A 55955-nucleotide genomic window follows, 5' to 3' on the forward strand; every position below is an offset into this window, starting at 1 on the left:
GTCGAGCAGCGGCAGGGCCGCGCCGGGGCGCATCCGGGCCAGGTCCCGCCAGGCGAAGGTCGGGCTGAGGGCCATGAAGCCGAGGGCGCTCCAGGGCGGTGTGCGCGGTACGCGGGCGAAGCTGTCGCGGGTGCCCGAGCGGTGCAGCAGCGGATAGTCCGGGAGCCGTCGCAGCGCTCGCAGTCCGGGGTCGATGCGCCGCAACAGCCCCCGCAGGTTGTAGTACTGGGGGAAGAAGGCGTGGAATCCCCGGCTCATGGTCGCCGCCGAGCCGTCGGCGAGCCGCACCGGCCGGCCCGCCAGCCGGCCCCCGAGGACGCGTTCGCGCTCGTACAGCGTCACTCGCACCCCGCGCTCGGCCAGCGCCGTCGCGGCCGCCAGGCCGGCGATGCCGCCGCCGATCACCGCTACCGCGGGCGATCCGTCGGCCGCCGCCCGTGCGGCACCCGGGGGCCCCGGCAGCACCCGTGCGCGGCGGTCGCGGCCGCGCCGGGCGGCCGGGGCGGACGACGGCAGGTACCGAGCGTTCATGAGTCCTCCCGGTGACGAGCAGCCCCGGTCACCACGGGGCGGACTTTCGGGGCAGTAGCGGGAGTTCGGCGACGGTACGGAGCATCGGGAGCACGGGCGTGTGCAACCCGATGGTCAGGTCCTCCCAGAGCCGGGAACGACCGTCGAGGAACCGCAGCAGACGTTCGGTGGGCACCGCGCCGAACAGGTCGCTGAAGAACGCGGCGCCGTCCACCCGCCCGCTGTCCAGTCCGCGCAGCAGCACGGCGTCCAGGGCACGGGCCCAACGGCTGTGCACCGGCGGTGGCAGGGGCGCCCCGGGCCGCCGGAGCGCGGCGGCGAGGCCCGCGGTCTGGCGCTGCACCGCGGCGAAGGTGTATCCGGTCGAGGGGCGGGTGGCGCCGCCGGCGGTCCCGATGCGGAACACCGAGCGCCCCGCCCGGTACGGAAACCGGCCGTCGGTCATCGGGATGACGCCCTGTTCCGCTCCCGTGATCTCGAACGGCCCGAGCTTGCGCACCTCTTCGGTGTAGTGGCGCAACGCCCTTTCGTAGTCGGCGACAGCCAGCGGCCGCCGGGAGAATTGGGTGTACTCCACCAGCGCCGTGTGCGGGTCCAGCGGAAGGACGTAGCCGAAGGCCAGGCCGTGGGCCGGCTGCGGAACGCGGAAGTCCATCCAGTCCGCCACCTCCGGGTCGAACACCGCTCTTTGGGTACGGACGAACCAGCCCCGGAAGTGCTGCCGCAGCGTGGTGCGGGCGGGCGGAAGCAGTTGCCCCGGGCGGGAGTCGAAGGCCCAGCGGGCCCGCAGCGTCACCGGGCGCCCCGCAGCATCACACCCCCGGACCTCGGCGCCGTCGGCGGTGTCGCGCACCGCCGCCACCGTCGCCTCGACGCGCCGCACGGCGGGGTTCCCGGCCAGCCGGGCCTCGACGGCGGCGGCGAAGTCGCCGGACCGCAGCATCTTGTAGCGCAGTGGCGCGGGCCGCCCCACCCGCTCCGTGCCGTCGGGTCCGTACACCCGCAGGGCGTCCCATCCGGCGGTCAGCGCCCGGTCGAACTCGCCGTCCGGCGCCTCCCAGAAACACCAGGTCCGTTCCGGCGGCCTACGCGGTCCCGGCGGCGCGTCCACCAGCACCACGGTCGGCCGACGTGCCCCGGCACCCGGTGCGTCGCACAGCCGGTGGGCCAGCGAAAGCCCCGCCGCTCCCGCCCCGACGATGACCACGTCCGCGTCCCGCACACCCGTCCTTCCACCTGTCGCCCAGCACCCATGACGCCCGCCGGCGCCCACGGTGATCCTTTCGCAGCCGGGGCGGGGACGACGGCCGCCACGCGCGGCGAGGCGGGGGAATGGCGGGGACCCGGCCCACGGCTGCTCCCTCGGTGGGGCAGGGCGCACCGCCTTCTGTGCCTTATGTGCCGGCCGTGTGGCGGGCGTTGTGAGCGATGTCGCGGCGCATCAGGACCACGTAGAGGGTCGAGCCTTACGTCGATTCGGGTGGCAGGTCCGTCTGAGAATGCAGCCGGAGCAACCGCCACGAAAGGACATCCGATGAGTCAGCCGGTCCCCGTCCCGCACGGTCTCCCCATGGAGCGCGATGCGGGTCCCTTCGACCCGCCCCGCGACATCACCCGGCTGCGCGAGGCCCGCCCGGTCAGTCCGCTGGTCTTTCCCGAACATCTACGGCGTCCACGAACTGCCGGTCAGCTGGACGGAAACGCCCCGGTAGAAGGCAGCCTCACCCGCCACGACAGCCGGTGCACACCGGTCATTCCGTTTCGGTCACCGTCCGGTGCGCTTGGTGGCGTACGTCAGGGTGCGGGTGCCGGCGCAGGGAGCGCAGGAGTGACCGCCATTCCTCGGGCCAGCCGAGGCTGCTGCCGGTTCCGGTTGCCAGTACGGCCGCCAGCAGGCCGGTGACGGCGCCGCCGTCCTGTGCCAGCTCGGTGGCTGCGGCCAGCAGGGCACCGGTGCGCTGCGGGGATGCGCCGGCTGCCCGGGAGGTCTGGAGCCGTCCGGCGGTGTGCAGGGCGACGGTCACTCCGGCGTTCTGGAGGGCCGCCGCCAGGTCCCGCAGGCGGGGGAGCAGCGCGGCCGGGTCGGCGGTGCGGTCGACCAGTCTGCGCAGCAGATCGGCGCGTTCGGCCACGAGCAGTGGTTCCGGCGCCAGTTGACCGGCGAGCGCCGCGAGCAGCTCGGGCCGCTCGGTCTGGTTCGAGCTCGGGGTCACCAGGGTGCGCAGCCGCTGCAGGGCCGGCAGGTCGCGGTCCGGCAGGGCGTCGCAGCCGCCGTCCGGCGTGCCCATCGCGGCGAGCAACTCCGCCACCGCGCCGTGGAGCACGCTGCCGGGATCCGCACCGCCCACCGGGTGCGGGAGGTCCGACCCGGCCAGCTCGCGCAGGACCCAGGCCGCGTACTGCCAGTGGGCGCGGTGGTCGAGATCGCAGACCGTACGGGAGAGCCGGCCGGCGACCTCGGGGGCGTAGCGGCACCACGCGCCCAGGGCGTGCAGCGTGTGGTAGCCCGCGAAGCCGTCGACGGACGCCAGGCACGCGTCGTACGCGGCATGGACCACGGCGGCGTACCCGGAGCGGTGGGCGTGGGCCAGCTCCCAAGGGGCCACCCGCAGGAGGGCGTCGAGCACGGGCGGGGCGTCGTCGTGTGCGGCGTCGTGGAGGAGGCGCCAGGCCTCGGGCACGTCGAGCAGGGGCGGCAGGGCGCGGACGACGGCGGCCCGTACGTCCGGGTGGCGGTCGGGGGCGTCGAAGGCCTGCGCCAGCAGGGACACCGCTCGTTGCGGCGGCAGGAAACGGGCCGCGAGCCGTACCGCCTCCTTGCGGGAGGTCACCTTGGCCACCCGTTCCCCGGCCAGCAACTCGCCGAGCGAAAGGGCGAGTTCGGCCGGGGCGGCGAAGCGGGCGGCGCGGGTCGCCGCGTACACCGCGACCCGCGCCCGGTCGCTGCCGGCCTGCTCCAGCAGCACCGGCAGGACCTCATGGGGCCGGTCGGTCCAGGGCAGCGCGCCGAGCGCCGCCTCGGCGACGACCACGTCCGCGTCGTCGGCGTGCTGCACCGCCAGGGCCCGGCCCCGTTCGGGGATACGTGCGGCGGCCCGGACCGCGGCGGCGCGCTCGTCGAGTGGCAGGGAGCGGTCCGCGGCCGCCTGCCCGGCGAGCCGTGCCGCGGCCCGTTGCTGGCGGGGCAGCCAGCGGTCGCTGTCGCCGAGATGCGGCAGCGGACGCCGGGCACCGCGCACCAGGAAGCGGCCGTAGGGCGGGGTGTCGTCGAGCAACGCGTCGAGCAGGTCCGTGCGCCGTCGGGCCAGGACCCGCCGTACGGCTGGGAGCACGACCGCCGAAGGTTCGAGCGCGACGATCCGGGCCACCCGCTCGTCGCGGGTGGCCGGTGCGGCCAGCCATCGTTCCGCGGCCGCCGCGAACGTCTCGTCGTCGCCGTGCTCCAGGGCCGTGGCCAGCAGGTCCTGCAGCTGGGGCAGCTGCCGGGCGCGCGGCCCCAGCGCATCGGCCAGACTCAGCAGCAGCCGGAAGTCGGCGCGTTGGGCGGCCGCCACCAGCCATGGTCGCAGCGCCTCGAACAGCTGGTGCTCCTGGCCGCGGCGCAGGACCCGGTGCAGCGGCCCGAAATCGGGGACGCCGACCCGGCCCACCAGGCGCTCCAGGGTGCGCAGCGCCCAGGCAGGAAGGGCTGATTCACCGTCGGTGGCGTGCTCGACCAGCACGCGTGCGGCGAGGGCCCGTACCGCCGCCCGGCTGCCGGCAGAACTGTCCCGGGCCTCCAGGGCGGCGACGGTGATCTCGTCCAGCAGCGCGGCGTGATCGGAGTGGAACAGCCGCGCGGGTACCGCCTCCAGTGCCTCCAGTGCCGCGGCGCGTACCGGGTCCCGGTCGTTGCGCAGCCGCCTCATCGCGGTCAGCAGTTCGGTGAGCGCCTGGCGGCCGCCGTCCAGGGCGACGCACGCCACCAGGAGCGGCCAGGCGGCAGCCCGGTCGTCCGCATCGGACCGTCGGATCCCGGCGAGCAGCGCGGGCCGGGCCTCGTCGAGCGGCCCGTGGGCGAGGGTGTCCAGGCGCTCCCACCAGCTGGTGCCGTCCGTGAACTCCGCTGCCGCCCGCCGTACCTCCGCCCAGCGCCGTTCGCGGGGCAGCAGGGCGAGGACGGCCAGGGCCGGCTCCCCGGGTGCGCCGCCGGCGGCGACGGCGTCGAGGAAGGCCGGGCGCCGCCCGGGGGCCATGGCCTTGACCAGGGCGGTGAAGTGCACGCTGCGGCCCAGCCAGTGGCGGCCGAGTACGGGCAGCGACTCCGGTGCGGCCCGCACCAGCCTGCGCAGCACTCCCGGCGGCGGCACCGGCTCATGGCGCTGCAGGTACCGGTCGGGGGAGGTCAGCCAGCGCACGACCCGCTCGGCGTCCGCGTCGACCAGGGCGCCGAGCCCGGTGTGCAGCGGGCGCGGCAGGCTTTCCGGCCCGTACCGCTCCAGCAGCGTCAGCACCCGCTCGGGGCGGAGCGGCGCGAGCACGGCGACCGCCGTGGCGTGCAGCCGCCACCAGTCCTCCCGCTGCCGTTCGCCGGCCCGCTCGGCCAGGGCTGCTTCGGCATGGTCCAGCACCGGGTCGGGATGCCGGCGGGCGAGTCCGGTCCAGCTGTCGACGGCGTGCGCGAGCTCGGGGAGGTGCCGCGCCACGAAGGGGGCGGTACACGCCGGCAGCAGTCGCGCGGCCTCCGCGTCGCCCCAGTCCGCGCGCAGCCGCACCACCAGCCGTTCGGCGAGCGCGGTACGTCCACCGGCGGCGAGGAGGCGGGCCAGCCGGTGCCGCAGTACGGCCGGGGCCTCGTCGTACGCGGCCTCCACCGCCTCGTCCGGCACCGGCAGCAGCCGGGCGGCGCGCCGGGCGTAACCGGCGACGACCGGGTCGCGATCGGCGAGCCGCCCGGCGAGGAATCCGGCATCCTCCCCGGCGAGGGCGGCCAGCGCTGCGAGCCGCCGCTCGTACGGCCCTCGCGCGTCCAAGTCTGCGAGCAACGGGGCGAGTTGGCCCTCCTCCGCCAGCCGACGGGCCGTCCTCGCGGTGCGGGAGAGGCGGGCGGGGAACGGCAGCGGTTCGAGTGCGGAGAGCAACTGCTCCGCGGTGGTCGGCATGCGCGCATTGTGCCCGGGATGATCCGTGCCTGCGATCGAATATCCGGGTAAGGGCCCGCATCCCGGCCGATCGCTCTGCGCCTCAGCCCGGTCATGCGTACCGTTCGTGCCGGTGGGAACCGAACGAACCGGGCCAGGTGGCGATCGATGAACGAGCGGGACAGCCAGGCGGACGGCCTGCGCGTACGCACAGGGGCCGAACGCCACGACGAGGTGGCGGCGGGGGAGACCGGTGCGCGGGCGGCCGAACTGCGCGTGGCGCTCGACGGCATCCGGAGCATCCGCGGTCTGACCAACTCCGGTCCCGATCCGCAGAGGCGTCCCGCCGAGTGGGAACGGCGCCGGCTGCTGCGCACGGTGAGCCTGCTGCTGGAGGCCGCAGGAATGGCGCCGTCAGCCGTCGGCGCGGACGGCGAACCGGCGCGGACCGGCTACCGCACGGATGAGGCGGAGCGGGCGGGGCTGGTGGTGGTGCGGTGGGTCGGGCCGCGGGGCAGTGGCGCCCGCTACCAGGAGCGGGAGAGCCTCCTGCGGTGCCGGCAGGTACTGCGCGACTGGGGCTTCGAGGCCCTGGAGGTCCGCGGCCCGGGCGGCCGCCGCCACCTGGAGGTGGAGGCCGGCCCCGGGTGAGGCCGGACGCGGGCCGGGCGTCCCTCACCCACGCGCCCCGCACCCGCGAGCGACCGCCCGGCCCCGGGCGTCAATCGGCGCTGACCGGCCGTTCGAAGAAGGTCTCCAGCACGACCGTCGCCTGAGTCCCGCTCACGCCCTCGATCGCGTAGAGCCGCCGCAGGACGTGCTGCAACTGCTCCGTGGTGGCCGTGCGCACCTTGACGAGCACGGAGGCGGCGCCCGCGATGATGTGCGCTTCCTGAATCTCGGGAATGGCGGCGAAGGACGCGGCCGCGTCCCCCATCCAGGCCGACGAGTCGACCATGACGAAGGCGAGCACGCCCTGCCCGAGGGCGGCCGGGTCGACGTCCACGGTGGTGTGGCGGATGACGCCACGCTCGCGGAGCTTGCGTACGCGCTCGTGAGCCGCGCCGGCCGACAGCCCGACCGCCTTGCCGAGCGCGGCGTAGGCCTGGCCGGCATCGCGCTGAAGCTCCGCGATCAGCGCCCGGTCGATGTCGTCCACGATTCCCTGATGAACCATCCCCATGTCACCACCATATCTGGTTCGGGCGCACTACTATCGCTTCGAATGTGGTTCGACCGCAGCCCTTGAAGGGATAACCATGTCTGGTGAATTGTCCTCCACTCCATATGAGATTCTGGACGAGCGCTTCCGAACCGGGCGGTGCGCCAACGGCGACGTACGGCTTGAGCAGTTGCACGCGGACTGCCGCTGGGCCGAGGGACCGCTCTATCTGCCTGCCTGGCGGCAGCTGATCTGGAGCGACATCCCCAACGACCGGCTGCTGCGCTGGGACGAGTCGACCGGCGCGATCGGGGTCTTCCGCTCCCCGGCCGGACACATCAACGGCAACACCCTCGACCGCGAGGGCCGGCTGGTGAGCTGCGAACAGGGCAACCGCCGGGTCACCCGCACCGAACCCGACGGCCGTGTCACCGTGCTCGCCGACCGCTTCGAGGGCAAGCGCCTCAACAGCCCGAACGACGCCGTCGTGCGCTCCGACGGCTCGGTCTGGTTCACCGACCCGGACTTCGGGATCACCAGTGACTACGAGGGGCACCGCGCCGAGAGCGAGCTCGGCACCTGCGACGTCTACCGGATCGACCCCGTCACGGGCGGGGTCAACCGGGTCGCGGACGGTTTCGGCGGACCGAACGGCCTGGTCTTCTCGCCGGACGAACGGCAGTTGTACGTCGCCGACACGCTGGCCCGGCACATCCGCGTCTTCTACGTCCGCGAGGACGGCACCCTCTCGGACGGCAAGGTCTTCGCGGAGCGCACCGACGGCGGCTTCGACAACATCCGCTTCGACGACCAGGGACGGCTGTGGGCCGCCGCGTTCGACGACGGCGTGCACTGCTACGACCCCGACGGCACCCTCATCGGCAGGCTCCGCGTACCCGAGCCGGTCTCCAACATCGCCTTCGGCGGCCCCAAGAACAACCGGCTGTTCATCACGGCCACCACCTCGCTGTACTCGCTCGTGATGGCGGTGACGGGCCTGCCCCGGGTGCTGTGACGGCCCTACGGCCCGGCGTGCGGGGCGTTGCGCGTCTCCCAGGACCAGGCCCGCGATGCCCACGCGGTTCCGGACCTTCAACTTGGCCTGGATATTGGCGATATGGGTCTTCGCCGTGCCCGCGGAGATGAAGAGGCGCGCGGCGATCTCGGCGTTCGTCAGCCCCTCCGCCACAAGGCGGGCGATCTCCGCCTCGCGCGAGGTGAGGGGCGAGGACTCGCGCGCCGCGGGAGGGGCGGGGGTGGCCAGGGACTGCAGGAGGCGGACGGTGAGTTGCGGGCTGATGAGGAGGTCACCGGCCATGGCGGCTCGTACGCCCTCGATCAGCAGGCCGGGGCCCGAGCGTTTGAGGAGGAAGCCACAGGCGCCGTCGCGCAGAGCCGTACGGACGTAGTCGTCGTGGTCGAAAGTCGTGACGACCAGGACGCGGGGCGGGTCGGACGTGGCCGGGCCGGTCAGGCGGCGGGTCACCTCCAAGCCGTCCAGGACCGGCATGCGGATGTCGGCGATGACCAGGTCGGGCCGGAGCTCGTGGGCCAGGCTGACGGCCGTGGCACCGTCCGCCGCCTCGCCGACGACGGTCATGTCCGGCTGCGAGTCGAGGATCAGCCGGAATCCGCTGCGTACGTCGGCCTGATCGTCGGCGAGGAGAATGCGGGTGACGCCGGGGATGCGGTTGGGGGCGGGGGCGTTGGTGGGCGGGATGGTCACTTCGGCTCCTCTGTCACCTTCGGCTTTTCAGGCACCTTCGGCCGCTTGGACTCCCTCGGCCCCTTGGACTCCTTTGTGGGGGCGGCCGGCAGCGGCAGGACCGCCGTGAGGCACCAGCCGCCCTCGTCGAGCGGTCCGGCGGTGAGGCTGCCGCCCCGTGCCTGGACGTCTTCGGTGAGGGCAGCGATCCCGCGCCCGCCGCGCCGGCGCAGGCCGGTGGGGCGATGACTGGAGGGCGTGCCCGGCGGCTCGTTGGTCACGCACAGTTCCACGCCTGTGGGGGTGCGCGATAAGCGGACCTCCGCGCGGGGCGTCCGGGGGGCGTGCCGGTGGATGTTGGTGAGCGCCTCGGCCACGATGCGGTAGGCCAACGCCCCCGCCTCCGGGGCGGCGAGAGCGAAGGCGTCCGCTGCGCCCGGCGGCAGTTGGAGGCGGACTTCCGTTCCGCTTAGCGCAGCGAAGTCGTCCAGTAGGGTGGCGAGTTGGGCGATTCCCGGTGGATGGTGTGACGTGCTCTCCGGTTCCTGGTCGCCGTCCAGCAGGTGCATCGTGCGGTCCATCGCCTCCAAGGCGTTCAGACCCGCCTTCTCGATCCGCTCCAGGGCCAGTACGGCCTGGCCGGGATCGGCCGGGGCCAGGAAACGGGCTGCCTGGGCCTGTACGACGATGCCGCTGATGTCGTGCGCCACGAAGTCATGAAGGTCACGGGAGAGCTGTAGCCGCTGGGTCCGCCGGGCCGCTGCGACCGCGGTACGCCGGCGCTGCTCCACATGACGGGGATAGGCGCCGAGGGCTGCCGCGGCGAGTGCCGGGAGCAGCCAGAACGACGCCGCGCCGGCACGTTCGAGGAAGCCGGCGTGGACCAGCGGTACGGGCCAGGCGGCTACCGCGAGGGCTGCGAGCGGAATCGCGAGGCGCAGTTCCCGTCGGGGCGACCAGCGGGCGACCGCCGCGATGAGGGGCAGCAGCAAGACCGCGTCCACGAGCTTCAGGGCCGAGCCGGTATGCGTGGTGGCAGCCGCGGTGCTCGCCAGGGACAGCAGCGCGCAGACCACGGTGGGGCGGGCCAGTCGGGTGTGCGCGGCGGTGCGGCGGCGGGCCAGGGTCCAGGTCGCGGTGGCTGCTGCCGCGAGTGCCGGCAGGCAGTCAAGTATCAGCTGCGGCACGGCTGGTGTCGTCTCCCCCATGGTGATCAGCCTACGAGGCGTGATCATCCGGCCCGCGTTCGGCACGTGTTCCGGCAGCGTGCTGTCCGCGTTCGTCCTGTCCGCGCGTTCGTACGGTCCGTGTCCGTGCTGTCCGCGTTCTGCCTGGCATCTCCGCCTGGCATCTCTGCCGAACGGCAGAGGCACGCCACGGGAGGTCTGCATTTATCTGCCGGTCGGCCGATGGGCGGGGGTGGTGGGTGCGGGCGAGGCTGGTTCCCGTTCGGTCCAGGCCGACCGGCACCCCACCAACTTTCTTCTTGTTAACGGGAGTTAGCTATGCGTTTTGTCTCGCTCGGCGCCGTGGGCGCCGCCGCAGTGCTCGCCGGGATCACCGCGGCGGGGCCCGCGACCGGCGACGCGTCCGCCGCCCGGACACCCGCGAAGAAGTCCAGCAAGGTCGCGAGCGTCCACGGATCAGGACGTATCGCGTACGTCTACTCGCCCCACGACGACATCCGCTTCACCATCGACGCCGAGGCAGCGCCCTTCACCCGTCGCATGCCGGGACTGCCGCTGCCCGGACTGCCCACCGACGCCAAGGGCACCGTCACCATCAGGCACTACTCACCGGCCCACCACGTCATCGGCTGGTCGAAGGCGAAGGTCGACTGCCTGGTCACCGGGGGCGGCACGGCGACGCTCACCGCGGTCGTGGAGGAGTCGAACGTCGGGACGAAAGGCAAGCGGATCGGTCTCAGCATCCAGCAGGGGCGCGGCGCCGGACCGGACCGCCTCGGCTTCGGCTGGGACATCGTGAACTTCGAACCCCGCGCCAAGGACAAGAAGGACCTGGAGTCCCCCACCGGCACCTGCATGGCCCCCGCTCCCTTCGCGCCGGTCGTCAAGGGCGCCTTCACCGTGCAGCACCAGGAACTGCCGCCGTTGCCTTCGAAGCGAGGGTGACTGGGGTGCGGACGCCGGGGCGCCCACCGCATGTCGCGGTGGGCGCCCCGGCGGGCGGGCTCGGTGGGCTCAGGCCGCGGCGGGCGTGTAGTGGGTGGCGTCGTCGCCTTCGAGGGTGTGGCTGAGCGTGCCGTCGATGCCGGCCGGGACATCACCGGCGACGGTCACCCGGTGCAGCAGACGCGGCAGGTCGCCGTAGTCGTCGGGGGCGTAGTGCTGGGTGATGCGGTTGTCGAAGAGGACGAGGTCGCCGGGAGTCCAGGCCACCCGCACGATGTTCTCGGGGCGGGTGACGTAGGACTGGAACAGGCGCAGCAGGTCGCGGGAATCGGACGGGCCGAGGCCCACGATGCTCTGCGCGAAGCCGCCGATGAACAGCCCCCGCTCCCCGGACTCGGGATGCACCCGCACCAGGGGATGTGCGGTGCGGTACTTCCGTGAGACGAACTGCCGGCGGTGCTCGGCGGCCTTGTCGTTCTTCGGGGCGGCGTAGTCGTAGTCGTTGGTGTGGACCGCCCACAGCTTGTCGGCCAGCTGACGCAGGGGCTCGGGCAGATCTTGGTACGCGGCGGCCGTGTTGGCGATGAGCGTATTGCCGCCGTAGGGCGGGACCACGATGCTGCGCAGCGTGGACGCCTTCGGGGGCGTACGGACGAAGGTGACATCGGTGTGCCAGCGGTTGGCGCGGATGCCCTCGTCGCCGTTGACGGACAGGATGTTCGGCTGTCCGTCGACGGAGGGGACGGTGGGATGCGCGGTGGTGAGCTCGCCGAAGAGGGCGGCGAACCGGAGCTGGCCGGCGTCGTCGAGCTGCTGATCGCGGAAGACCAGGGCCTTGTGTTCCAGGAGCGCGGAGTTGATTTCGGTGACGAGGGCGGGCTCAAGGTCGGCGGCGAGGTCCACACCGGTGATCTCGGCGCCGATGCGCCCCCCGATCCGGCGGATGTCGAAGCCTGCGCTGTTGCTGTTGCTGTTGCCGTTGCGGTTTGTGTTGGTGGTCATGGTTGGCGGTTCTCCGTTCAGGGGGTGATGGGTTGGGTGGGGAATGTGCTGGAATTCGCCAGCGCCGTAGGGGAGTTGAGCAGTGGGGTCACGGCGCGTGGCGCGTCGGGGTTGCGGCGGTGGCCGGCCGGTTTGCGGTGCGGTTGGCGGTCCGGTTGGCGGGGCGGGGCAGGCCGTAGTGGTCGCGCAGGGTGCGTCCGGTGTATTCGGTACGGAACAGACCGCGCCGCTGGAGGATGGGCACGACGTGGTCGACGAAGTCCTCCAGGCCGCCCGGCAGATGGGGCGGCATGATGTTGAAACCGTCGGCAGCGCCTTGGCTGAACCACTCCTGGAGCTGGTCGGCGATCTGCTCGGGCGTGCCGACGACGACCCGGTGGCCGCGTCCGCCGCCGAGGCGGGCGATGAGTTCGCGCAGGGTGAGGCCGTCGCGGCGGGCGAGTTCGGCGACGAGCGTGAAACGGCTCTTGTTCCCGTTGATGTCCCGTTCCTCGGGCAGTTCGGGCAGTGGCCCGTCCAGCGGCAGCCCGGTCAGATCGGTGCCGAGCATCCCGGACAGCTGGGCGAGCCCGTACTCGGGAACCTGAAGCCCCGTCAGCTCGCGGTCCAGCGCCTGCGCCTCGGCCTCGGTCGATCCGATGACCGGGCAGATGCCGGGCAGGACCTTCAGCTCGTTCTCGGACCGGCCATGGCGCGCCAGCCGGGACTTGAGGTCCTTGTAGAACGACTGGGCGTCGGCGAGGGTCTGCTGGGCCGTGAACACGGCCTCCGCGTACTCGGCCGCGAACTCCTTCCCGTCCTCCGACGAACCTGCCTGCACCAGCAGTGGGTGGCCCTGCGGACTGCGCGGGACGTTCAGCGGGCCCTGCACCCCGAAGTACGCTCCACGGTGGCTGATCTCCCGCACCCGGCCGGTGTCGGCGTAGACGCCGCGCTCACGGTCGAGCAGGATCGCGTCGTCCTCCCAGCTGTCCCACAGCTTGGTTGCGACCTCGACGAACTCCCGCGCCCGCGCGTAGCGCAGCCGGTGTTCCAGGTGCTCGTCCTGTCCGAAGTTGCGGGCTTCGTTGACGGTGCCCGAGGTGACGATGTTCCAGCCGGCCCGGCCGCCGCTGATGTGGTCCAGGGAGGCGAACTTGCGGGCGGTGTGGAACGGCTCGTTGAAGGTGGTCGACACCGTGGCGATCAACCCGATGTGTTCGGTGACCGCGGCCAGTGCGGACAGCAGGGTGAGCGGTTCGAAGCCGCCGAGGGCGTTGTGACGGACCTTTCCCCACAGCGCCAGGCCGTCGGCGAAGAAGATCGAGTCGAGCCGGCCGCGCTCGGCGGTCTGCGCGAGCTGCTGGAAGTAGCGCAGGTCCGTGATGCGTTCCGGCTGCGTACGCGGGTGCCGCCAGGCGGCGTCGTGGTGGCCGGCGTTCATCAGGAAGGCGTTGAGGTGCAGCCGGCGAGGGGTGGTGGGATGGTCGACGGGAGGCATAGGGGCTCCTCGGAAGCGGAATGGGTGCCGGAGTGCGGCCGGGTCAGCCGGCGGTGGGGACGCGCCAGGAGCTGAGCCGCCGCTCCACGGTCACCAGGACCTGGTTGAAGGCCACGCCGATGGCGGAGATGGTGAGGATCCCGGCGTACATCTGCGGGATCGCGAAGTTGAACTGCGAGGAGTTGATCAGGTAGCCCAGACCTGCCTTGGCGCCGATCATCTCGGCGGCGACCAGCACCAGGATCGATGCCGCTCCGGCCAGCCGGATGCCGGTGAACATGACCGGTACCGAGGACGGCAGGATGACCTTCTGGAACAGGCGCGGCGCGGACAGGTCCATCGACCTGGCCAGCCGGAGCAGCGTCGGGTCGACGTTGCGTACGGCGCTGATGGTGTTGAGCAGGATCGGCCAGGTGCACGCGTACACCACGATGGAGATCTTCGAGGTCTCGCCGATCCCCAGCAGTAGGACGAACACCGGCAGCAGGGCCAGCGCGGCGGTGTTGCGGAAGACCTCCAGCAGCGGTCCGAGCAGGTCGGCGACCGGCCGGTACCACCCGATCAGCAGACCGAGCGGCACGGCGACGGCCACCGCCAGCCCGAATCCGCTGAACGACCGTGCCAGGCTGGCGCCCGTGTGGTCGGCCAGCTGACCGTCGGCCGCCAGCTCCCACCAGGCCCCGGCGACCTCGCTGAACGGCGGTAGGAACGTCCGGTCGACCAGACCGAGCCGAGGCGCGGCCTCCCACAGAAGCAGCAGGGCGACGACCGCCGCGGATTTGGTGACGCCCTTCAGCAGGAGGGACGGCAGTCGGCGCACCGCCCGGCGGAAGCCCGCCGTCGAGCGGGAGCGGGATCGGGGTGGCACGCCCGGTGGCGGTTCGGAGGAGCGCACGGGTACGGGGAGGGCGGGGGTTCGCGTGCTGCCGGTTCCAGTGCCGGTGCCGGGGCGTGTGCTGGTTGCGGCGTTCGTGCCGAGTGCGGGGCTCATACGAAAACCGCCTCCTTCTCCAACTGCTGGGACCTGGCGACCTCGTCGTGCAGCAGCGACCAGATGTCGTGCCGGTACCGCGCGAACTCGGGGCTGGACCGCAGGTCGTCCGTCTCCGTGCGCGCGTCCAGGGCGATCGGCACGACCTGCTTGATCCGGCCGGGCCGGGAGGTCATGACGGCGACCCGCTGTCCCAGATAGACGGCCTCCTCGATCCCGTGCGTGATGAACACGACCGTCTTTCCGGTGCGCTGCCAGATCCGCAGCAGTTCGTCCTGCAGCGACTCCCTGGTCTGGGCGTCCAGCGCGGCGAACGGCTCGTCCATCAGCAGCACGTCAGGGTCGTAGGCGAGGCTGCGGGCGATCGCGACCCGCTGCCGCATCCCGCCCGACAGCTCGTGCGGATGTCGGTTCTCGAACCCGGACAGACCGACCAGCTCCAGGAACTCCCTTGCCCGTGCGCCACGTTGGCGCCGTGGTACCCCGGTGGCCTCCAGGCCGAACTCGACATTGCCGAGCGCCGTGCGCCAGGGCAGCAGCGCGTACTGCTGGAAGACGATGCCGCGGTCCAGGCCCGGGCCGGTGACGGGTCGGCCGTCCAGCAGAATCCGCCCGCTGGTCGGGCGGGCGAGACCGCCGAGCAGATCCAGCAAGGTCGACTTCCCGCAACCGCTGGGCCCGACCAGGACGACGAACTCACCCGCCGCTATCTCCAGGTCGATCCCGTCGAGGGCGGTGAACCGGGTCACCCGCCGTGCCCCCGCGCGGTCCGCACCCGCCCGGCCCTTCCGTGCCCGGTCCTTGACGGTGAAGTCCTTCCGTACGCCCTCGAACGCGATCTTGGGTGTGATTGCTTCCGTCATGGTCAACTCCCGCTCTTCGAAGGGGAATCCGAAGAGGAATCCGAAGAGGAATTCGATGGGGAAGGAGACGGCGAAGAAGACGGCGAAGGAGCCCCGGAGCCGCCCGTCTTATGGGCCTTGGACCCATTGCCGTTGAACTCGTTCGTGTAGAGCTCGGACACCGTCACCTGGCCCTTCCGGATGTCGCCGCGCTTGGCCAGCCAATCGACCCAGAGCTGGAGTTCCTTACCGGTGATACGGCCGGCCGTCTCGGCCACGCCCCACGACCTCCAGTACTGCAGCGGAGCGACGTCCTCATTGCGCCCGCGCTTCTGCACGATGTCCGTCATGCGGGCGACGACTTCCTTGCGCGGGGTGGCGCGGGACCACTCGATGGCCCGCCCCACCCCGGTGACGAAGATCCGGGCGGTGTCCGGGTTCTGCTGGAGAAAGCGGTCCGTCATCACATACGTGCCGGCACTGAAGGCGCCGAGCAGCCCGTAGTCACTGAACAACTGGCGAATTCCGCCCTTCGCCAGCGCCTTGTCACGCAGAATTCCGCCCAGCACGGCCACCTCGATCTGGTGCTGACGCAGGCTCTGCTCGGTGTTGACGGGCGGCACCACCAGCGGTTCGACCTTGCCCGTCTGCTCCCGGGACAGACCGCCCCGCTCCAAATAGATGTCGAGCAACGCCTCGGCATGGGCCCCGAGGGTGTTCATCCCAACTTTCTTGCCGATCAGGTCACGGGCCGAGCGGATCGGGCTGCCGTCGAGTACGTAGTACCCGTTGTACGCGTCCTTGTCGGCGCCGTAATAGCTGATGACGGCCTTGATGGGCGCCTTGTTCGCGGCCAGTTTGACGACCGCGCCGTTGAACGCCCCGCCGAAGTCGATCTGGCCGGTGGCCGCGGACTGGATGTCCTGCGGGCCGCTGGTGGTGTTGCCGATCCACTTCAGCTTGACGTCTTCCAGAAAGCCGAGGTCCGCGGCCAGTTCCGGCAGGATGACCTGGCCGGCCCAGCCCTGGTACCGGAGCGTCCTGGTCTGCCCCCGGCCGGCAGACGCACCGGTCGCCGTCGTGCCGCAACTCACCGCGGCCGCCGACATTCCGAGCAGAGTGAGGAATTGTCGTCGGGTCGATGCGTTCCATGTGGTCATGGGAAATTCCTGTTTCGGGAGGGGGAAACGCGTACAGTGCGCGGCGATGTGCGCGGGCGCGCAGCACAAACACCGGTCAGTGGAAAAGAAACCTCGTCGCGAATTGCCCGTGGTCAAACGGCCATGCGCAGCGGCAGATCCGTCATCCACGGAAGCCGCGAGAAAACCGGGCATGGCAACGCCCTGGGATTCATGGAACGAGTCAGGAGAGAGCCCGGCCCCGGTCGACAGGGCCGGCTAGCGACCAGCGGCACAGATGGCGCTGGCCTGACGTCGCAGATCGACGTGCAGGCGCGCGGCGAATTCCTCGGACTGGCTCACACCCGAGAGGTTGACAGCGAAATCCGGCCACGTCAACGGCTCTTCCGAAGGCGTCTCACATACCGAATTCGCTGTCACGCGCGCGAAGTACGGCGTTCACAGTGCGGCTGCGAAGGAGCCCATTCTCCCGAAATGTGCGCCCCGAAAATATACGTTCCCCCGAAATGCAGGACGTCCGGGCCGGCCCCCCGCGGGCCGACCCGGACGTCACCTCAGGTCACTCGATGCGTGATCAGGCCAGATCGAACCGGTCCAGGTTCGACACCTTGACCCATGCCGCGACGAAGTCGTGCACGAACTTCTCCTTCGCGTCGTCGCTCGCGTAGACCTCGGCGAGCGCGCGCAGCTCGGAGTTCGAGCCGAAGACGAGGTCTGCGCGGGTGCCGGTCCACTTGACCTCGCCGGTCGCGTCGTCGCGGCCCTCGAAGGTGTTCTGGTCCTCCGAGGTCGCCTGCCACGTCGTGCCCAGGTCGAGCAGGTTGACGAAGAAGTCGTTCGTCAGGTTGCCCGGGGTGTCGGTGAAGACGCCGTGCGAGGTCTGCTGGTGGTTCGCGCCCAGGACGCGCAGGCCGCCGACGAGGACGGTCAGCTCGGGGGCGCTCAGGCCCAGCAGGTTCGCCTTGTCGAGCAGGAGGTATTCGGCCGGCAGGCGGTTGCCCTTGCCCAGGTAGTTGCGGAAGCCGTCGGCGGTGGGCTCCAGCGCCGCGAAGGACTCCGCGTCGGTGTGCTCCTCCGTCGCGTCCACGCGGCCCGGCGCAAAGGGCACCTCGACGTCGTAACCGGCGTCCTTGGCGGCCTTCTCCACGGCGGCGGCGCCACCGAGGACGATCAGGTCGGCCAGCGAGACCTTCTTGGCGCCGGACGAGGCATGGAACTCCCGCTGGATGCCCTCAAGGGTGCGCAGCACCAGCGCCAGCTGGTCGGGGTCGTTGGCCTCCCAGCCGCGCTGCGGCTCCAGGCGGATGCGGCCACCGTTGGCGCCGCCGCGCTTGTCGCTGGCACGGAAGGTCGAGGCCGACGCCCATGCGGTGGACACCAGCTGCGCGACGGTCAGCCCCGAACCGAGCAGCTTGGCCTTCAGGGCCGCGATGTCCTCGGCGTCGATGACCTCGCCCTCGGCCTCCGGCAGCGGGTCCTGCCACAGCAGGGTCTCCTCCGGGACCTCCGGACCGAGGTACAGCGACTTCGGGCCCAGGTCGCGGTGGGTCAGCTTGTACCAGGCACGGGCGAAGGCGTCCGCGAACTCGTCCGGGTTCTCGTAGAAGCGCCGCGAGATCTGCTCGTAGACCGGGTCGAAGCGCAGCGACAGGTCGGTGGTGAGCATCGTCGGGAGCTTCTTCTTCGACGGGTCGTGCGCGTCGGGGATGATCGCCTCGGCGTTCTTCGCCACCCACTGGTGGGCGCCGGCCGGGCTCTTGGTCAGCTCGTACTCGTACTCGAAGAGGTTCTTGAAGAAGCCGTTGCCCCACTGGGTCGGCGTCGCGGTCCAGGTGACCTCCAGGCCACTGGTGATCGCGTCGCCGCCCTTGCCGGTGCCGAAGCTGTTCACCCAGCCCAGGCCCTGCGCCTCGATCGGGGCGGCCTCCGGGTCGGGGCCGACGTTCTCGGCCGGGCCGGCGCCGTGGGTCTTGCCGAAGGTGTGACCACCGGCGATCAGGGCGACGGTCTCCTCGTCGTTCATCGCCATCCGGCGGAACGTCTCACGGATGTCGCGGGCCGCGGCGATCGGGTCCGGGGTGCCGTTCGGGCCCTCGGGGTTGACGTAGATCAGGCCCATCTGGACCGCGCCGAGCGGGTTCTCCAGCTCGCGGTCGCCGGTGTAGCGCTGGTCGTCGAGCCAGACCTTCTCGGGACCCCAGTACACGTCCTCCTCGGACTCCCACACGTCCTCGCGGCCACCGGCGAAGCCGAAGGTCGTGAAGCCCATGGACTCCAGGGCGACGTTGCCGGCGAGGATCATGAGGTCGGCCCAGGACAGGTTCTTGCCGTACTTCTTCTTGACCGGCCACAGCAGACGGCGGGCCTTGTCGAGGTTGCCGTTGTCCGGCCAGCTGTTGAGCGGGGCGAAGCGCTGCTGACCGGCTCCGGCGCCGCCGCGGCCGTCGCTGATGCGGTAGGTGCCCGCGCTGTGCCAGGCCATACGGATCATGAACGGGCCGTAGTGACCGAAGTCGGCCGGCCACCAGTCCTTGGAGTCCGTCAGCAACTCGGCGATGTCCCGTTTCACGGCCGGGAGGTCGAGGCTCTTGAACGCCGCGGCGTAGTCGAAGTCCTCACCCAGCGGGTTGGCCACGGCGGGATTCTTGGCGAGGATCTTCAGATTGAGCCGCTCCGGCCACCACTGGGCGTTGCCACCGCCCTGGGTCGGGTGCAGGGCGCGCCCGTGCGCAACCGGGCAGCCGCCTGCCTCCTCGGACTTCGGGTCCGTGACGATCGCGTCGTGGTTCTCAGACATGGGAATCCTTCCGAACTGGGCAGATCACCGAACTGGGCAGATCACGGTGCTCAGGAACTACGGATGGGAAAACAGCCGGGGCGGCGGGCCCCGGGAGGTGACCGGCCCCGACGAACGAGAGGCCGTGGTCGTCGGACACGGTCAGCCACAACGCCATACCGACCGCGTGGTGGACATCAGCGACGACACCGCAGGACCGGCACGCGCAGTGGTGGCGGCCGTCGCGCACGGATCCCCCGCACCGGACCGGCCGGCCGACCGGCCCGACGCCAGGACGACCTCTGCCTGGGCAGAGAACCCGCACCGGCACCGACGGCGCGTACGCGAACGGCACACTCCCGCCCGAAAGGGGCGACCTGCTCCTGCAGCAGCTGCTTCAGTAAGAGCTGCTCCAGCAGGACCTGCTCCTCGACCAGCGCCGGGCCGCCGGCACCCGCCTGCGCGCTGTCCTGGCTGTCCGCGGCCAGGGCACCGGAGGCGGTGGTGAGCGGACCCGTCCCATCAACCGTCACGGGCTTTCCCTGCTGTTGTCCTGTCCCTTGGCTGTCGCCGGAACCGATCCTACGATGGACGAAGTCCAAGTCAATACAACAGCCAGACCCGTACGGATTCATTCGCCGGAAGACGCACTGTCCGGAGGTGCGCTGTCCGGAAGACGCACAGTAAGGCTGGTGGTCATGAGCGACCTGCTGGACCGGCTCCGCCGACGAGGCTGGCGGATGACTGCCCAGCGCCGGGTAGTCGCCGAGGTACTCGACGGCGAGCACGTCCACCTCACCGCGGACGAGGTGCTCGCCCGCGCCGCTGTCCGGCTGCCGGAGATCTCCCGCGCAACCGTCTACAACACCCTCGGCGAGCTCGTCTCGCTCGGCGAGGTGGCCGAGGTGGCCACCGACGGCCGCGCCAAGCGCTACGACCCCAACGCCCACCGCCCCCACCAGCACTTGGTCTGCTCGAACTGCGGCGCCATCCGGGACGTCCACCCCGCCGGCGACCCCCTGGCCGACCTGCCCGCCTCCGAACGCTTCGGCTTCACCGTCTCCGAGGTCGAGATGACCTACCGAGGTCTGTGCCCTGACTGCAACCAGGCGTGAGTGGCTGGTAGCCGTCGGGCGCGGGCGGTGTCTGGTCGGGCGCCGGGCGCCATGGCGGCATGCGATGGCCGAACAGCGGCCACACCGCAGTGAGTTGTCGACACGGCCGTCGCGCTCGGTGTCCCGACCAGGCAGCTTTTCGAAAACATCTTCGACGTCGACCGGCTGCGTGCCATGATCGCGGCGTATCTCAGCCGTACCAACGGGAAGGTTTTCATGCCTGCTTACGTCATAGGCCATCTCCAGGAGGCGGTACCGCATGCGGAGATCGCTGAGTACATCGAGCGGATCACCGCGACCTTCGAACCGTACGGCGGTCGCTTTCTCGTGCACGCGGCGCAGCACGAGGTGAAGGAGGGCAGCTGGCCCGGGCACGTCGTGGTGATCGGTTTTCCCGGCACGGCCGAGGCGCGGGCCTGGTGGGACTCGCCCGCCTACCAGGAGATCGCACCGCTGCGTTCGCGGCACATCGAGGGCGACATCATCCTGGTCGAGGGCGTGCCCGAGGGGTACGACCCCGGCGCTACCGCAAAGGCCCTGCGGGAGTCGATTCCCGCTGAATGACGGTGAGTTGAACCGTGCCGCGGGTCGCCGGAAACCGGGCTACCGGCTCAACGGGTCACCCCGCCGCGAGCCACCGGCCGCGGCCCGCGGCGCCATGGCCTTACCGTTGCGCCGTGGGCGCGTTCGGAGCTGCTGCGTGAACTGGGGCGCCCGGACCCGGACTTGCTCGACGACCGGCTGATCGACGCACTGGTGGCCCACGGCCGTGGCGAGCACATCGCCCACCGCGTCCAGGCACACTTCGACGCCGGTGCCGACCACGTCAGCCTCCACCTGGTGACCGCCCCACCCGGCGCCCCGCCCGTAGGACAGTGGGAGCAACTACGCCTGCAATGGGAGCAACTCGCCGGATACCTGCCCGGCTGATGCGTCACCCACCCCGGGCCAGCCAGGGTTGTCACATCCGAGGATGCGGCGGTGTCTTCATGGCGTACCGGCAGACATACACACCTACAGGGAGAACACCATGTCGCTACGCGTTCCGAAGGCTGAGCTTCCCGCCGACCTCCGCGAGAACATGATCAAGCAGCTCGGTGCCGTGCCCGAGCCCGTCGAGGTGGTGTGGCACAGCCCCAAGGTCGCCACGGCCAACCTGGAGTTCTCGGCCAAGCTGGCTGAGTGGGATGCGGCCGATGAGGGCCTCAAGTCGTTTGCGCACATGGCCGTCGCGGCGCAGGTCGGCTGCAGCTGGTGCCTCGATGTCGGCTACTTCCAGGCGCAGAACCAGAACCTGGACCTGACCAAGGCGAGCCAGGTGCCGCGCTGGCGGGAGTCGGAGGTGTTCACGCCGCTGGAGCGGGACGTCCTTGAGTATGCCGAGGCCATGACGAGCACGCCGCCGACCGTCACCGATGAGCTGTACGCGGGCCTGCTGGACCGGCTCGGCCCGGCGGCGATGGTCGAACTCACCGCGTACATCGCCTTCGTCAACATGGCGACCAGGAACAACAACGCGAACGGGGTGGCCTCGCAGGGCTTCTCCGAGGCCTGCGAGGTTCCGTTGGCCACTCGTCCGGTGCGCTCCGGCGCGGCATCGACGGCATGACCGAGGACCCGTTCGTCGCCCACCGCACCCTGCTCTTCACGGTCGCCTACGAGATGCTCGGGTCGGCGGCCGATGCGGAGGACGTGCTGCAGGATTCCTGGTTGCGGTGGGCCGGCGTCGACCAGTCACAGGTGAACGACCCGCGGGGGTACCTCGTCCGGGTCGTCACCCGGCAGGCCCTCAACCGTCTGCGGACGCTGTCCCGCCGCCGGGAGGAATACGTCGGCGAGTGGCTGCCGGAACCGCTGCTGACCAGCCCGGATGTCGCCGAGGACGTCGAACTCGCGGAGAGCGTCTCGATCGCGATGCTGACCGTGCTGGAAACGCTCGGGCCGGCGGAGCGGGCGGTGTTCGTGCTGCGGGAGGTCTTCGACCTGCCGTACGGCGAGATCGCCGAGGCCGTCGGGAAGTCCGCTGCGGCGGTGCGGCAGATCGCCCGGCGGGCCCGCGAGCATGTGGCGGCCCGGCGGCCGCGGGTGCAGGTGAGCCGGTCGGAGCAGCAGGCCGTGGTGGAGCGGTTCCTGGCCGCCCTGCGCACCGGGCAGGTCCAGGAGCTGCTGGAGGTCATGGCGCCGGACGTGGTCCTGATCGCCGATGGCGGCGGGCTCGCCGCAGCCGCTCGGGCCCCCATCCACGGGGCCGAGCTGGTGGCGACGCTGCTCGCGCGGCCCGGCCGTGCGGTGTCGGCCGTGTGGCTCAACGGCGCACCCGCGGGCCGGATCGAGATCGACGGCCGGCTGGCCGCGGTGAGCCTCGTGGTGGAGGACGGGCGGGTCACCCGGATCCACGCGGTGGCCAACCCGCAGAAGCTGACGCGGTTGGACGAGCCGGCCGAACTCGCCAGGTAGGCCGCTGTTTTTGCGGTGGCGCACGGGTGTTCCGGGCGGTGAGAATCGCCCGGAACACCCACGCACCGCTTGCCGCTTGCCCTCACCCCTCACGACGGAGACCTCTTGTCGCTTCACCTCACCGCCCTGACCGATCCCGAAGACGGGCGGTACAGCCGGCGTCTTGCCTGGCTGGCGTCCGACGCCGACGCCATACCCGTCGGGACGGCATTCCTCCGCCTGTTCACCGCCGCCGGGGCAGGACCACCTGGCCGAACTCGCCGTCCAGGTGCATCCGGTGGAGCGCCGCAACAACGTCGGCTCCCGGCTGCTCGACGTCGCGGTGGCAGCGGCTCGGGACAACGCCAGACGCAGCGTCATCGCCCAGGCCGACGCCGGATCGCCCGGCGACTCCTTCCTGTCGGCCCGCGGCTTCCGCAAGGTCCTCACGCTGCGGTTCACCCGCTTGTCACTGGCCGACGTGGACAGCGCCGCCCTGGCCGATGCCGTCGCACGTCCGCACCCCGGCTACCGGCTGGTGTCATGGCTCGGGACCGTCCCCGACGACCTCGCCCAGACCTTCGCGGCCTCGCGCCGCGCCATGGACGACATGCCCATGGACGACACCGATCACGGCACCGTCGTCTGGGACGTGGACCGGGTCCGCGCCGCGGCCCGGGCGGTCGCGGAGCGCGGCGACCAGCTGCACACCGTCGCCGCCGTCGACGAGTCCGACGGCTCGATCGCCGGTTTCACGGAACTGGTCGTCCCCGGCAGCGGTGCGGGCGACGGCCAACACTATGGAACCGGCGTACTGCCCGCGCACCGCGGCCACGGTCTCGGCCGATGGATGAAGGCGGCGTCGATCAGCTATGCCCACGGGCACCACCCGGGCCTCGGTGGCCTTGTGACCGACACCGCCGACAGCAACACGCACATGAGGCGCATCAACGAGGAACTCGGTTATGAACCCACGCACGAGGTGCTCCAGTACCAGCTCGACCTGGAAGCCTCCTGACATGCTGTGGGGCATGGCGCATCTCGACGGAAAGCCCGTTACCACCGATGACTTGCTCCCGCTGGCGTTGACGGGCTACGGACACTTCACGACCATGCGTGCCGACGCCGACCACCGGATCCGGGGACTGTCCCTGCACCTGGACCGTCTCGTACGGGACTGCGGGACCGTCTGGGGCGCCGCTCTGGACACCGGCCGCGTCCGGCAGTTCGTCCGCCAGGCACTGGCGGGGCAGCGTGGTCCGTGCGTGGTCCGCGTGACGGTCTACGACCCCACGGTGGCCGTCGGTCACCCGGCAGCCGCCGATCAGCCCCGGGTGCTGGTCACCGTACGCCCGGCCGGGGCGATGCCCCCGCCGCCGTTGCGGGTGACGAGCGTCCCCCATGAGCGCGACCTCCCGCAGGTCAAGCACTGCGGACTGTTCGGCGCCCTGCACGTCCGCCGCGCGGCACAGCTCGCCGGCTTCGACGACGCCCTGTTCGTCGGGCCCGACGGGCACGTCAGCGAAGGAGCCACCTGGAACGTCGGCTTCATCGACGACGCCGGCACCGTGGTGTGGCCGCAGGCCCCCGTGCTGCCCGGCATCACCATGAAGCTCCTGCAACAGCAGGTCGAGCACCGGATCACCCCGCTCACCCTGGCCCGGGCCAAGGGGATGCGGGCGGCATTCGCCACCAACACCAGCATCGGCGTCCGGGCGTTGACGGCGATCGATGACGCCCCGCTGGCCGTTGCGGACCCGGTGCTGAGCACGCTGCGCGAGGCGTATCTGTCGATCCCCGGCGAGGAGCCGTAGGGACACGGACCCCAGGCGACCCTCGACGTCCGGCCGCCGTACGGCTCACCGGCCCTAGGCTGCCACCAGCACCGACCTTCCTACGTCTCAGGAGCGCACCTCATGTCCGACCCCGCCCCGAAGCACCCGTACCCCGATGCGTTCCGGCCGGACGAAGCACCTGCGCCCCACGCACTGCTCGCGCCGCTGACCGGGCTCCTGGGCACCTGGGTCGGCCGGGGGCGTGGCGGGTACCCGACGCTGGCCGAGGAGTTCACGTACGCACAGGAGGTCACCTTCAGCCACGACGGGCGGCCGTTCCTCCGTTACGAGGCACGCGCCTGGCTCCTCGACACGGACGACGCCCCGCTACGGCCCGCCGCCCGCGAGAGCGGCTGGTGGCGGCTGCAGCCGGAGGGCCGCGTGGAGGCGTTGATCACCCAGCCCACGGGGATCGCGGAGATCCTGGTCGGCCGCGCGGGCGAGGGCACCGTGGAACTGAGCACCCATCAGATGGCGCTCACGCCCACCGCGAAGGAGGTCACCGCCACCCGCCGCCGCTACGACCTGACCAGCCAGGACACCCTCACCTTCGTCCACGACCTCGCGGCGGTCGGCGAGCCGCTGCAACACCACTTGGCGGCAGAGCTCCGGCGCGCCAACGGCAGTTGGGTGTGCTGTCCCGGGCGTTGGTGACAGGCAACCAACATCGTCATGCCGCCATCTCTCCGGGTGACCAACCGACTGGGGGACACGATGAACTGGTCCAGACTGATGGGCGTGATGGCGGCCGGCCTTGTGCTGGCGGGTGCGGCGCCCATTCGGCGAGCACGACCGGGGCGAAGCAGAGCCCGGGGGCGTCCGCGCACCACACACACCAGACCGGCGCACACCCCACCAGCGACCACGCCAAGGGCAAGAGCGGATGCACGATCCCCGCCGGCAAGCCCGCCTTGTTCGTGGACGGCGCTTCCGAGGCCCGCCCCGGGCTACGGCTCACCATCAGCCTCGACGGTCTCAAGTGCAACCCGGCGGACCCGGTGGTGGCCCGGTCGTCCGCGTTCAGCGGGCCGGTACGGCTGAGCTGCCAGGACGGCTCCTGCAGGGCCACGACCTCCGTCTCGATGACGGCCAAGCCCCGCTCGCACCCGGTCTCGGTCACCATCGCGGGCCGTACCATTGCCCGCGACAAGATCCGGGTCGGGCGGTCCAAGCGCCCGTCGCTGGAGCTCAATCAGGCCGAGGATGTGGCCCGCCCCGGGGCGCCGGTGTGGGTGTACTTCGACGACCTGTACCCCGGTGAGCGGGGCACCCACTTCACCGTGCGGTCCTCGGCCCTGCCACGGCCCGTGCGCCTGACCCACGACGTGGCCGACTTCAACAACCCGCGCACGTTCCAGGCCCGGCCGGAGCTGAAGCCGGGCCTGGCGGACGGCACGTACACCTTCGAAGTGCTGGGCCCGCACGGCCGGCACATCTTGAACCAGCGCCTGACCGTCCGCGCGTCCCGCCCCGGCGAGCCCGATTACCTCGGCAAGGCGTACGGCCCCGACCTGTACGACCCGGGCGTCGGCTACGCCGACAGTCCGCACCGGCACAGCCTCCGGGTCGCCCGCGGAGGAAAGGTCGAGGTCATGTGGCACGACATGACCCCCGACCCGGGCGAGGAGATGCGGCTGACCGCCACCTCCCCGGCGTTCACCCACGTCGTCCGCCTCCGTTCCGACGACAGCAAGTCCGCCGACGGCGACAACCCGCGCTTCGTCAACACGGCCACCATCCGTACCGACATCAAGCCGGGCCGCTATCCGGTGACGGTCGTCGCCCACCACGGCCGCGTCAAGAAGGTCGGCCATGTGATCGTGACGGCTCGGTAGGTGCGGGGGGTCTGGTGGCCCGGCGGTGCGTCCGGCGGGCCACCGGCCGTCAACTCCCGCCCATGAAGCGGTACATGCCCACCGAATCGTGCGCGGCGGTGTCGGCGAAGCCGAACTTCTCGTAGAGGAAGCGCGCGGGGCCGTCCGCGATCAATGAGACGTACGCGGTGGCGGGCGCCCGGTTTTCCAGCTCCTCGGTGAGCGCGGCCATGATCCGCTTGCCGAGGCCTCGCCCCTGGTGCGCGGGGTGCACACACATGTCGACGATCTGGAACGCGGTACCCCCGTCCCCGATGATCCGCCCCATGCCGATGGGCTCGCCCTGGTGGTGGAGGACGACGCCGTACCACGTGTGGGGCAGGGCGAGCGCGACGGCGTCGGGGGCCCGGTCGGAGAGGCCGGCATCGGTCCGCAGGCGGCGGAAGACCTCGACGGAGGGCACGCCCGCGCGCAGCTCGTAAGGGCCGCTTATGCTGTCCATGCCTTACATGGTAGCGGTGCTCGGGGTGCCGTGGGCGCCCTCACCCCTGCTCTTCCAACATGAAGGAGCCGTACTCCGGGGTGCCTGCTCGTTCGTAGGCGCAGTACTGCACTCCCGCGCTGGTGGTGCGGCATTCGGTGAGCGTCCAGGCGACAGGCGTGGCGCCCTCGCCGAAGAGCCGCTTGCCGGTGCCGAGGACCACAGGGTTGACGAGCAGCCGGTACTCGTCGACGAGGTCGTGCTGCTGCAGGGTGTGGATCAGCTCGCTGCTGCCCTGGGTCATGAGCACGCCGTCGAGCTGTTCCTTGAGCTGCGCGACGGACTGTGCGGCCTCGCCCTTCAGTAGGTGGGAGTTGTGCCACTCCAGGCTGTCGCGGGTGCGTGAGGCGACGTACTTGGGCATGGAGTTGAGCTTTACGGCGATCGGGTCCTTCGGGTCGGTGACGCGGGGCCAGTGGGCGGCGAAGATGTCGTAGGTCTTCCGGCCCAGCAGGAGATGGTCGGCGGTCCGCTCGAAGATCCCCGTCATGAGGTCCATGAAGTCCTCGTCGACGTAGGGGACCTGCCAGCCGCCGTGCGCGAAGCCCTTGTCGACGTCCTCGTTCGGCCCGCCGGGGGCCTGCATCACGCCGTCCAGAGTGACGAACGCGGTGACGATCAGTCTGCTCATGCTGCTGCCTTTCCGGTACGGAAGCCGCGTGCACCCGGAATGCCTCCCGGGCCGGCGAGCCTCATCACCTACCACCTTGACGCAGACGACAGCGGCCGGCTCGGCGCCAGGGGCGCTGAGCCGGCCGCTTCGGTGCTGCGTCAGCCGCGGGCGTGGTGAGCGTGCTGCTCGCCGTCCGGGCCGGGAGGGCCGTTCCGTCCGGTCAGTCCGTGCCGGACTCCATCGCGGCGCGGTCCAGCCACTCGTCGTCGCCGGAGACCTCGCCGCGGGAGGCGATGGCCTCGGCGCCGCCCTCCGGCAGGCTGCCGATCAGTCCGGTCGCGGCCGCCTGCGCGGCGCCGACGGCGGGGTTGGCGGTGCCGATCAGGCCGAGTCCCGCGTACTGCTCCAGCTTGGCGCGCGAGTCGGCGATGTCGAGGTTGCGCATGGTGAGCTGGCCGATCCGGTCCACCGGGCCGAACGCGGAGTCCTCGGTGCGCTCCATGGACAGCTTGTCCGGGTGGTAGCTGAACGCCGGGCCGGTCGTGTCGAGGATCGAGTAGTCCTCGCCGCGCCGCAGCCGCAGCGTCACCTCGCCGGTGACGGCCGTGCCGACCCACCGCTGGATCGACTCGCGCACCATCAGCGCCTGCGGGTCCAGCCACCGGCCCTCGTACATGAGGCGACCGAGCCGACGGCCCTCGTTGTGGTACTGGGCGAGGGTGTCCTCGTTGTGGATCGCGTTGACCAGGCGCTCGTACGCGGCGTGCAGCAGGGCCATGCCGGGCGCCTCGTAGATGCCGCGGCTCTTGGCCTCGATGATCCGGTTCTCGATCTGGTCGGACATGCCCATGCCGTGGCGGCCGCCGATGGCATTGGCCTCCATCACCAGGTCGACGGCGGAGGCGAACTCCTTGCCGTTGATCGTCACCGGGCGGCCCTGGTCGAAGCCGATCGTCACGTCCTCGGTGAGGATCTCGACCGACGGGTCCCAGAACCGCACGCCCATGATCGGCTCCACCGTCTCCACGCCGGTGTCCAGGTGCTCCAGCGTCTTCGCCTCGTGGGTGGCGCCCCAGATGTTGGCGTCGGTGGAGTACGCCTTCTCCGTGCTGTCGCGGTACGGCAGGTCGTGGGCGAGCAGCCACTCCGACATTTCCTTGCGGCCGCCGAGCTCGGTCACGAAGTTCGCATCCAGCCAGGGCTTGTAGATCCGCAGGTGGGGGTTGGCGAGCAGACCGTACCGGTAGAACCGCTCGATGTCGTTGCCCTTGAAGGTCGAGCCGTCGCCCCAGATCTGGACGTCGTCCTCCAGCATCGCCCGGACCAGGAGGGTGCCGGTGACGGCGCGGCCGAGCGGGGTGGTGTTGAAGTAGGCCCGCCCGCCCGAGCGGATGTGGAACGCCCCGCAGGTCAGGGCGGCCAGACCCTCCTCGACGAGCGCCGCGCGGCAGTCGACCAGGCGCGCGATCTCGGCACCGTAGGTCTTCGCGCGGCCGGGCACCGAGGCGATGTCGGGCTCGTCGTACTGGCCGATGTCGGCGGTGTAGGTGCACGGGACGGCGCCCTTGTCACGCATCCACGCGACTGCGACGGAGGTGTCGAGGCCGCCCGAGAAGGCGATGCCGACGCGCTCGCCGGCGGGAAGGGAGGTGAGGACCTTGGACATGGAAAGAGTATGCAGCATCTCGCATGGTCATGCAAAGGGGGTGCGGCCGACCGTGTCTCCGGGACGGGAGAATCCGCTGCCTCGGCTGCCTCGCGAGCCCCCGCGCGGGAGCGGACAATGGTGGCCGGGGCAGCAGCTCCCTGCCGGTCGCGGAGGAGGCAGCGATGCGTCACACCCATCTGACCGCGGAGTCGGCGGCCTACACCGACGCACGTGAGGAGCTGCGCCAGGCCGAGATCGAGCTGATGCGCCACCGCGAACGCGTCGCCGAGCTGCGCCGCCGGCTGCCGCCCGGGCCGGTCGTCGACGACTACGCCTTCGAGGAGGGCCCCGCCGACCTGCACGCCGACGACGCACCCGGGCAGACCGTCCGGCTCAGCGAGCTGTTCACCCGGCCCGGGCGGGACCTCGTCATCTACCACTTCATGTACGGCAAGCGGCAGACCGAGCCGTGTCCCATGTGCACGATGTGGATCGACGGGTTCAACGGCGTCGCCCGCCACCTCGGGCAGAACATCGACCTCGCCGTGATCGCCGCGGCCGACCTGCCCACACTCCGCGCGCACGCCCGCAACCGGCAGTGGACGAATCTGCGGCTGCTCAGCGCCGGCGCCAGCTCGTTCAAATACGACCTCGGCAGCGAGGACGCCGAGGGCAACCAGGACTCGACGGTGTCGGTCTTCACCCGGGACGGCAACGGGGACGTGCGCCACTTCTACTCGGCGCACCCCCGGATGTCCGAGGACATCGACCAGCGCGGTATCGACCTGCTCTGCCCGGTGTGGCACTTCCTCGACCTCACCCGGCACGGCCGGGGCGACTGGTTCGCCGCACTCAACTACTAGGCCGGGCGCCGGCCGGCGGCGGGCTGGCTCGCCCGGCGGAACCGAGGGGCGTAAGGCCCGCCCGGGCGCACCGGTGGGGGCTGCACCGTGCGGCGCAGCCCCCCGAGACTCACACGCGGTCGGCGGCGATCAGCAAGTACTGGAAGCTGCCGTTGCGGTAGGCGTTCAGGAAGGTGTCCTCGATGCCGGTGACCAGGTGGTCGGCCTGGCGGCGCAGTTCCCAATAGGGGAGTGCGGCCTCCGTGAGGTCCTGGACGTGCACGGGGACCAGCCGGTTGCGGGCCATGGCGCGGAAGTACGCCGAACGAGGATGGATGTCGCAGATGTAGTGGGCGTTGATGAGGGACACCTCACGGGAGGCCCGCCCATAGGCGTCGTTGTAGCAGCCGGTGATCACGACGTACCGTCCACCGCGCCGCAGCAGCCGTGCGTGCTCCGCGAAGAGCAGGTCCAGTTCGACGTACATGCTCGACTCGTTGTTCCAGGACGCCGCGTACGCACCGGAGGTGAAGCCGGTGTCGAGCATGTTGCGGTGGTGGTAGCGCACCCTGTCGTCGATACCGCGCTTACGGGCCTGCCCGTTGGCGAAGTCGGCCTGTTTGGCGGAGATGGTGGCCCCGTCCGTGTGGCACCCGTAGCGGAGGTGGGCCACCACGCTGCCACCGCCGCGCCCGCAGCCGGCGTCGAAGACGCGGTCGGTGGGGGAGAGGTCGCCGAGGTGGGAGGCGAGGAGTTCGGCCTGGGCGTGTTCCAGCCGGTGCAGTTCGCCGGTGATCCGCTCGCGGCGCCGTTCGGGGTCGGACTCCTCCAGTACCGACCGGTCGGCGTCCCCGATGCCGTAGTGGTGGTGGTACAGGTCGTCGATCTTGCCGAGTTCGAGGTTGACCGGGTTTTCCTCGGCGTTCCAGTAGTCCGCGACCCGGGACTGGTACGTGGACTGGGTGGGCACCGGCGTGCGTGCGGTGTCGGCGTGAGCGATGGTCAACGTGGCTCCTTGCGAGGTGCGCGGATCGGTCTACCAGTAATTCGGCAGGTGATAGCGGTCGGTGTTGGTGGCGTGCCACTCGTGGTTGCCGGAGACCCAGTCGGCCAGGCTCCGGACGTACCGTTCGAGGAGGGGCGAGAGGGCGGCCAGCGGGGCCGACTCCGTCTCGAACGCCTCCATGATCTGGTTGTGGATCTCCACGCTCTTGAGGTAGGCGGCCTTGAGACCGCGTTGGTCGTTGGCGGCCACGACCTGCGGCAGGTTCAGATGGGTCGGGTCACTGGCCAGCTCCTTGGTGAAGGAGTACAGGTCGTTGACGATGGTCGTGGCGTTACAGGCCAGCGCGGTGACCCGCTGGACCTCGGGGCGGACGTAGAGCGCTTCGGGCAGTTCGTAGCCGTCCACGGCGTCCACGATCGACAGACAGGGCCGGAAGTTGTTGAACTGCCGCATCACCAGGTACTCCCAGACCTGTGGTACGTGCCGTGTCTCGGCCCAGGACGCCTCGGCGAGATAACCGAGGTGCAACCGGGCCATGTCATGCACGAACCGGTCGGTCTGACTGGGGGTGGCGAAGGCCGCGTAGTCCTTCAGGGCCCAGTGGTACGAGCGCAACGGGCCGTCGGCCTGTACGCCGCTGCGCCACTCCGCCTCCGTTTCGGCGGTGCCGTGGAACGGGTCGAGGGCCGACTGGGCCATGATCAGCCGCCCGCCCAGGCCGCGGCGCGCACCGCCCCGGCCTTCGTCCTCCTCGCAGTAGCAGCTGTCGACGAGGTTCTCGGCCAGCAGCAACTCGCCCGCGACGGTGAGGCGTTCGAGATCGGCCGCACCGGGGTGCTGGAGGACGACGGCCCGGCCGAACTGGAACTGCGCGAAATCCCCCGTCCACTGCGCGGGGAAGAGGTCCAGTCCGCGGGCCCATGCCTCCAGTCTGCGGTCGACCTCCTTGACCTTTTCCGGGTCGGCGGGGGTGGCGGGTTGGTACCGCAGCCCGGGGACGGCTCCGCCGCGTCGGGCCCGCGAGGAGCCGGCGAGGCTCGGCGGACCGGGCAACGAGAAGGCGGCGGCGGTGTTGGGGGGCGTGCTCATGGTCGTACTCCACCTGGTCAGTCGGTGCTCCGGCCGATCTGGACGTTCTCCAGGACTCCGGCTGCGTCGGGCACGAGGATGGCCACCGAGTAGTAGGCGGTGATCAGGTAACGGATGACGGCGGCCTGGTCGATGCCCATGAAACGGACGTTCAGCCCGGGCTGGAACTCCTCGGGGATGCCGGTCTGGTACAGGCCGACGACTCCCTGGTCCGCCTCTCCGGTGCGCAGCGCGATGATGCTGCTGGTGTTCGTGTCGCTGATCGGGATCTTGCCGCACGGGAAGATCGGGACGCCGCGCCAGGCGGGGACCTGGTGCCCGTTGACGTCCGCCGTCCCCGGCACCAGGCCGCGTTTGTTGCACTGCCGGAAGAAAGCGGCGATCGCCTTCGGGTGGGCCAGGAACAGCCGGGTCTTGCGGCGCATGGCCAGCAGGTCGTCCATGTCGTCCGGGGTGGGTGGGCCGGTGTAGGTACTGATGCGCTGGCCGTAGTCGGTGTTGTGCAGCAGCCCGAACTCCCGGTTGTTGACCAGTTCCCACTCCTGGCGCTCGCGGATCTCCTCCACGGTCAGCCGGATCTGCTGCTGCGTCTGGTCCATCGGGTCGTTGTAGAGATCGGCGACCCGGCTGTGGACCCGCAGGACGGTCTGGGTCAGCGAGAGTTCGTACTCGCGCGGAGCGAGGTCGTAGTCGACGAAGCCGCCGGACAGCGTCGGCTCGCCGACGTGCCCCGCCTGTACCGGCACATCCGCCTCGCCCTTGCGGTTCGTGGGGCGCTGCTGCCGCTCCGCGTACGCCGTGAGATGAGCGGCCAGGGACGGCACCCGGTCGGTGAACTCCCGGATCACGTCCCAGGGAAGCGCCATCAGCACGCCGGCCGTTTCGGCCCGGACCGAGCTCTGCCACCGCGGATCGGGCCGGCCGACCGCCTCGTCGCCCATCTGGTCGCCGTCCGTGACGACGCCGAGGACCTCCTCCTCGCCGTACTTGCCGGCGGTGTAGCGGACGAACCGGCCGTGGACGACGAGATACGCCTCGGTGGCCGGCTGTCCTGCCTCGAAGAGGGTCTGACCGGCCCGGACCTCCCGGACGTGGAAGCGGCCGGCGATCTCCTTGAGGACCTCGATGTCGTCGTAACCGCGCAGGACGGGCAGCTCGGTGAGGGTCTGGGGGATCACCTTGATGTCGTCCGCGCCGTTCTGCTCGAACTGCACACGGCCCCGGCCCACCCGGAGTTGCAGACGCCGGTTGACCCGGTAGGTACCGCCCTTGACGTCCACCCACGGCAGCATCTTCAGCAGCCACCGCGAGGTGATGGCCTGCATCTGGGGCTCGGACTTGGTGGTGGTCGCCAATCGGCGCGCGGCCTGGGTGCTCAGGCTGGTGAGCGCGCCGTCCGCGGGTGGTTCGAGATCGGGCTCTTCGGTAGCGGGACCGGTGACGCTGTCCGGTACGGACACTTTCCCTCCCGGGACGTGAACAGAAGTGAGCAGAACGGCCGGTGGTGAGCGGGATGGCCGTGTGCGGGATCAAGCCAAACAGGAGGAAGAACGGGTTGGTACGGCGCGAAAGGGGGCGACCTCCGCATTCAGGAGTCACAAACCCCAAAACGATGCAAGCGGAGCGCATTCCTGCCTCCGCACGCCCTCCGGCCGCTGCATGATCCAGGAATACCCGCGCCGGGACCGGTCACCTCCTCCCACCGCCCCGCCCGCAGCCCCGCGATACGGTGTCCCGCGATGGATGACGACGTGCGGCCCTGGGACGCGGCGGCGCCGCTCGTACGGGCCGCGCAGCGCGGCGATGCCCTCGCCATGGACGACCTGCTCAAGCTGGTCACGCCGTACGTCACGCGGTTGTGCGGCTCGATCGCCCCGCGCGACACCGCGGACGCCGTGCAGGAGTCCCTGCTCGCGGTGTTCCGGGGGCTGCGCGGGCTGCGGGATCCCCAGGCGTTCTACGGGTGGGTGCGGGCGGTCACGGTGCGGGAGGCCGCCCGGGTGGCCCGCCGCACCGCGAGCGAGACGCCCGCCGATCCCCAGGAGATCGGCCGGCTGCGGGACCTGCTCCCCGGCGTCGGCGGCGAACTGACCACGGAGGTACGGGACTTGCTTGCCCGACTGCCGGTCCGGCACCGCACCGTACTCGTACTGCGGGAGCTGGAAGGCCTGGACGAGCGGACGACGGCCGCGCTGATCGGCGTACCGGAAGGCACTGTGAAGTCACGTCTGAGCAGGGCCCGTTCCGCCTTCCGGAAGGCGTGGACGCGGTGACCGCCCCCGACCAGGTCGCCCGGCTGCGCGTACTGGCCGCCGGACTGCGCGCCCCGCTCTATGCCGAGGCCCGGATCGCCCTGCCGTTCGACCGGGTGTGGGCGGTCGTCGCCGACCTGGAGGGCGAACTGCCCCATCTGATCTCCTTCGTCCGGGAGTTCAGGGTCCCGCCCGGTGACAGCGAGCGCAAAGCCGCGCAGGCCGAGGACGTCCTCGGCCTGCGCGGCCCGTTCGACGTGCGGCTGAGCACCGGATGGTGCCTGATGCAGTCCCGCCTGGTGACGATGGGCATCGCCGCCGAGCCGGACGGCACCGGGACGCGGCTCGCCGTGTGCGGGGCGGCGCGTCCCGCCGCCCTGGGGCCGGTGCAGCGCGTCTACCGCAGCCTGCTCGGGAAGCGCCGCACACGTGCCTTCTTCCGCGCGGTGGAGCAGCGCGCCGCCCTGCGCTGACCTCTCAGCAGGTCCTGTCCTTCCGCTCTGTCCGTGCTCCGGCGCCGGCGATGAGTTCCCGCAGTGCCTCGGCCACCAGCGTCGGCCGCTCCTCGTGCAGATGGTGTCCGGCGCCCGGCACGATCCTGACGGCCAGGTCGTCCGCGTGGGGCTCACCGCGCAGCAGGGCCGGCGGGATCACCGGGTCGTGCTCGCCGACCAGGACGCACGTCGGGACGGTCAGCCGCTGCCGGCGGTGGGTTCCCCGGAAGCCCGCCGGAATGTCCCGTACGACGTACTGCCAGAACATGGCCTGCCCGGCGTGCGCCGAGGCCTGTGCCGCCGCCGTGAACTCCGTGAGGTCCGCGTCCTGCCAGGCTCGCGGGTCGGCGACCGCGCGCCGCAGCAGGTACCGGGTGAAGGCCGGCCAGTTCCGCAGGACCAGCCGTCCGACCACCGGGTACTCAAGGAAGGCGGTGAACCACATCCGCCACAGATTCGGCAGGACGTCGCGGTGGCGCGTCCACGGGTGCGCCATGTTCAGCGCCAGGAAGGCGCGGAACCGCCCCGGGGCCCGCTGGCAGAGCCGGAAGCCCACCCCGGCACCCCAGTTGTGCCCGACCAGCGTCACCCGGTCGAGATTCAGCTCGTCGAGCAGCGCGAGGACGTCGTCGCCGAGTCCGTCCGTGTCGTAACCGCGCCTGGTCTGCTCCGACCAGCCGAAGCCGCGCAGATCGACGCAGATCAGCCGGTGATCGTCGGCGAGCAGCGGGACGAGCGCGCGCCATGCGTACCAGTGCTGCGGGAAGCCGTGCAGCAGCACCACGGGCTCGCCGCTGCCGAACTCCGCGATGTGCAGCCGTGCCCCACGGACCGTCACCCACCGGTGCTCGGCCCCTTCGAGTGTGGGCAGGGGGCGGTCGCTGCTGATCATGTGGGAATCCCTTCGCCGGGTGCGAGAAGCCGCTTACACCCGCCAGGAGGCGGCCGCCCCCGCGAAAGTTCCCTCGCATTTGTGCGTCCGTACAGTTCTCGCGGACAGCCCTGTGGTCCTAGGCGTCGGCGAGGTCCTGACCGGGTTCCTGAAGGGGTTTCTGGCCGGAAGCCTGGGCGGAGGCCGTGGCATCGGCGGTCTTCGTCCGGCCCCCGGCCAGCCGTAGCGTCACGGCAGCCACGACTCCCGCCACCAGGCCGAAGGTGAGTGCGGCCGGGACGCCGTCACCGATGCCGGCGGCCAGATGCAGCAGCCCCCAGCGCAGACCGGTCCCGTCCGTCACCATCCGCAGCAGCTGGCTCGCCAGCAGGCCCAGCACGGTGGCGCACACCGCGCCGACCGCCATCGCCGGGACGGTGGCGCGGGTGAGCAGTCCGGGCAGTCGCCGCAGTGCCCACCACACCACGGCGAGCAGCAGCACATCGGCGGCGCGATACAGCAGCCAGTCACCGAGCGGCGCCCCCGTCGGGCCGGTCCAGGCGCCGAGCAGCAGCCACTGGCGCAGCAGGTCGCCCGGTTCGGAGAGCAGCCCGACGTTCGGGGAGATCCTCTGGAGCGCGGCGGCGACCGACTGGTACGAGAGGACCACCAGGGACAGGGCGATCACCGCGGTCCCGGCGGTGGCGGCCAGGCGGGCGGCGCGTGCCGGGACTTCCACCGGCGGCAGCGGATCATCACCGTTGGCGGTGATCCGCGCGGCGAGCACGGTCGCCACCGCCGCGACCAGCGCGGTCACCACCAGGATCTGCCGCCCGGAGCCGATCACGCTCGCCAGATGGGGCAGGAAGCGGAAACTGCCGTGCCCTCCTGCGGCAAGCATCCACGGCGCCGAGACGGTCACCGCCAGGGTCCCGGCCACCACACCCCACGCCCACATCGCGAGCACCGCGGCCGCCGTCCGGCCGCGGCCGCCCACCGGCGGCAGCCTGCGGACCAGGAGCACCGCCCCGAGCAGGAAGAAGGCGAAGACCGTGCCGAACCGGATCTGCAGTGCGGTGGTGTACAGCGAGAGGTAGCGGGCCCCGTCGATCGGGGCCGCGTCCCCGACCCCGCCGGTCGGCTCGCCGCCGAACTGGGCCGAGGACGGGGGGTCGTACGACCAGGGGGCGAGCCAGTGCTCCAGCTCGGCGGTGGCCGGGCCGCCGATGACGTTGGTGGCGCCCGGCAGGTGCAGCGCATGCGCGCTCGTCCCCGCCCACCACAGAAGCGCCGTGAGCACCACCGCTCCGGCCAGTGCCGGTATCGCCGCACGCCGATATGTCATGTGTTCCCCCGCCTTGGTCAGGCATCCTGCGAATCCCCGGTTCAAGTGCAGACTACGGGGCGTCGATCACACGCGGATCACGGCCGTGCACCGTTGGACCGGGCCGGGAAGCCGTGTGCGCGGGCGGCCGGTACGACGACGAGGACCGGGACGAGGAGGACCAGGACGGCCCAGGGGAAGGCATCGGCTCCGACGGCCCGCAGGAGGAGACCGCCGATGATGCCTCCGGCGGCCATCGCCGCGTTCCACAGGGTCACCAGCATGGCCTGGGCGGCATCGGCCGCCCCGCCCCCGGCTTGGCCTGCGGCGGTCTGCAACAGGGTGGGAACGCCGCCCCAGCCCAGACCCCACAGAGCGACGGCGACGTACACCAGCGCGTGGCTGCCGGAGAACGCGCCCAGGACCGCGGCGGCGACGCCGACCAGTACGGCGCTGGCGAGGGTCAAGGTGCGCAAGTGGCCGTGGATGAAGGTGCCGACGATCCAGATGCCGGCCAACGAGGCGATGCCGAAGACCAGCAGGGCCGCATCGGTCCGGCCGCCGAGACCGATGTGGTGGAGGAAGGTGGCGATATAGGCGTAGAGGATGGTGTGCGCCAGAACGAAGACGAGGGTGACGAACAGCACCGGGGCCACACCCGGGACGCGCAGGGTCCGGCGCATGGGCAGCTTGCCGCCGGCCCTCTGGCCCGGGTAGTCGGACACGGTGACAACGATCCAGACCAGCAGCACCAAGGTCAGGGCCGTCATGGCGAGGAAGGCGGCCTGCCAGGAGACCACCTGGCCCAGGAAGGTGCCGGCCGGGACGCCCAGGGACAGGGCGACGGGAATGCCCGCCATGGCGATCGCGAGGGCCCGGCCCTCCTGGTGAGGGGCGACCATCCGGCGTGCGTAACCGGCCAGCAGGGCCCAGGCCAGTCCGGCGGCCACGCCGGCGACGAACCGGGCGACGAGGGTCAGCGGGTAGTTCGCCGACCACGCGGTAACGGTGTTGGCGACGGCGAAACCGGCCATGGCCGTCAGCAGCAGGCGCTTGCGGCGCCAGCCGGCGGTGGCGGCGGACAGCGGGATCGCCGTGAGCACCGTGCCGAGCGCATAGATGGTCACCGTCTGGCCGGTGGCCGACTCGCTCGTGTGCAGCCCGGCACTCATCGCGGGCAGCAGCCCCGCAGGCAGGGTCTCGGTGAGACTGGTGATGAACACCGCGATGGCCAGCGCGAGCAGCGCGCCGATCGGCAGACCGTTGCGCGTGGTTGATGGCCCGTCAGAAGAGAGCGTTGAAGGTATGGCGGTGTCTGTGGGTAGCTGGGTGCTTCGCATGAGGGGATGCTGAAACGTTCCCATTAGTGTGAAGGTCAAGTCCCGCTCGCCTGCAGGCAACTCCGCACCTCGATCGTCCGTGCGGGAGGTGGCTACGATCTCGCCCATGACCAAGCTCTTCACGCACCGGCTGCGGGTGCGCTACAGCGAGTGTGACCAGCAGAACGTGGTGTTCAACGGCCACTACCTCTTCTATTACGACGTTGCCGTCACGGAGTTGTGGCGCGAAGCCGCGGGGGGCTATGCAGCCATGCTTGCGGAGGGTGCCGATCTGGTGGTGGCAGAAGCACGGATTCGTTATCGCCAGGGGGCACGTTTCGATGAAGTGCTCGACATCGAGATGCCCCTCACCCACCTCGGAACGACCAGCATGATCGTCTCCCCGAGATTCAAGGTCGGCGAACGGCTCATCGCGGACGGTGAAGTGCGGCACGTGTTCACCGACGCCGTGGCCGGCGGCAAGAAGGAGATGCCCGGCGTAATCCGGAAGGCATTCCAGCCCTACCTCTCAGCAGCGGAATAGCGCCCGGACGGGCGTCAGTTGGTCCGCCCGTGCATTGGCTTGTTCTCAACCTTTTCGCTGCGCAGTCCGGGCACGGCCTGGACGCCCGGTCCGAATACTCCACAAGAAGTTCGAGATTTGATCGAGTCTCCGTGGGTTAGCTTCCTCTCATCGCCTGACCGCCCGCCGTTGTGGCCGCGGCTCCCTTTTCAGGCGCGAAGTCGATGGGGGGAACCATGGACATCGCACTTCCGACCGACGACACCGGTGGCCCGGCCCGCTGCTGTGTCTTTCTCTCCGACAACAGGACCGGCGGCCCCGTCTCCGGGGTGCTGGCATTTCTGGAAGCCCAGCTGACCGTTTTGGAGGAAGGCTCCGACGGTGAGGTGGGGGCTGCCGCCCGTGCCGGGGGAACGGCCCGTATCCCGTTGGGGCTGCTCGGCAGTGACCACGCCGGGTACCTCTCGTGGGACCTGGCGCCGCTGTGGCGGCAGGCCCTGCAACTGGCGGAGCGGCCCGACGGCTCCACCGCCGAGGTACGGCTCGCCCATGTGTGGCTGTACCTCGGCGGTCCGCTGCAGAGCGCGGTGGACGTCCTGGCCGAGGCCGACGAGCGGGCGCAGGCGCTGGTCCTGCGGCTCGGCGTGGACCGCGACGGTGTCTTCACCGGCTCGGCCACCGGCTTCCCCGCGATGCAGTCGCCCTCGCTCCTCGACTGGTACCTCTCGCCGGGCTCCTTCGCGTACGTACCGGCCGAACTCATCGGGCAGGACGGCTGCGAGACCCTGCTGCCGTCCAATGTGGCCACCCAGCAGTACCAGGTGCACCAGATCGTGACCGTCCCGGATCTCACGGCGAGCCTGGACTTCGGCGCCCAGTACACGGCCCCGGCCGGGGAGGGCGGGGGAACCTCCGACCCCTCCGGTCACTTCGCCCCCTCCGAACACCCCGGTCCCTCCGACGGCTCCCCAAGCTCCCGTGCCCTGGCCGGCTTTCCGGTGCCCATCGCCCTGGTCATCAGCTACGACGTGACCTGGATCCCCGTGGGACACGGGCTCGGGCAGGTCACCTACAGCCTCCCGCTGGCACCGGGCGAACAGGTGCAACTCGCGGTCGTGGACTGGTCGCGCACTTCTACGGACAGCCGGCTGGAGGACATCGCGCTCACGGACGACCTTGAGCATGCCCTCACCCGTGACCGGACCGTCGACGAGGTCGTCAAGGGCGCCGTCAACGAGTGGCAGCGCGGCGGCTCGGTGATGACCGGCGCGGCGGGCGCGGCGTCGATGGGCATGTTCGGCGGCTCCGCCGCGATCGGCGGCGGCTACGCCACGACCTCGGGCGACCGGAGCGTGTCGGCGGACACCGTGCAGAACCTGCACGACCAGATCCGCCAGCACTCCACCTCCGTACGCGACATGCGCAGCACGGTGGTCGTGCAGTCGCGCCAGGCGGAGAGCTCCACGGCGCAGACCCGGACCGTACGCAACCACAACCACGCGCACGCGATGACCCTGCTCTACTACGAGGTGCTGCGGCACTTCCGGGTCCTCGTCGAGCGCCGCAGGGTGCGGCCGGCCGTCCTGCTGCCCGCGGCGTCCCCGAACCTCGACGACGAGCTGGTCATCGTCCGCTACCGCCGCCTGCTGCAGGCCGGGCTGCTCGATCCGCAGCTGGCCGGGGGATTCGACGCGGTGGAGAAGTACGCCGCCTGGCGGGAACTCCAGCCCGAGGTGCCGGTGCCGCCCGATCCGGGCAGCGTGGAGTTCATCCTCTTCCAGTTCCGCTTCACCATCGGTGACCTGTCCAGCTTCCAGGACCGGGTGCCCACGACGGTCACCCTGACCCAACGGGCGCCGGACGGCGGCCAGAAGGTCACCGATCTGATCCGTCCGCAGCACAGCGACTGGGACCCCGATCCGACCCATCTGCAGAATCCCGGTGACTTCCAGCACACCCACGCCGTGGTCGACCTCGCCGGTGTTCCCCGGCCCGACGAGCGGGTCAACTGGCGTGATCTGCGGACGATTTCGGTGACCCTCGTCCCGCCCCACACCGAGGGCAGGAATGACGACGTCGCCGTGGAGCACCTGGTCGTCACGGCCGTGGACACCGCGGGCAACACCCACCTCCTGGTCGACGAGCCCAGCGGCAAGCTGTTCCAGAAGCCGTCCACGACCTGGGCGCTGGCGGCCCGGCAGGCTCCGGAACCCGCGCCCGCACCGACCCCGTTCCAGCGGCTCAGCGATGAGGAGAACCTGCTGCGGATCCGGCTGCGCAGGCACCTGGTGCAGAACCGCGAGCACTACTACCGGCTGATCCGGCTCGGCGAGGACCCCAATGCCCGGTGGACCGAACTGGCGGGCAGCAGCCTCACCGTCGGGGGCACCACGCGCCCGCTGTTCCAGGCCGTCGAGAACCGCGCCCTGGAGGTGCTCGGGGATTCCACGGCCTTCCCGCTCGACCCCGCGCTGTTCGACGGGGCGGGGGAGGGGCCGGTACGTCTTCCGGAGGTGGAGCCGGCCCGCAGCGAGCAGTTGGTCAGCCTGCCCACCCGCGGAGTCTTCGCCGAGGCCAAACTCGGCCACTGCAACTCCGCGGAGGTCATCGACAACACCCGGTTCTGGGACTGGCAGAAGTCACCCGATCCGGACAGCGCCCCGCAGATCGCGCCGGTGTCCACGGCGAGCCGGGAGGTGGTCGTCTCCACGACCCCCTCGGGGCTGCCCGCCTCCGCGGTCACCATCGTCCAGCCGCCGCAGGCACCCGATCCCGTGGGCATGGCGGCGGCCCTCCAACTCCTGGGCAAGGGTGACATCTTCCGCGACGAGTCGATGCAGAAGGAGATCGCCGCCCTGCTGACCTCACTGGCCAGCAACGCGGCCGGGCTCGCCGGCAAGAACCCCGGAGCGCCCGGCACACCGGGCACCCCCGGCAGCGGCCCGACGCCGGGCACGGGAACGGGCGGGGGCACGGGGCCAGGCACCCCCGGCACGGGCTCCGGCCCGGGCGCTCCGACCGGCGGCGGCACCGGGACCCCGGGCGGCGGTATGCCGGGCGGAGGCACCGGTACCGGAGGCACTACGTCCCCGGGCACCGGCGGAACGCCTGCCGACCCGGGCGGCACACCGGGTACGACAGGACCCGGCACGCAACCCGGCACCGGCGACGGCGGCTCAGGTACGCCGAAGCCCCCCGCTCCGGCGCCGCGTCCCACCCCACGGCCGCCCGTTCCCATCGGCTCGGACAACCGCTCGTTCGTGTTCAGCTTCGCCCCGGTCAGTTTCGGCCCCAGCGAGGCGGACTGGGAGCGCGGAAGGTTCGCCATCGCGATCTTCCAGGACGGCAAGCCGGTGCTCAGTCAGGACAATGTGGAGCCCGCGGCGCCCAGCGTCATCCTCAACGGCAAGGTCGCCCCGGACAAACCGCTGGACGTCGTGGTCGACGGCTCGTCCACCCACTGGGTGACCTACCCCTCGATCTACTCCTCCGCCATGGCGGGCAACCCGTCCACCCGCGGGACGCCTCCCGGCGTCCTGATCACCACACATCTGGTCGGCAAACTGACGCTCGCCGGCCTGGATCCCAAGCAGCGCAGTTACGTCTTCTCGATCCAACGAGAGGTCAAGTTCACCTCGGTGACGCTGAGCGAGCAGCAGATCCGGCAGCAGGGTCTGGAGAAGGTGGTGTCGGGGCAGATCAACGCCAGCTTCGACAAGGTGATTTCGTTCGGCGCGGGACTCAGCTCGTCCGAGACGTCCTCGACCAGCACCGGGACCACCACCAACAAGACGGACACCGTGCCCGTCACGTTCTTCACCGGCCTGATGTCCATCAACCAGGTCAAGAACTGAGCCGACCAAGGCAGAGGCCTGACTGTGGTGCGGGGGTGATGCCTGGGACAGAGCCGGAGCCGGGAGCGTCTGCTCGGCTTCCGGCTCGCTCTCCCATGTCCTATGACAAGAGCAAGTGCCTTCGGTGACTGGGATGTTGGGGCACGTGGCCTGCGCATCCGGTGCGGCGGCGAAAGGCCGGTGCGATGGCGACTTGTGATCCCATTTACGGCTTCCCCGGGCGGGACAGCCCCTATGCTGTCACCTCGCAATGACTCTACGTGGTGAGTTTTTGGGGGGAATGTGAAGAGGGCAGCGTTAGCACTGCTTGCCTGTGGGCTCGGCTCGGTGCTCTTGTTGGGGTGTGGAGGTGACACAGAGGTTGACCAGTCATCGGCCGACATCGCCGATGCCGTCAGGGACTTGCAAGGCGCCATGACGAAGGAGACAGCGGCCGTCAAAGCGGGCGACGCACGTCAGGAGACCGAGAACGTGCAGCGCGTCGCGCAGGTCGATCACGACCGGCTCGTGCAGCTGGCGGAGCGCGCGCCGGCGGACACGCAGAACTTCGCCGACGCGGCCGAGTCGTGGGCCAAGGCCGTGTTGTCGGACCGTAGTGCCGTCATCGCGGGGGCACGCGCGGACACCGGTAAGGCGGCGACGCTCAACATCCGCCTGACCGCCAAGAAGGTGGACTCCGAAGCGGCACGGCTGGACATCACGCCGTGGCACAAGCTCGACCAATACTGACCGGGGACTTCCGGCGGCCAGCAGCTCTGGCTCTCGCCCGACGGACCGGCCGTCGACCTGCTCTCATCAATGCACTCCGCTGCCTCGGACCGACCGCCGAGGCGCGGAGTGCTTTGCTGTGCGAATGCCAGGTGAATGCTATGCGAACTGGCCGGGCCGGTAGTCGCCGGCGGGCTGCTGGACGATGACGTTCAGGCGGTTGAAGGCGTTGATCAGGGCGATGGCGCAGACAAGCGCGGCGAGCTGCTCCTCGTCGTAGTGCTTGGCGGCCTGTGCCCAGGCATCGTCCGTGACACCGCCGGCCGCGTCGGCGATCCGGGTGCCCTGCTCCGTCAGCTCCAGGGCAGCGCGCTCGGCGTCGGTGAACACCGTCGCCTCCCGCCAGGCCGCGACCAGGTGAAGGCGCGTCGCGGTCTCCCCGGCGTGCGCGGCGTCCTTGGTGTGCATGTCGGTGCAGAACCCGCAGCCATTGATCTGACTGGCGCGGAGCTTCACCAGTTCCTGCGTCGCGGCCGGCAGGGTCGAGTCCGCGAGCACCTTGCCCGCAGCGACGATGTGCTTCCCGGCCTTGGCCGCGATCGGGCTGGTGAAGAGGTTCAACCGAGCTTCCATGGTGCACTCCTGTGCCGTCGTTGAGTGGTAACACCTCTTGGACGGACCAGCCCCGCATGGTGTGACACGGAGGAATGTGACGCGCGTCTCCTGTCGTACGGCGGAGTGGGCGGGACTGGGCACTTTCGTTGGGATCAACGGTGTGTGGCCCCTGGATCTCTCCCGGGGCCGATACCGCCCTTCAGAAGACCGAAAGCGCCAGCAACGTCGTGCGGTTGAGGACGAAGAGGCGGTTCCCACTGGCGGCGATGGTACGGGAGCCGCCGCCGGCGAGGGCGTATGTCTGAGGCTGGTCCTCGCCGGAGCGCGGCAGGCCGGTCACGCCGGTCTCGTCGCTCTCCACCACCCAGACGCTGTTCCCCTGGACGACCGGTGGCCGCCACGGAGGGACGACGCCGGTGACCATCCTCGGGTCGGCGGCCTGGCTGCCGTCGGAGCGCAGTGCGCGCAGCGCGTCGCAGTCCAGTGCGTAGACCACGCCGCCGGCCACGGTGGGCGGCCCCCACCCGGCGACGCCCTGTCTGGGCGGTCGCAGAGGATTCAGGGCCCACAGCTCGCGACCGCCGGCCGCCTCCACCGCCGCCAGGCTGGTACCGCCGAGATACACGGTGGTCCCGTCGACGGCAGGCCGCAGCGGTCCTTCGGCCTGGCCCTTGCGGACCCATGCGCGGGCTCCGTCCTCGGCACGGACCGCGGCCACGTCCCCCGTCTCCGTGCAGAGCACCAGATGGCCGGCGCCGAGTGCCGCGGCGGGGTGGCCGCCCGACAGCGGCAGCGGCGGCTGCCGGGTCCACCGCACCTTCCCGTCGGTCCCCACACAGCGCAGCCGGCCGTCGGAGGTCAGCAGGTAGACGGCATGGGCGTCCGCGGCCAGCAAGGCACCCACCGCCGCGTCCACCGTCCATCGGGGGGACCCGGTGGCGGCCACCCAGGTGCGCAGCGTCCCCTCGCCGTCGGCGGTGGCCACCAGCCGGTCGCCGATCGACAGGTAGCCGGCGTCCGCCTTGGCGTCGCCGACCCGCCACCGTTCCCGGCCGTCGGTGACCCGGCGCGCCGCGATGCCGCCGCCGGAGGCCGCGAACACCACCACATCGCGCACCGGCAGCGGGGCCGGCGATCCGGCGTCGGCCACACCCTGGAGGGGCCCCCACAGCAGTTTCGGGGTGCCGTCGGCGGAGCCGAGCGGCGCGGCCCGCACCTTGGCGGCCGGCGGGATGTCGAAGGGGTCGGCCGGGGTGTCCGTACCGCCACCACGGCTGAGCCACCAGGCCGTGCCGCCGCCCGCCGCCAGCAGGGCGCCACCGCCGACGGCCGCGGCCAGCAGCCGCCGCCGGGGGAGACCGTGGGCGCCGTCGGCGGCACCCACGGAGGTGGGGGAGGACGCGATCGAACGGTCCGTCAGGCGGCGTGCCGTCGCCTCCCGTTGCCGGATCTCGTCGCCCAACCGGCCCGATTTCCACAGCCGTTCGGGCTGGCGCGGTGCCGCAGCGGCTTCCGCGACCTGGGTGGGCAGCGGGCGTGCCGCCGGGTCCTTCGAGAAACAGGGCGTGATCAGATACCGCAAGCCCTCAGGAACGGCCGCCAGGTCGGGGCTGCCGTGCACGACCTCGTACAGGACGGCGGTGACCTCGGCGCCGGTGTAGGCCGGCCGGCCGCCCGCGGCGAAGGCGAGCACGGCGCCGAGGGAGAAGACGTCGGCCGCCGGTCCGACGCGCCGCCCGAGGACCTGCTCCGGTGCGCCGTAACCGGGCGTGACCGGGATCTGCCCGGTGCGGGTGAGGGTCAGGCCGTGCTCGGGGCGGGCGATGCCGAAGTCGATCAGACGGGGGCCGCGTGAGGTGAGGACGACGTTGGGGGGCTTCACGTCCCGGTGGACCAGCCCCGTGGCGTGCACGTCCTGGAGCGTGCGGGCCAGGGACCGCGCCAGTTCCCGTACGGCGGAGTCGTCGAGCGGCCCGAAGCGGTCGACGGCGTCGTCCAGCGTCGGGCCGGCCAGGAACTCCGTGGCGATCCACGGCCTGCCGCCCTCCAGTTCGGCGGCCAGGACGCGTGCCACGCCCTCACTGGTCACCGCCTGCGCGGTCCGCGCCTCCCGGAGGAAGCGGTCGGCCAGGTGCCCGTCATGGGCGAGCTCCGGCAGCAGGACCTTCACCGCGGCGGGGCGTCCGGAGGCGTCCACTCCGAAGTACACCTTCCCCATGCCGCCCTCTCCGAGGACGCCATGGAGGCGGTAGGGGCCCAGGCGCAGCGGATCTCCCTGGCCGAGGGGTTTCACAGGCGGTCGTCTCCAGGATCGGGAACGGGCAGGACGTCAGGCGAGCGGGAGGGCGAGGGTCCGCTTCTCCTGGCGGACGTACAGATGGCCGCCCTTGGCGTCGGCGGACAGGACGAGCGGTACCGTCTCGTACGTCCAGACGGCCCTACGGGCGCGCAGGTCGACGGCGCGGAGGCCCTTGTCGTCGGCGCAGTACGCGTACCGCTTTCCGATCGCCGGGGCCACGTTCCGGTTGTTCTTCCTGCCGGACAGCCCCTTCTCCTGCCAGTTCAGCGTGCCGGAGAGGGCGTCGACGGCGATCAGTCCCTGGTCCGCCTCGGTGCAGTAGAGGACGCCGTCGTGGAGGACCGGCGTGCCGTACCGACGCTCCTCGCCCGCGCTGTCTCCGACATCGCGGTCCTTCCCGAAGAGCCACTCGAGCCCGCCGTCGGACAGCCGGCGGGCGGTGAGGCTTTCGGCGCCCATATAGAGGTTCCGGTCGTCGATGACCAGCCGGGACGGCGGGGTTATGCCGGCGAACGTCTCGGACATCTCCCACAGTCGGCGGCCGTGGTCCTTGTCGTACGCGGAGAGGCCGAGGAACTTCGAGCCCTCGCTCGGGCCACCGCACAGCACCACCCGGGATCCCACCACGGCACCGCACAGCGCCGGCGGGAAACCCTCGGTCTGCGGCCCGTCCACCGGGCTGCGCCAGCGCTCCTTGCCCTTCCCCAGGTCGGCCGCGACCAGGTACCAGCGCTTGCCGGAGGCGGCCTTGGCCACCAGGTACGCGATGCCGTCGACCACGCACAGCAGCTGGTTGTACTGCTCCTTGCCGGCGAACGCGGACAGTTCCACCAGGGGCTTGCCCAGTTGGCCGTCGATCTGCGAGACCTCGCACACCGCGAGCGCCGCCCCCTCCTCCTGGTCCCGCAGGGCGTACACCCGGGTTGCGTCGGTGGCCGACCGCCAGGTCTCGGCGATGTTCGCCTGCCATGTGCCCTTGCCCGACTCGGCGTTGATGCCGCACAGCACGATGCCCGCGCGCATGACCAGATTGCGGCCCACCCGCGTCACCTCGCCCCCGGAGTCGGGGCACCGGATGGTGGTGTTCCACAGCTGGGTCGGAGGCTTCGGCCGGTCGACGGCGTCCTTCTTCGTGCCGCCGCCCCCGTCGTCCCCGGAGCCCCCGAACAGGGCCCAGCCCCCGCCGCCGAGGAGGCCGCCGCCCAGCAGGGCGCCCCCGGCCACGGTCAGCAGCCGCCGCCGCGAGACGCCCGGCGCGGGGGCGGCCTCGGTCCGCGGCGTCTCGGTGGGCACCGGTGGTGGCAGGCGGTGCGGCGGCTCGCGCCACACCTCGTCGCTGCGGCGGGCGATCTCCCGCAGTACCGCGTCGGGCAGCAGGTCAGCGAAGCCGCCGCGGTCGCCCGGGGTGACCCCGGCGCCGCCCAGTGCGGTACGCAGCTCGGTGGTGGACGGGCGGTGCGCGGGATCCTTGGCCAGGCAGCGGACGAGCAGGGGCCGCAGCGGCTCGGGAACCCCGCCGAGGTCCGGCTCGCCGAACCGGACCCGGTACAGCAGATCGGTGGGGGCCCCGCCGCCGAACGGACCGACGCCGGTGGTGGCGAAGACCAGCACTCCGGCCAGCGCGAACACGTCGCCGGCGGCGGCGTGTTCCAGGCCCGCGGCCTGCTCGGGTGACATGAACGCCGGCGTTCCCACGGCGCTGCCGACGTTCGTCAGATGCTCGTCGCCGAAGGCCCGGGCGATGCCGAAGTCGATGATCCGCGGGCCCTGCGCGGTCACCAGGATGTTGGACGGCTTCAGGTCGCGGTGCACCACCTCCGACCGGTGCAGCTGCTCCAGCCCGGCGGCGAGGGCCGCGCCGAGGGCGCGCACGGCCGGCTCCGGCAGCGGCCCGCCCGCCTCGACGGCCACGTCCAGCGGCGGGCCGAGCACGTACTCCGTCGCCAGCCACGGGGTGGGTGCCTGGGGATCGGCGTCGACGACCACCGCACCGTGATCGGAGCCGATGACGCGTGCCGCGTCCGTCTCCAGCCGGAAGCGGGTCCGCAGCGTGGTGTCCGCGGCGAGACGGGTGTGCAGCGTCTTCACCGCGACCGTGCGTCCGCCCGCCGAACGGGCCAGGTAGACGGTGCCCATGCCGCCTCCGCCGAGGCGGGCGAGAATCCGGAACGGCCCGACGGTGTGCGGGTCGTCGTGCAGAAGGGGGGAGATCATGACTTCAGTGCCCTTGGGTGGGGAGTGCGGCGGCCAGGACCTCCGCCGACTGACGGGACAACGCCTCGACGATCCGGCCGGGCAGCGACATCGGCTCCGTGGCGCCGGTCAGCGCGCCGTACGCGGCGCCCGGCAGCAACTCCGCCAGCACCCTTGCCGGTTCGGGGCGGCCTTGCGGATCGCGCGAGCGGCACGCCGTGACGATGTCCCGCAGGCCGGCGGGGATCTCCTGCCGCTCGGGCACGGTGTGCCCGGTCGCCGCGTACGCCAGCACGGCGCCCAGCGCGTAGACGTCCGCGGCCCGGTCCGCCGGTCCGCCCGCCGCCAGCTCGGGGGCGAGACAGCCGGTCTCCAGCCCGGTGGCCTGCGTGGGCGAGGCGGCCCCGGTCACCGGGTTCGCGCGGGTCGCACCGAAGCAGCCCAGCAGCGGCCCGCAGGCGGTCAGCAGCACACCCGCCGGGCAGAGCCCGCCGTGCACGATGCCCAGGACATGGGCCGAGGCCAGGGCTTCGGCCAGCGTGCCGCCGAGGGTACGGACCAACGGCTCCGGCAGCGGACCGCCGTACGCGGCCAGCACGGCGGGCAGCGGCAGTGCGGGCCGGTACGGGGAGGAGTACCACGGGAAGGCCGGCGTCCCCCCGAGCCGGCCGACCGGCCAGAAGCCGGGCTGGGTCAGCCGGGCCGCCTGCTGCGCCTCGGCCGCCCACCGCGCCGGATCACCGCCGGGCGACGGCAGAAACGCCAGCACGGTGTGCCCGCCGTCAGCGCTTCGGGCCAGATAGCGACGCTCGGGAACGCCTCTGCTGCCGTCGGCGTCGAGACGCGCCAACGTCAGAAATTCCCCGATCCGCGCAGGATCGTCCTGCCGCAGCCGCTCCACTCGTTTCTCCCCCGTCAGGCTCGATACGGACGTGAGCCTATATACGGCGGGGGCGGGGGCCGGAAGGGGGGCCGCATCGGGGACGACGGCCGGCACATGGCGTCCGAAGTGCGCATTTTCGCCCGGGAGGGCGAGCAGCGTGGTCACTGAGAGGCTGGCCCTGGTCGCTCACTGCCGACTGACCGTCCGGAACCGCCAGTTGTTGCTGCGCCCCCCAGCGCGCGTCGATCGCCAGGACGGTGTGTTCCACTCTTGGCGTACTCACTACTCACTTCTTGGCGTACCCACTGCTACCGCCTCAAGGAGGCACGGATGATTCTGGTGACCGGTGCGAGTGGGAATGTCGGAACGGCTCTCCTCGCTCGTCTTTCGGCCGACGGTGTGGCCGTGCGTGCGGCCTACCGGGATCCGCACACCACGGCCCAGGTGATCAAGTCGGGCGGTCGGGCGGTGACGCTCGATCTGGCCGAGCCGGACACACTCGGGCCGGCACTCGACGGCATCGAGTCCGTCTTCCTCCTCGGGGCGACGGGCCCGGCCCAGACGACACATGAACTCAACATGGTGGAAGCCGCCCGTGCGGCGGGAGCGCGGGTGGTCAAGCTGTCGGTCTGGCGGGCCGACGAAGGACTCTCGCCGATCGCCCGGCTGCACCGGCCCGTCGAACAGGCACTGGTCACGTCCGGCCTCCCGTGGACGATCCTGCGACCCAACTTCTATCTGCAGAACTTCCTGAACCAGCCGTCCATCCGGGCGGCCGGGGAGTTCAGCCTGCCGCTGATCACCGCACCCATAAGCTTCATCGACGTCAGCGATATCGCCGCTGTCGCTGCACGGGTTCTCACCACTGACGGCCACGACGGCTGCGTCTACGACCTCACCGGGCCCAAGGCACTGACTTACGCCGAAGCCGCGGAAACCTTCTCCGATGTCCTCGGTAAGCCGGTGCGCTATGTGGGACTGCCCGACGACGAAGCGCGTACGGCAATGCTGGGCCGTGGGCTGCCGGAGTTCCATGCCGATGCCCTGATCGACGTTGCCCGCGCCTTCCGCGACGGTGGCGCCGAGACCGTCACGTCAACGGTTGCCGATCTCACCGGCCGCGAAGCCCTCGGGTTCGCCGATTTCGTGCGGCAGAACCGCCATTTCTTCGTTTGACCGTGATGAGTGTCGCCCTGGCGTCGTTCGGGGCCTTCAGCTGCGCGCAGCCGCCCGGGCCCCGGCCTGCCCGCAGACAAGTGAGACCTGCACCTCAGCGCGGTGAAAGGTCCATGAGGCGCTGAATCAGGTCGGGGTAGGTCCAGCCTGCCGCTGTCGCCGCGAGCGGCAGCAGGCTCGTCGCTGTCAGGCCCGGGAGCGCGTTGACTTCGAGGCACATCGGTTCGCCGCCGGCGTCGCAGCGGAAGTCGGTGCGTGAGTACGAGTTGCCGCCGAAGCCGAGGGCCTGATGGGCACGCAGGGCCAACTCCTGTAGCCGGGAGGCGAATTCGGTCGGCACCGGTGCCGGGCACACTTCGCTGACCGCCCCGGACTGATACTTGGCCGTGTAGTCGAACACCGACGTCGTCAGCTCGATCTCGACCACGGGGAGCACCTCGCCGCCGACCACGGCCACGGTGAACTCCCGCCCGGAAAGGAACGGTTCCACGATCAGCTCCGCCTCACCGGAGCGCGTCCGGGCTGCCACCCGCGCCAGCTGCGGGAGCGAGTCGACGTAATGGACCGACACGCTGGAACCGTCCGCAACCGGCTTGACCACCACCGGACCCGCCGCCACCAGCCGCTGCACGGCCGCCGGCAGGTCACTTGCCGCCGGCCGCCACAGCACCCGCTCGGTCACCGGGACGTCTGCCGCAGCCAGTACCGCCTGCGTGCGCCCCTTGTGCCAGGCCGCCGCGCATGCCGCGCTGCCCGCGCCCGTGAACCGTACGTCCGTCATCTCCAGCAGCGCCTGCACATGCCCGTCCTCGCCCCAGCCGCCGTGCAGCGCCAGGAACACCAACTCCGCGTCGCGCAGCAGCTCCAGGACGGGACCGCCGGTCAAGGCGGCGTGCATCCGCCGTCTCAACCGAGGCAGGCCTGCGGGGGACGGCGGTTCCTTGCCCACCGCGAACCCGTCGACCGCGTCGCCGGGCCGCAGCGGCCCGGCCAGGACCGGCACCTCGGCGGCCGGGTCGACCAGCACCACCTCGTGCCCCCGCTCAAGCAGGGCCCCGGCGACCGACCGGCCCGAGGCCAGGGAGACATCGCGTTCCGAGCTCTCCCCACCACACAAGATCACCACACGCACAGCTGACTCCCGTACCCTTCTCCGGCCTGGCTCGCCTCGCAGCGAGCGGCCGGCTCAGTCGTCCACTCCCCGGTCAATTGGCGCTGTGGCCGGTCGCTTCATGGTGCGGCGCGGGGCTCAGGATCATCAGTTGTTCGGGGTTCGGGACGGGGGCGAATCCAACCTTCGCGTAGACCCCGTGAGCGTCGAGCGTGGAGAGCATGACGCGCTTGAGCCGGTACGGGGCAAGGTGGTCGCGGACGGCACCGGCGAGCCAGGTGGCGAGCCCCTTCCCGCGGTGTGCGGGAGCGACGTAGACATCGCAGAGCCAGGCAAAGGTTGCCCGGTCGGTGACGACACGTGCGTAAGCGACCTGGGAGCCGGTGGCGTCATGGACGGCGAAGTTGAGGGAGTTGCGCACCGACTGCTCGACCGTTTCCCGGCTGCGGCCCAGCGCCCAGAACGCATCGGTCGAGAGCCAGCGGTGCACCAGGCCGATGTCGAGGCGGTCGGGGTCCGTGGAGAGCTGGTATCCGTCTTCCCTGCTGCTGTTGACCATGGGAAGGCAGCGTAGCGGCAGGACTTGGAAGTTCCAAGGAGTAACTTGGGAAAACCAAGCACTGTGCGTATCGACTGCGGCCGGACATGGTGCCCGCAGGTCGAAAAGCGTTCGAGCGTGCGTGATCTGTGGGATATGTTTCTGCTGTTCGAAGGGGGACGAAGTGGCGAAGCTGAACCAGATCATCGCTGTCGAAAAGGGTGTCAAGAGCAAGTCGCTCCAGGACATCACCGCGGCTCACCACAGGGTGCAGAAGCCCGCATTGCTGGCCGGTATCTCGCGTACGTACCAGCCCAAGGATGAAGAGGGCGAACAACTGCCGCCCGAGTCCACGCGGGTGCAGGTCCAGGCCGAGGACGTGCTGCGCGAGATGTCGGCGTCGCTGACCCGCCTGTTCGACGTGACGGCCACCAAGGACTGGGCCAACTGCACGGCCCGTGCCGACGTCACGGTCGACGGCCGGACGATCCTCGCCGAGGTTCCGGTCAGCTACCTGTTGTTCCTGGAGAAGCAGCTCACGGACCTGCATGCCTTCGTCAAGAAGCTTCCGGTGCTGGATGCCGCCGAGTCCTGGTCCCTCGACCCGTCCACGGACTGGTGGAAGACGGACCCGGTCCGCACGATCCGTACGAAGAAGGTCCCGCGCAACCACGTCAAGGCGGAGGCGACCGACAAGCACCCGGCACAGGTCGAGGTGTACTACGAAGACGTGCCGATCGGTTACTGGACCACGGTGAAGTTTTCCGGAGCGCTTCCCGCGCGTCGGGTGAACGAGCTGTTGGAGCGGGTCGAGAAGCTCCAGCAGGCGGTCAAGTTCGCCCGCGAGGAGGCCAACGGCGCCGAGGTCACCGACCAGCGCGTCGGCGACGCGGTGTTCGGCTACCTCTTCGGCTGACGACGACCGCAGGTAGCATCCATGATCGCCCCCGCGTGCGAGCGCGGGGGTGCGCAACAGACACGGGCCGGACTGAGGACCGGTCCGTGTGATGAGCGCAAGCTGAAACTGAAGTTCAGCCTGAAGACGCGGGTCACAGTGGAGGTTCGAGTCCTTCCCCCGGCACCACGGGCCGGGGTAGCCCAACATGGCAGAGGCAATCCCGCATCAATCTCAGACTCTCGCTCCAGCTTCAGCATTGCCGCCGATCGCCGGATCGACCGAGGACGGACGAACGCCGTCGGATGCGAGTTCGAATCTCGCCTGCACCTCTCCGCGGTGCGGTAGTTCAAAGGAAGAACACGACGGCCTGATGACTGATCCGTCCTCTTAAACGCCGCCGGCGTGCGCAATTGGGTGGCATCCCCAGGGGCCCGGGAGCTGGATACGACTCCCGGGCTCCGCCACGTTCTGCGTCCCCTGTCTGTGGGATGCCTGGTGCTGTGTCGTGCCTTTTTGTGCTGTGGGGTGCCTGGTGCCTGGTGCGGTGTCCCTGGGGCCCCATCAGCGCTTGCGTGCCAGCGTCACCCCGTCCCGCACCGGCAGCGATAAGCTCCTCGCCTTCGCCGAGATGCAGGTCACATTCGCCCATGTCACAGGGCGTGGGGCTGCCCCGTCTCAAGGGTGTAGTCACCGATGACCGCAGAGGAGTACATCATGGACGCGCGACTGAACTTCTTCGCCAGCCCGATCGCCGGCAAGGCCCTCAAGTACGTCATGTCGGCCGGCAAGGCGGTCAAGGACGCGCCGCTGCCGGCCGCGACGCAGGAGCTGGTGTCACTGCGCGTAAGCCAGATCAACGGCTGTGCCGTCTGCATCGACATGCACACCAAGGAGGCCGCCGCGGCCGGCGAGACCTCGGTGCGCCTGAATCTGGTCGCGGCGTGGCGCGAGGCCACGGTCTTCACCGAGGCGGAGCGTGCCGCGCTGCAGCTGGCGGAGGAGGGGACCCGGGTGGCGGATGCGGCCGGTGGGGTCAGTGATGAGGTGTGGGCGAACGCCGCCAAGCACTACGACGAGGAGCAGCTCACCGCCCTGGTACTCCTGATCTCCTTCATGAACATGGCGAACCGGCTGAACGTCATTTCCCAGCAGCCGGCCGGCGACTACGAGCCGGGGCAGTTCCACTGATCGGCACAAGCGTGACCGGCTCGGGGTCCGACGAGGGGCCCCGAGCCCAACAGCAGCAACACAACGGGGAGTTGGGTGAACGTGAACAAGGTCGAGGAGTTCGAGGAGCTGCGGCCCCTGCTGTTTTCGATCGCGTACCGGATTCTGGGCAGCGTGGGGGAGGCCGAGGACGCGGTGCAGGAGGCGTGGCTGCGCTTTGACGGTTCGGCGACTCGGCCCATATCGACCAAGGCTTTCCTGTCGGCCACCGTGACGCGGATCTCGATCGATGTGCTGCGTTCCGCACGGGTGCGACGCGAGGAGTACGTAGGTCCGTGGTTTCCCGAACCGCTGTTGAGCGATCCGTATCAGGATCCGGCACGGTCGGTGGAGCTGGCCGACTCGGTGTCGATGGCGGCGCTGGTGCTGCTGGAGCGGCTGAGCCCGCTGGAGCGGGCGGTGTTCGTGCTGCGGGAGGTGTTCGGCTTTGGGTTCGACGAGGTCGCCGCGGCGGTGGGGCGGTCGGAGGCGGCGTGCCGGCAGCTGCTGGTGCGGGCGCGGCGGCATATGGAGGCCGGGCGGCCGCGGTTCGAAGCGGCCCGCGATGAGCGGGAGGAACTGGCGTCGCGGTTCCTCGACGCGCTCCGCGAAGGCGATGTCGCCGGCCTGCAGGACCTGCTCGCCGCCGACGTATCGCTGGTCGGCGACGGCGGCGGCAAGGCCCCGCAGCTGGCCAGGGCCGTCATGGGCGCCGAGAGCGTGGCCCGGCTGCTCGCCTCCGTCTTCCCGTGGATGGCCCGGATCGACGTGTCGTTCGAGCCGCACGAGATCAACGGTCAGCCGGGCGCGATCTTCCGCGACCGGGACGGCAAGGTGCTCAACACCATGGCGCTCGATGTGCTCGACGGGCAGATCCAGACCATCCGCTCGGTGATCAATCCCGACAAGCTCGGCCACATCGGACCGGTCGCCGACGCCTGGGCCATCGACCGGGAGGTGAAGCAGAGCCGTCGGCGGCAGCGACACTGACTCTCGCGCTCGCGAGAACTCAGGGCGCCCGGGGCCACTACGACACGACGCCGAGATCGCCTTCGAGGAGGGTCCGGGTGATCGGGGGACGGTCCCAGAGAGCGAGGAGCTCATTGGCGAGGGCCACGATCGACAGCGGATGCCGACCGCCCTTGCTGTGCACCTCGATGGCGGCGGCCGACAGGCCGCGCGGGACGGCTTCGGCATCGAGGAGGACCCGCCACTCCTCCGGGCCGAGCTTCAGAAACTCCAGCCCGGTCAACGTGGCGATCTCCAGCGGGTCGGCGAGTGTGCCGGGGTAGGCGGTGAGGGTGCGTAGCCGGGGCAGCCCGATGACGGGAGCCAGGCTGAGCGGCTCACTGTCCCACACGCCGATGCTCAGCACCTCCAGCCCGGCGTGCGCGGCGGCCTGCACACTGCTCAGACTCCGGATGTTGACCCTGGCCACGACCGGCGGCCGGTCCGTGCGATGGCTGCCGCGCTCTGGCTCGGGCCCGTTCAGCACCATGTCGGTGAGGGAGTCGGCGACCAGGTCGGCACCGATGTTCTCCTCATGGCTGAGGATGATGATCTGCCCTGTGTGTCCGCGCGGGCCGGGCGTCAGGTCGACCGCGATCCGGTCGCCACCGCCGTTGTCGCCGAAGACGATCCAGCCCGGCGAGCCGACGACCCCCTGCACCGCGGCGTCGGACGCGGTGACGACCGCCTCCATGGCGCCGAACTCCCAACGGCAGGGACGGGAGGCGGCGTCGGCGATGTACAGGGCATCCAGCGGGAACAGTTCGCAACCGACCGCCTGGGCCTCCCGTTCCGCCGCTTCGTGGTCGTCACCCCAGTCCTCCCACTTCGCCCGCGTGACCCGGTAGAGGACCTTGAGCTCGT

50 protein-coding genes and 3 pseudogenes (2 of these 53 running past the window's edge) are annotated in these 55955 nt (G+C 70.9%); 23 read left to right on the forward strand and 30 right to left on the reverse strand.

What is annotated here, in order from left to right:
• Together ACGF4C_RS25450 and ACGF4C_RS25455 are read right to left on the reverse strand one after the other, a co-directional pair.
• Positions 1 to 531, reverse strand: partial view of an FAD-dependent oxidoreductase gene (locus ACGF4C_RS25450; protein WP_393569122.1) — the beginning only. The gene continues 1038 nt to the left of window position 1, outside the view; 531 of the gene's 1569 nt are visible here — the first part of the coding sequence; the start codon lies at positions 529 to 531; its stop codon lies off the left edge, out of view.
• A 28-nt stretch (positions 532 to 559) separates the two neighbouring features.
• The gene (locus tag ACGF4C_RS25455) at positions 560 to 1753 is read right to left on the reverse strand and encodes a lycopene cyclase family protein (RefSeq protein WP_393569123.1); all 1194 of its coding nucleotides are present in this window, start codon (positions 1751 to 1753) and stop codon (positions 560 to 562) included.
• A gap of 312 nt (positions 1754 to 2065) precedes the next feature.
• Between ACGF4C_RS25455 and ACGF4C_RS25460 the strand changes: the two are divergent.
• Positions 2066 to 2191 (forward strand): annotated as a pseudogene (locus ACGF4C_RS25460) (cytochrome P450); the annotation flags it as partial.
• A 91-nt stretch (positions 2192 to 2282) separates the two neighbouring features.
• Here the strand turns inward: ACGF4C_RS25460 and ACGF4C_RS25465 are convergent.
• Positions 2283 to 5672, reverse strand: a complete 3390-nt coding sequence (locus tag ACGF4C_RS25465) for a hypothetical protein (RefSeq protein ID WP_393569124.1) — start codon at positions 5670 to 5672, stop codon at positions 2283 to 2285.
• A 147-nt stretch (positions 5673 to 5819) separates the two neighbouring features.
• On the opposite strand from ACGF4C_RS25465, the gene ACGF4C_RS25470 reads away from it, so the two are divergent.
• Positions 5820 to 6302 (forward strand): hypothetical protein, encoded by a 483-nt coding sequence (locus ACGF4C_RS25470; protein ID WP_393569125.1) that lies wholly within the window; start codon positions 5820 to 5822, stop codon positions 6300 to 6302.
• A gap of 70 nt (positions 6303 to 6372) precedes the next feature.
• On the opposite strand, the gene ACGF4C_RS25475 is transcribed toward ACGF4C_RS25470, so the two are convergent.
• Entirely contained in the window at positions 6373 to 6810 is a 438-nt protein-coding gene (locus ACGF4C_RS25475; protein WP_393569200.1) for an Lrp/AsnC family transcriptional regulator, read from the reverse strand.
• Between the two features lie 100 nt (positions 6811 to 6910).
• Here ACGF4C_RS25475 and ACGF4C_RS25480 point away from each other — a divergent pair, with 100 nt between their 5' ends.
• Positions 6911 to 7828: an SMP-30/gluconolactonase/LRE family protein gene (locus tag ACGF4C_RS25480; protein ID WP_393569126.1), complete on the forward strand. Its 918-nt coding sequence runs from the start codon at positions 6911 to 6913 to the stop codon at positions 7826 to 7828.
• A 5-nt stretch (positions 7829 to 7833) separates the two neighbouring features.
• Here the strand turns inward: ACGF4C_RS25480 and ACGF4C_RS25485 are convergent.
• Together ACGF4C_RS25485 and ACGF4C_RS25490 are read right to left on the reverse strand one after the other, a co-directional pair.
• Positions 7834 to 8500, reverse strand: a pseudogene (locus tag ACGF4C_RS25485) (response regulator).
• Positions 8501 to 8535: 35 nt separating this feature from the next.
• Entirely contained in the window at positions 8536 to 9726 is a 1191-nt protein-coding gene (locus ACGF4C_RS25490) for a sensor histidine kinase (protein ID WP_393569127.1), read from the reverse strand.
• Positions 9727 to 10023: 297 nt separating this feature from the next.
• On the opposite strand from ACGF4C_RS25490, the gene ACGF4C_RS25495 reads away from it, so the two are divergent.
• Complete coding sequence (locus ACGF4C_RS25495) at positions 10024 to 10650, forward strand: hypothetical protein (protein WP_393569128.1); 627 nt, start codon at positions 10024 to 10026, stop codon at positions 10648 to 10650.
• A gap of 69 nt (positions 10651 to 10719) precedes the next feature.
• Here ACGF4C_RS25495 and ACGF4C_RS25500 read toward each other — a convergent pair whose 3' ends face one another.
• From ACGF4C_RS25500 to ACGF4C_RS25535, 8 genes are all read right to left on the reverse strand, one after another.
• Positions 10720 to 11652, reverse strand: a complete 933-nt coding sequence (locus ACGF4C_RS25500) for a TauD/TfdA dioxygenase family protein (protein WP_393569129.1) — start codon at positions 11650 to 11652, stop codon at positions 10720 to 10722.
• A gap of 88 nt (positions 11653 to 11740) precedes the next feature.
• Positions 11741 to 13132 carry an LLM class flavin-dependent oxidoreductase gene (locus ACGF4C_RS25505; protein ID WP_393569130.1) on the reverse strand — a complete coding sequence of 464 codons (1392 nt, stop codon included), beginning with the start codon at positions 13130 to 13132 and terminating at the stop codon, positions 11741 to 11743.
• 43 nt (positions 13133 to 13175) lie between these two features.
• Positions 13176 to 14123 (reverse strand): ABC transporter permease, encoded by a 948-nt coding sequence (locus ACGF4C_RS25510; RefSeq protein ID WP_393569131.1) that lies wholly within the window; start codon positions 14121 to 14123, stop codon positions 13176 to 13178.
• A complete protein-coding gene (locus ACGF4C_RS25515; protein WP_393569132.1) occupies positions 14120 to 14986 on the reverse strand; it encodes an ABC transporter ATP-binding protein in 867 nt (288 codons plus the stop codon). The genes ACGF4C_RS25510 and ACGF4C_RS25515 overlap by 4 nt, the downstream gene beginning before the upstream one ends.
• A 2-nt stretch (positions 14987 to 14988) precedes the next feature.
• Positions 14989 to 16299 carry an ABC transporter substrate-binding protein gene (locus tag ACGF4C_RS25520; RefSeq protein WP_393569133.1) on the reverse strand — a complete coding sequence of 437 codons (1311 nt, stop codon included), beginning with the start codon at positions 16297 to 16299 and terminating at the stop codon, positions 14989 to 14991.
• A 63-nt stretch (positions 16300 to 16362) separates the two neighbouring features.
• A complete protein-coding gene (locus ACGF4C_RS25525) occupies positions 16363 to 16524 on the reverse strand; it encodes a putative leader peptide (RefSeq protein ID WP_393569134.1) in 162 nt (53 codons plus the stop codon).
• Between the two features lie 154 nt (positions 16525 to 16678).
• On the reverse strand, positions 16679 to 18901 hold the full coding sequence (gene katG / locus ACGF4C_RS25530; RefSeq protein ID WP_393569135.1) for a catalase/peroxidase HPI: 2223 nt from the start codon (positions 18899 to 18901) through the stop codon (positions 16679 to 16681).
• A 176-nt stretch (positions 18902 to 19077) separates the two neighbouring features.
• Complete coding sequence (locus ACGF4C_RS25535) at positions 19078 to 19413, reverse strand: hypothetical protein (protein ID WP_393569136.1); 336 nt, start codon at positions 19411 to 19413, stop codon at positions 19078 to 19080.
• Positions 19414 to 19578: 165 nt separating this feature from the next.
• On the opposite strand from ACGF4C_RS25535, the gene ACGF4C_RS25540 reads away from it, so the two are divergent.
• From ACGF4C_RS25540 to ACGF4C_RS25580, 9 genes and pseudogenes are all read left to right on the forward strand, one after another.
• Positions 19579 to 19995: a Fur family transcriptional regulator gene (locus ACGF4C_RS25540; RefSeq protein ID WP_393569137.1), complete on the forward strand. Its 417-nt coding sequence runs from the start codon at positions 19579 to 19581 to the stop codon at positions 19993 to 19995.
• 216 nt (positions 19996 to 20211) lie between these two features.
• Entirely contained in the window at positions 20212 to 20559 is a 348-nt protein-coding gene (locus tag ACGF4C_RS25545; RefSeq protein WP_393569138.1) for a DUF1330 domain-containing protein, read from the forward strand.
• Between the two features lie 162 nt (positions 20560 to 20721).
• A complete protein-coding gene (locus ACGF4C_RS25550; RefSeq protein ID WP_393569139.1) occupies positions 20722 to 20925 on the forward strand; it encodes a hypothetical protein in 204 nt (67 codons plus the stop codon).
• A gap of 100 nt (positions 20926 to 21025) precedes the next feature.
• On the forward strand, positions 21026 to 21604 hold the full coding sequence (locus tag ACGF4C_RS25555) for a carboxymuconolactone decarboxylase family protein (RefSeq protein WP_393569140.1): 579 nt from the start codon (positions 21026 to 21028) through the stop codon (positions 21602 to 21604).
• The gene (locus ACGF4C_RS25560) at positions 21601 to 22452 is read left to right on the forward strand and encodes an RNA polymerase sigma-70 factor (protein WP_393569141.1); all 852 of its coding nucleotides are present in this window, start codon (positions 21601 to 21603) and stop codon (positions 22450 to 22452) included. The genes ACGF4C_RS25555 and ACGF4C_RS25560 overlap by 4 nt, the downstream gene beginning before the upstream one ends.
• A gap of 105 nt (positions 22453 to 22557) precedes the next feature.
• A pseudogene (locus ACGF4C_RS25565) lies at positions 22558 to 23449 on the forward strand (GNAT family N-acetyltransferase).
• A 13-nt stretch (positions 23450 to 23462) separates the two neighbouring features.
• On the forward strand, positions 23463 to 24245 hold the full coding sequence (locus tag ACGF4C_RS25570) for an aminotransferase class IV family protein (protein ID WP_393569142.1): 783 nt from the start codon (positions 23463 to 23465) through the stop codon (positions 24243 to 24245).
• Between the two features lie 102 nt (positions 24246 to 24347).
• On the forward strand, positions 24348 to 24920 hold the full coding sequence (locus tag ACGF4C_RS25575; protein WP_393569143.1) for an FABP family protein: 573 nt from the start codon (positions 24348 to 24350) through the stop codon (positions 24918 to 24920).
• Positions 24921 to 25183: 263 nt separating this feature from the next.
• On the forward strand, positions 25184 to 26101 hold the full coding sequence (locus ACGF4C_RS25580; protein ID WP_393569144.1) for a hypothetical protein: 918 nt from the start codon (positions 25184 to 25186) through the stop codon (positions 26099 to 26101).
• 49 nt (positions 26102 to 26150) lie between these two features.
• Here the strand turns inward: ACGF4C_RS25580 and ACGF4C_RS25585 are convergent, their stop codons facing one another.
• From ACGF4C_RS25585 to argG, 3 genes are all read right to left on the reverse strand, one after another.
• Entirely contained in the window at positions 26151 to 26582 is a 432-nt protein-coding gene (locus tag ACGF4C_RS25585) for a GNAT family N-acetyltransferase (protein ID WP_393569145.1), read from the reverse strand.
• Positions 26583 to 26622: 40 nt separating this feature from the next.
• On the reverse strand, positions 26623 to 27252 hold the full coding sequence (locus tag ACGF4C_RS25590; protein WP_393569146.1) for a dihydrofolate reductase family protein: 630 nt from the start codon (positions 27250 to 27252) through the stop codon (positions 26623 to 26625).
• Positions 27253 to 27454: 202 nt separating this feature from the next.
• A complete protein-coding gene (argG, locus tag ACGF4C_RS25595) occupies positions 27455 to 28900 on the reverse strand; it encodes an argininosuccinate synthase (RefSeq protein WP_030410329.1) in 1446 nt (481 codons plus the stop codon).
• A 164-nt stretch (positions 28901 to 29064) separates the two neighbouring features.
• Here argG and ACGF4C_RS25600 point away from each other — a divergent pair, with 164 nt between their 5' ends.
• Entirely contained in the window at positions 29065 to 29745 is a 681-nt protein-coding gene (locus ACGF4C_RS25600; RefSeq protein WP_393569147.1) for a DUF899 family protein, read from the forward strand.
• 109 nt (positions 29746 to 29854) lie between these two features.
• Here ACGF4C_RS25600 and ACGF4C_RS25605 read toward each other — a convergent pair whose 3' ends face one another.
• Genes ACGF4C_RS25605 through ACGF4C_RS25615 form a run of 3 tightly spaced genes read right to left on the reverse strand, consistent with a single transcriptional unit; the run spans position 29855 to position 33279 of the window.
• Positions 29855 to 30730: a geranyl diphosphate 2-C-methyltransferase gene (locus ACGF4C_RS25605; protein WP_393569148.1), complete on the reverse strand. Its 876-nt coding sequence runs from the start codon at positions 30728 to 30730 to the stop codon at positions 29855 to 29857.
• A 30-nt stretch (positions 30731 to 30760) separates the two neighbouring features.
• On the reverse strand, positions 30761 to 31819 hold the full coding sequence (locus ACGF4C_RS25610; RefSeq protein ID WP_393569149.1) for a family 2 encapsulin nanocompartment cargo protein terpene cyclase: 1059 nt from the start codon (positions 31817 to 31819) through the stop codon (positions 30761 to 30763).
• 17 nt (positions 31820 to 31836) lie between these two features.
• Entirely contained in the window at positions 31837 to 33279 is a 1443-nt protein-coding gene (locus ACGF4C_RS25615; protein ID WP_393569150.1) for a family 2B encapsulin nanocompartment shell protein, read from the reverse strand.
• 279 nt (positions 33280 to 33558) lie between these two features.
• Here ACGF4C_RS25615 and ACGF4C_RS25620 point away from each other — a divergent pair, with 279 nt between their 5' ends.
• Together ACGF4C_RS25620 and ACGF4C_RS25625 are read left to right on the forward strand one after the other, a co-directional pair.
• Positions 33559 to 34092, forward strand: coding sequence for an RNA polymerase sigma factor (locus ACGF4C_RS25620; RefSeq protein ID WP_393569151.1), 534 nt, complete (start codon positions 33559 to 33561; stop codon positions 34090 to 34092).
• Positions 34089 to 34544 (forward strand): hypothetical protein, encoded by a 456-nt coding sequence (locus tag ACGF4C_RS25625; RefSeq protein WP_393569152.1) that lies wholly within the window; start codon positions 34089 to 34091, stop codon positions 34542 to 34544. The genes ACGF4C_RS25620 and ACGF4C_RS25625 overlap by 4 nt, the downstream gene beginning before the upstream one ends.
• 4 nt (positions 34545 to 34548) lie before the next feature.
• On the opposite strand, the gene ACGF4C_RS25630 is transcribed toward ACGF4C_RS25625, so the two are convergent.
• From ACGF4C_RS25630 to ACGF4C_RS25640, 3 genes are all read right to left on the reverse strand, one after another.
• Complete coding sequence (locus ACGF4C_RS25630) at positions 34549 to 35457, reverse strand: alpha/beta fold hydrolase (RefSeq protein WP_393569153.1); 909 nt, start codon at positions 35455 to 35457, stop codon at positions 34549 to 34551.
• Between the two features lie 118 nt (positions 35458 to 35575).
• The gene (locus ACGF4C_RS25635; RefSeq protein ID WP_393569154.1) at positions 35576 to 36781 is read right to left on the reverse strand and encodes a hypothetical protein; all 1206 of its coding nucleotides are present in this window, start codon (positions 36779 to 36781) and stop codon (positions 35576 to 35578) included.
• Positions 36782 to 36858: 77 nt separating this feature from the next.
• Positions 36859 to 38100: an MFS transporter gene (locus ACGF4C_RS25640; RefSeq protein ID WP_393569155.1), complete on the reverse strand. Its 1242-nt coding sequence runs from the start codon at positions 38098 to 38100 to the stop codon at positions 36859 to 36861.
• Between the two features lie 106 nt (positions 38101 to 38206).
• On the opposite strand from ACGF4C_RS25640, the gene ACGF4C_RS25645 reads away from it, so the two are divergent.
• From ACGF4C_RS25645 to ACGF4C_RS25655, 3 genes are all read left to right on the forward strand, one after another.
• The gene (locus tag ACGF4C_RS25645; RefSeq protein WP_393569156.1) at positions 38207 to 38623 is read left to right on the forward strand and encodes an acyl-CoA thioesterase; all 417 of its coding nucleotides are present in this window, start codon (positions 38207 to 38209) and stop codon (positions 38621 to 38623) included.
• Between the two features lie 215 nt (positions 38624 to 38838).
• Complete coding sequence (locus tag ACGF4C_RS25650) at positions 38839 to 42456, forward strand: hypothetical protein (protein ID WP_393569157.1); 3618 nt, start codon at positions 38839 to 38841, stop codon at positions 42454 to 42456.
• Positions 42457 to 42870: 414 nt separating this feature from the next.
• Positions 42871 to 43185: a hypothetical protein gene (locus ACGF4C_RS25655; protein ID WP_393569158.1), complete on the forward strand. Its 315-nt coding sequence runs from the start codon at positions 42871 to 42873 to the stop codon at positions 43183 to 43185.
• A gap of 138 nt (positions 43186 to 43323) precedes the next feature.
• Here ACGF4C_RS25655 and ACGF4C_RS25660 read toward each other — a convergent pair whose 3' ends face one another.
• The 4 genes from ACGF4C_RS25660 to ACGF4C_RS25675 all read right to left on the reverse strand — a co-directional run bounded on the left by ACGF4C_RS25660 (position 43324) and on the right by ACGF4C_RS25675 (position 49172).
• Positions 43324 to 43797, reverse strand: a complete 474-nt coding sequence (locus tag ACGF4C_RS25660; protein ID WP_393569159.1) for a carboxymuconolactone decarboxylase family protein — start codon at positions 43795 to 43797, stop codon at positions 43324 to 43326.
• 181 nt (positions 43798 to 43978) lie between these two features.
• The gene (locus ACGF4C_RS25665; protein ID WP_393569160.1) at positions 43979 to 46072 is read right to left on the reverse strand and encodes a PQQ-binding-like beta-propeller repeat protein; all 2094 of its coding nucleotides are present in this window, start codon (positions 46070 to 46072) and stop codon (positions 43979 to 43981) included.
• A 36-nt stretch (positions 46073 to 46108) separates the two neighbouring features.
• The gene (locus tag ACGF4C_RS25670; RefSeq protein WP_393569161.1) at positions 46109 to 48292 is read right to left on the reverse strand and encodes a protein kinase; all 2184 of its coding nucleotides are present in this window, start codon (positions 48290 to 48292) and stop codon (positions 46109 to 46111) included.
• A 4-nt stretch (positions 48293 to 48296) separates the two neighbouring features.
• Positions 48297 to 49172: a serine/threonine protein kinase gene (locus ACGF4C_RS25675; RefSeq protein WP_393569162.1), complete on the reverse strand. Its 876-nt coding sequence runs from the start codon at positions 49170 to 49172 to the stop codon at positions 48297 to 48299.
• Positions 49173 to 49484: 312 nt separating this feature from the next.
• Here ACGF4C_RS25675 and ACGF4C_RS25680 point away from each other — a divergent pair, with 312 nt between their 5' ends.
• Complete coding sequence (locus tag ACGF4C_RS25680) at positions 49485 to 50330, forward strand: SDR family oxidoreductase (RefSeq protein WP_393569163.1); 846 nt, start codon at positions 49485 to 49487, stop codon at positions 50328 to 50330.
• Between the two features lie 94 nt (positions 50331 to 50424).
• Here the strand turns inward: ACGF4C_RS25680 and ACGF4C_RS25685 are convergent, their stop codons facing one another.
• Together ACGF4C_RS25685 and ACGF4C_RS25690 are read right to left on the reverse strand one after the other, a co-directional pair.
• A complete protein-coding gene (locus ACGF4C_RS25685) occupies positions 50425 to 51462 on the reverse strand; it encodes a D-alanine--D-alanine ligase (RefSeq protein ID WP_393569164.1) in 1038 nt (345 codons plus the stop codon).
• Positions 51463 to 51535: 73 nt separating this feature from the next.
• On the reverse strand, positions 51536 to 52000 hold the full coding sequence (locus ACGF4C_RS25690) for a GNAT family N-acetyltransferase (protein WP_393569165.1): 465 nt from the start codon (positions 51998 to 52000) through the stop codon (positions 51536 to 51538).
• Positions 52001 to 52163: 163 nt separating this feature from the next.
• Between ACGF4C_RS25690 and ACGF4C_RS25695 the strand changes: the two genes are divergently transcribed.
• The 3 genes from ACGF4C_RS25695 to ACGF4C_RS25705 all read left to right on the forward strand — a co-directional run bounded on the left by ACGF4C_RS25695 (position 52164) and on the right by ACGF4C_RS25705 (position 55073).
• A complete protein-coding gene (locus ACGF4C_RS25695) occupies positions 52164 to 52895 on the forward strand; it encodes a hypothetical protein (RefSeq protein WP_030410348.1) in 732 nt (243 codons plus the stop codon).
• A 696-nt stretch (positions 52896 to 53591) separates the two neighbouring features.
• Positions 53592 to 54065 (forward strand): carboxymuconolactone decarboxylase family protein, encoded by a 474-nt coding sequence (locus ACGF4C_RS25700; protein WP_393569166.1) that lies wholly within the window; start codon positions 53592 to 53594, stop codon positions 54063 to 54065.
• Between the two features lie 81 nt (positions 54066 to 54146).
• Positions 54147 to 55073: an RNA polymerase sigma-70 factor gene (locus tag ACGF4C_RS25705; RefSeq protein WP_393569167.1), complete on the forward strand. Its 927-nt coding sequence runs from the start codon at positions 54147 to 54149 to the stop codon at positions 55071 to 55073.
• A gap of 37 nt (positions 55074 to 55110) precedes the next feature.
• Here the strand turns inward: ACGF4C_RS25705 and ACGF4C_RS25710 are convergent, their stop codons facing one another.
• On the reverse strand, positions 55111 to 55955 hold the 3' portion of the coding sequence (locus tag ACGF4C_RS25710) for an SMI1/KNR4 family protein (RefSeq protein ID WP_393569168.1). 550 nt of this gene lie beyond the right edge of the window; the window shows 845 of its 1395 coding nt (coding positions 551–1395); its start codon lies off the right edge, out of view — the gene reads right to left on this strand; its stop codon occupies positions 55111 to 55113.

Origin of the sequence: Streptomyces sp. NPDC048197 (assembly GCF_043202395.1) — a bacterium.
GTDB classification, from domain to species: Bacteria; Actinomycetota; Actinomycetes; order Streptomycetales; family Streptomycetaceae; genus Streptomyces; species Streptomyces siderophoricus.

Excerpts from the sequence above, each read along its gene's own strand:
- ACGF4C_RS25490 (WP_393569127.1), bottom strand. The coding sequence starts at position 9,726 with ATGGGGGAGACGACACCAGCCGTGCCGCAGCTGATACTTGACTGCCTG.
- ACGF4C_RS25585 (WP_393569145.1), bottom strand. The coding sequence starts at position 26,582 with ATGGACAGCATAAGCGGCCCTTACGAGCTGCGCGCGGGCGTGCCCTCC.
- ACGF4C_RS25570 (WP_393569142.1), top strand. The coding sequence starts at position 23,463 with ATGGCGCATCTCGACGGAAAGCCCGTTACCACCGATGACTTGCTCCCG.
- ACGF4C_RS25560 (WP_393569141.1), top strand. The coding sequence starts at position 21,601 with ATGACCGAGGACCCGTTCGTCGCCCACCGCACCCTGCTCTTCACGGTC.
- ACGF4C_RS25470 (WP_393569125.1), top strand. The coding sequence starts at position 5,820 with ATGAACGAGCGGGACAGCCAGGCGGACGGCCTGCGCGTACGCACAGGG.
- ACGF4C_RS25645 (WP_393569156.1), top strand. The coding sequence starts at position 38,207 with ATGACCAAGCTCTTCACGCACCGGCTGCGGGTGCGCTACAGCGAGTGT.
- ACGF4C_RS25510 (WP_393569131.1), bottom strand. The coding sequence starts at position 14,123 with ATGAGCCCCGCACTCGGCACGAACGCCGCAACCAGCACACGCCCCGGC.
- ACGF4C_RS25515 (WP_393569132.1), bottom strand. The coding sequence starts at position 14,986 with ATGACGGAAGCAATCACACCCAAGATCGCGTTCGAGGGCGTACGGAAG.
- ACGF4C_RS25495 (WP_393569128.1), top strand. The coding sequence starts at position 10,024 with ATGCGTTTTGTCTCGCTCGGCGCCGTGGGCGCCGCCGCAGTGCTCGCC.
- ACGF4C_RS25555 (WP_393569140.1), top strand. The coding sequence starts at position 21,026 with ATGTCGCTACGCGTTCCGAAGGCTGAGCTTCCCGCCGACCTCCGCGAG.
- ACGF4C_RS25635 (WP_393569154.1), bottom strand. The coding sequence starts at position 36,781 with ATGACATATCGGCGTGCGGCGATACCGGCACTGGCCGGAGCGGTGGTG.
- ACGF4C_RS25650 (WP_393569157.1), top strand. The coding sequence starts at position 38,839 with ATGGACATCGCACTTCCGACCGACGACACCGGTGGCCCGGCCCGCTGC.
- ACGF4C_RS25660 (WP_393569159.1), bottom strand. The coding sequence starts at position 43,797 with ATGGAAGCTCGGTTGAACCTCTTCACCAGCCCGATCGCGGCCAAGGCC.
- katG (WP_393569135.1), bottom strand. The coding sequence starts at position 18,901 with ATGTCTGAGAACCACGACGCGATCGTCACGGACCCGAAGTCCGAGGAG.
- ACGF4C_RS25640 (WP_393569155.1), bottom strand. The coding sequence starts at position 38,100 with ATGCGAAGCACCCAGCTACCCACAGACACCGCCATACCTTCAACGCTC.
- ACGF4C_RS25500 (WP_393569129.1), bottom strand. The coding sequence starts at position 11,652 with ATGACCACCAACACAAACCGCAACGGCAACAGCAACAGCAACAGCGCA.
- argG (WP_030410329.1), bottom strand. The coding sequence starts at position 28,900 with ATGTCCAAGGTCCTCACCTCCCTTCCCGCCGGCGAGCGCGTCGGCATC.
- ACGF4C_RS25505 (WP_393569130.1), bottom strand. The coding sequence starts at position 13,132 with ATGCCTCCCGTCGACCATCCCACCACCCCTCGCCGGCTGCACCTCAAC.
- ACGF4C_RS25480 (WP_393569126.1), top strand. The coding sequence starts at position 6,911 with ATGTCTGGTGAATTGTCCTCCACTCCATATGAGATTCTGGACGAGCGC.
- ACGF4C_RS25690 (WP_393569165.1), bottom strand. The coding sequence starts at position 52,000 with ATGGTCAACAGCAGCAGGGAAGACGGATACCAGCTCTCCACGGACCCC.
- ACGF4C_RS25540 (WP_393569137.1), top strand. The coding sequence starts at position 19,579 with ATGAGCGACCTGCTGGACCGGCTCCGCCGACGAGGCTGGCGGATGACT.
- ACGF4C_RS25620 (WP_393569151.1), top strand. The coding sequence starts at position 33,559 with ATGGATGACGACGTGCGGCCCTGGGACGCGGCGGCGCCGCTCGTACGG.
- ACGF4C_RS25520 (WP_393569133.1), bottom strand. The coding sequence starts at position 16,299 with ATGCCCGGTTTTCTCGCGGCTTCCGTGGATGACGGATCTGCCGCTGCG.
- ACGF4C_RS25575 (WP_393569143.1), top strand. The coding sequence starts at position 24,348 with ATGTCCGACCCCGCCCCGAAGCACCCGTACCCCGATGCGTTCCGGCCG.
- ACGF4C_RS25700 (WP_393569166.1), top strand. The coding sequence starts at position 53,592 with ATGGACGCGCGACTGAACTTCTTCGCCAGCCCGATCGCCGGCAAGGCC.
- ACGF4C_RS25670 (WP_393569161.1), bottom strand. The coding sequence starts at position 48,292 with ATGATCTCCCCCCTTCTGCACGACGACCCGCACACCGTCGGGCCGTTC.
- ACGF4C_RS25590 (WP_393569146.1), bottom strand. The coding sequence starts at position 27,252 with ATGAGCAGACTGATCGTCACCGCGTTCGTCACTCTGGACGGCGTGATG.
- ACGF4C_RS25610 (WP_393569149.1), bottom strand. The coding sequence starts at position 31,819 with ATGAGCACGCCCCCCAACACCGCCGCCGCCTTCTCGTTGCCCGGTCCG.
- ACGF4C_RS25680 (WP_393569163.1), top strand. The coding sequence starts at position 49,485 with ATGATTCTGGTGACCGGTGCGAGTGGGAATGTCGGAACGGCTCTCCTC.
- ACGF4C_RS25545 (WP_393569138.1), top strand. The coding sequence starts at position 20,212 with ATGCCTGCTTACGTCATAGGCCATCTCCAGGAGGCGGTACCGCATGCG.
- ACGF4C_RS25655 (WP_393569158.1), top strand. The coding sequence starts at position 42,871 with ATGACGAAGGAGACAGCGGCCGTCAAAGCGGGCGACGCACGTCAGGAG.
- ACGF4C_RS25465 (WP_393569124.1), bottom strand. The coding sequence starts at position 5,672 with ATGCCGACCACCGCGGAGCAGTTGCTCTCCGCACTCGAACCGCTGCCG.
- ACGF4C_RS25600 (WP_393569147.1), top strand. The coding sequence starts at position 29,065 with ATGCGTCACACCCATCTGACCGCGGAGTCGGCGGCCTACACCGACGCA.
- ACGF4C_RS25630 (WP_393569153.1), bottom strand. The coding sequence starts at position 35,457 with ATGATCAGCAGCGACCGCCCCCTGCCCACACTCGAAGGGGCCGAGCAC.